Origin of the sequence: Pseudoalteromonas sp. Z1A8 (assembly GCF_011378855.1) — a bacterium.
Classification (GTDB): Bacteria; Pseudomonadota; Gammaproteobacteria; order Enterobacterales; family Alteromonadaceae; genus Pseudoalteromonas.
Genome location: NZ_WTLB01000037.1, coordinates 1 through 42,155 on the forward strand (window position 1 = coordinate 1; position 42,155 = coordinate 42,155).

Here is a 42,155-nt window from a genome sequence, read left to right on the forward strand (position 1 = left end):
TAATTTTTTCTGACTGCTTCTTCTGTATTTTTAAGTTTTTAATGTTTATATTCATATGGTTATCGCTTAATGCAGTGCCATTCAGAACTGACCCGCTTTACTTCAGCTATCCCAATATAATTAACACCACAATAAAACTACATTTTGCAGAAAAAGATTGGGGATTTGATAGCGAAAAAGAAGAAATTGATAACGACTACTTTAATTTAAAAACAACCACTGAATTTAATAATAACGTTTTAACACTGACCTATAACTATTACGCAAAACAAGATCATATAAAAGCCACTCAAATAGATGATTATTTAGTACAGCGTAAAAAGTTAATATCAGCGACGTACTACCCTATTTTAAAATACGCAGAAACAATCGAAACGCCTCAAACAACAGCTGATGTGTTAGATAGCTTTGGTTATAGCTGGCTTAAATATGTGTTGGCAGGCTATATTTTAGTACTCATATTCTTTTTTGCCGATTGGCGATTAGAGTCAGCCAAACGCCCTCACTTTGAAAACAGCCCATTCTACTGTGTATCGGTAAGTAAGTTTGTTATTTATAGTATTTTAAGTTTAGGTCTATTTGTTAATTACTGGAGTTATCGTAACTTTAAAGCAATTAAAGAGCGCGACAACTCAAGCATAATGCCTATTGCCCGAGGTATATTTGCATTTATATGGTACTACCCTTTGTACAAAGCACTAACTCAGCACAGCCAAAAACAATTTAATAAAAATAGAATTATGCCTAGTTGGGTTGCTGTAATACTTTGGTTAATAGTACTTGCCAGCACTTTTGCTTATCGTATGGATGAATACGCAACTATAGTAATTTGTATAATGCCATTTTTATGGCTACCTATGGTCAACTATATTGAGCAAACCGATACCAGTAAAGAAGCCCTACATTACAACTCGTATTGGCGAATTAGACAGTATTTAATATCACTCGCGTTTGCACCTTTATTATTTTTAGGTGTACTTCAAGAAATCAATATTTTACCTAATAGCTCCATTATAAAAGGCGATAGCCTATGGTCTTATCAAATACACTTTTTAAAACGTAATCGTCTAACGCCAGAAAACGAAGACATACTCTATTTTTATAGCGATGCCGTATTTGATTACCGAGAAGATGGTAACGGAATAACCGAGAACTATATTTTTAGTTACTACAAAAACGATGACGATAAGCTTGAATCGGATCTTAGTCACTTTAAAGACATAGAAAAAGTAGAAGCCACATACGGTAAAACCAAGCTTGATAACACAAGTATTAAAGTAATAAAAACTGACGGTAGTGATTTCTTGCTCATTGTAGGGAGCCTAAACAAACAAGATAAAGTACTTGTAAAGCAAATTAATCTAAGAATAATGGCTAATAAAACGCCATAACTTGACTAGGTTTAATTTAATACATAGTCTTAATTTGTTCACAAAACAAACAGCAGTGAATAATATTGGATATAATCATCGAGGGAAATAATATGATCAAATTAATAGCTAAATCTGTATTGCTGAGTACGTTAATATCTGCCCCGTGCCTTGCAGAAAGTAACAATACTACAAGCTCTTTAAACAGTAAAAATCAAGTGACTGCTAACTTTGCAGTTGACTATTCTCAATACAATGCAGTTTTAGAAGCCTCTGTTCTTGAGTTAGCTCGTTCTGATAGATCGTATATTTCCTATGATGAAAATGAGCAAGGTCCTAATCTTGGAAGTAACCGAGCTACTGATGCAGAAGCAAACCGCTTTTATTATGAACAATTTATTGATGATCCAGAATTAACAAAATCAATTGCAGCTATAAAAAGTAACCTTCTTAGTTATTTAGCAAACAATCAACTTAGTAAATTAAGTAATGAAGAACAAACTGCATTTTGGCTGAATTTACATAACGTAACAGTTATAAACGAATTAGCTCATCGCTACCCAAAAGAAACAAATAGTTTATCTTATGATGTGGCTGATAAAAGCAGCTTCTTTTACAAAAAGCAATTCACCTACAACGAGCAAACGCTGAGTCTAGATGACATTGAATACAAAATATTAATGCCATTAAATAAAAATAACCCTCTTGTTATGTACGGTTTGTATAAAGGTTATATCGGTTCACCAAATATTAGAACTCAAGCATATACAGCCAATAACTTAATGCCTTCATTGATTGATAACGCTCAAGAATTTATTAATTCAAATAGAGGTACTAATTACAGCAGTAACCTTCTAAATGTATCAACCATGTACAAAGATAAAAAAGCATACTTTAATGACTTTAATAATGACTTAATTGCTCACCTAAGTTTGTATGCAGATAACGATTTACTCAATAAGTTAAAAAGTAAAAAAACGGCTCTTTTTACTATCGATAATTATGACATTACCGACGTAACAGGCCCTAAACACCGAAACTCTTACGATATTATTACGAGCAATTGGAATAAAGCCTTATTGATCCCTCAGCATAGCTTTCCTCGCTTAAATAATCTTAATATTCCAGCTAAGCGAATCGTTATTCTTAGAGAGTTACAAAGAAAAAATAACTTGTTAAAAACAAACGTAAGTGATGAAAACGCCTACTACGCAAGCAACTAATAGCATAAACTTAATTAAAAAAATGCGCATTTAATGCGCATTTTTTATATTTATCCATCCTTATTTTATCCCACTTACTTCTTACTTGATCAAACAAAGCCAACCTTCTCGATAATTAAGTTAATACCAAATTACGTCAAATAAGTGTTCTATTATAGCGCTAAGAAAATAGCGTAATAACAAGACGAAAATTATCGTTCTTTTTTAGGTTTAACATTAGCTTATAAAACAAACATAGAGATAATAAGAATTATTTGCATTTGAGTGTTGACAGACAGTTAGATCTAACTGATAATCAATATCAACAAGACGGAAGACTTACTGGCTTGTGACGGAATGAATTGATTTATTGTTTCTAACCCTGGAACAACGTGTAGCGCACGTTAACAGCTATGGTTACTTATTATGGACCGCAACGCCCCTTGATGTTGATAATAAGTAACCGCCCTATTTTACTTGCTACATTGCTCATATCGGTGACGGTAGATATGAAACTAAAAAAGCCCTTACGGGCTTTTTTTATGTCTGTAGTTTAGTAAAACTAAATCACTTTAATTAAATAACCTGAACTCTGATTAAATATTAACGACGATTTTTGCGAGCTCGCGCTCGGCGTTGCAGTTTCTCTTCTTCTTTAGCTTGTTTTTTAGCTTCTGCTGCAGCGCGTAAACCAGCAACCATTACTTCTTCTTCCTCACGCATTTGCGGGGTTTCCATAGTAATGCGACCAATAATACCGTCGCGTAATTCGTTAATTAGTATTTCAGACATTTTGTATGTGTCTATTTGGTTACCACCACGAATACAACCACGTTTTTTACCCGCCATTTCAACAAACTCCCAATCACTTTCAGGAAGTTCGGCAATCTTATAACGCGCTTTTAAAAGCTCTGGGTATGCACGTAATAAATATTCAGCGGTATAGCTAGCTACTTCTTCATACTCAAGCGCCGTATCACGAATGGCACCAGTAGCGCCTAAGCGATAACCAGAGTTTTCGTTTTCTACTTTTGGCCATAGCATACCTGGCGTATCGTAAAGCATAATACCGTCTTCAAGCTTAATGCGTTGCTGCGCTTTAGTTACCGCAGGTTCATTACCTGTTTTTGCAACTATACGCCCAGCTAGTACATTAATTAACGTAGATTTACCCACGTTAGGAATACCCATTATCATGGCTTTAATTTGCTTGTCTGCACCCACTTTATGCGGCACTAACTTTTTACAAAGTTCGTTAATACGATGTACTTCAGCCGCTTTATCATGTCCAAAAGAAATAGCTTTAACGCCATTTTCTTGCTCAAAATAATCTTTCCAGATTTGAGTCATTTTAGGATCAGCTAAATCAGCTTTGTTCAAAATTTTGATGACCGGCTTACCTTCACGCAAGGTAGCCACCATCGGATTTTCACTACTATAAGGAATGCGCGCATCAAGCACTTCAATGATCACATCCATTTGTGGCATTATTTCTTTAATTTCATTGCGGGCTTTATTCATATGCCCAGGGAACCACTGGATAGCCATTTTTAACTCCTAACGTATAATTAACCGCTATTTTAACTGGCAATTCATTTAATTGCGCTATACTGACGCAAATTTTTTCAGATTAGTTGTTATGGCTCTTAAATCCACCATTATGAAAGTGCAGTTATCGCTTAGCGATATGGACCGCCACGTTTATCAAGATTTTAGTTTAACCTTGGCTCAACACCCATCAGAAACCGATCAGCGGTTGATGATTCGCTTACTCGCTTTTGCGCTAAATAGCTGTGATGGTTTAGAATTTACCAAAGGGTTAAGTGCGGATGATGAGCCAGAGCTCTGGCATGTAAGCTATAGCGAAGAAATAGAGCTGTGGGTTGAACTGGGTTTACCTGACGAAAAGCGTCTTAAAAAAGCCTGTAATAAATCTAAAAAAGTGGTGCTTTATACTTATGGTGAAAACAATCAAGCAATTTGGTGGCAAAAGCATCAGCCTAAATTGTATGAATTTAAAAATCTAAGTATTTTTAGCCTTGATTACGCAGCTACACAAGCACTTGCTGCTTTGGTCGATCGTGGGATTAAGCTTGCCATTACCATTCAAGATGGTGAAGTATGGGTAAATACCGATACAACAAATATCGAAATAAAACCACAGCAATTAATGTAACTAAGATAGGTATACCAATTGCATTAAATTAGTTATCTATTATAGCGACAAGGAAATAAGTCGATAGCAAGGCGAAAATTATGACATATAGTTGTTCTATATAAATAATTTTTAACGCAGGTAGCGGGTTATTTAATACGCTAGAATGATCATGTTTTTAATAAAATTGGTATTAGGGAGCATATGAAAGTTAAACACGTTATTGTTTTACATGGCTTGTATATGTCTGGCTTTGTTATGCGCCCACTTTGTTCACGACTTGAAGAGTCGGGTATGACAGTATTAAACATTACCTATAATACACTTGACCCTAATCGAGATACTATTTTTGCTCAAATCGATGAGTGTATTTCTAACGAACCTGCCGCATTAGTATGCCACTCTATGGGAGGGCTTATTGCACGTGCTTACCTAGAGGCAAACTCTCCTGCTAGCCAGAATATTACGAAGGTAATTACACTGGGTACTCCACATAAAGGCAGCCATATAGCGCAAAAAATGAAGCAAAAAGGGTTTGAATCATTTTTAAAAAATAGCGTGGAATTTTTATTAACTAAAAATGGTAACTGGCCTTTTAAAGCTAAGCTTTACAGTATTGCGGGCGATTTACCTATTGGGCTTATGCCTTTAATAGTTAAGGGTAGCCAATCAGATGGCACTGTACTACTCGATGAAACCAAACTTAAAGGTATGGCAGAACATAAAGTGTTTCATTTAAGCCATACCAGTATGATTTACTCGCGCCAAGTGCTCGACTACATTTTAAAATGCCTAAGTGAGGGCGATTAGTCCTCTGCATTGGCTGCTATTTTATAGCTAATTAAAAATACTACTCCCAATATAAGCGGAATGGGTGCTGCAATGTAGCCAAAAAAATCCGAATTCGCAAAGCTCGCACCTGCTAAGTGGGCTACTAACCCTAATACAAATGCGATGACTGCAATACCAACCACTATTAACTCTGCTTTATTTTGTTTTGCTGTTTTTGCATGCATGTTATCTCTCCTAATTATTTCGACAACTTTATTATGCGCCGTTAGGATGGATGATTTTTGACCTGCATCAATAAAAAAACAGCTAGATTATCGCCTTGTATAAAGTTTGTTTTAGATCATAATTTATACTTATTTAGGATTTATTTACTTTTAAGGGGTGGTATTTTTATTAATCAGACCCATTTCTATTAATAGTTAAAGGTGTGTATTGGTATCAAAAAAAGTTAATAGGTTAAAACTATTAACTAGATATATTTAAACGATTTCACTAAACAATAAAAATCCGCGATACTTATTACAAGTTCACAAACAAACGGTTATTCAGGAGCAAGTTATGTCACATGTAAACGCAATTGGTCTAAACAGTGCAAAAAGCGAAGACATCATAAAGTCACTCAATACATTATTGAGTAGCTACCAGATTCAATACATGAACGCGCGTGGTTTTCACTGGAACATTAAAGGCCGTAACTTTTTTGAACTACATGTTAAGTTTGAAGAAATTTATAACTTACTACTTCTCAAAGTAGATGAAGTTGCAGAGCGTATTTTAACGTTAGATGGCGCACCACTACATGCATTTTCTGATTACCTTGAAGTAAGTAAAATTAAAGAAGCTAAAGGTATTAGTGATGGTGTTACAGCCGTAGAGAATCTACTTGCTGGTTACAGTATATTAATTGAAATGCAGCGTGAGATATTAAGCCAAGCGGGTGATGCAGACGATGAAGGTACTGCTTCACTAATGAGCGATTACATCTCAGAGCAAGAAAAACTTGTTTGGATGTTAAAAGCTTACTTAGACTAAAATTAAGCAAAAAAAAGCCCTCAATGAAGAGGGCCACAAATAGGGATAAATCGTTAAATAACTTAGCGATTCGGTTACTATATTAGCCTCCTCCCAATACTAAACAACGCCCCTGTTACCAGTGGCGTTGTTTTTGGTTTAAGTGGGTACAATGCTTATATATTGGGATAAACAATGTATAAGTATTACTGCTCTTATTATTTTTCCAATAAAAAAGCCCCAGCGATACTGAGGCTTTGTGAACGTAATTAATTGAGTAAGTAATTAAGTAACGATATTAATATCGCTACTATTGGTTAGAACTTACTTCTAAAACCGATGTAGAATGATTGACCAATTGGGTCGTACGTACCTGCATCTGTTTCAGTACCCGTGCTTGAACCACTTACACCCGATAAAATGCGCGGTGGCTCTTTATCAAATAAGTTACTTGCACCAGCATAAAGCTCTGTTGAATCGCTGATATGGTAACTTGCTTGAACATCATGATATGTCACTGAACCAATCCCTACTCCACCTGGAGCAATACCAAAACCACTTAAGAATTGATCATCAAAGTCTGCAGCGCCAATGTAAGTTAAGCTCCAGTTAAAATCAAAATCGTTAAGTTTATAACCAAAGTTCCAGTTAGCTTTATGCTCTGATGCACCAATTTCTCCAGCAAACTCATCTTTATCAGCGCCTGGAAGTGGAATGCTATAACCATCGATTAGGTAAGTATAAGCAAGGCGTGTTCTAAACGCACCTGGGCCAATGTCTGTAGAGTACGTTAGTGTTAAATCAACACCTTCTGTACCTAAACCACCACTGTTAGATACACCACTGTCGATAAATTCTAGTGAACCAGCACTATTATTACCTGATGGCGCACTACGACGAGTTACAAAGTCACAAAAACTTGTATCGCCGCCGCCATAACATTGATCAAGAATAAACTGACGAGGTGTTGATACGATTGCATCTGTAATTTCGATATCAAAGTAATCAAGCGTAATGTCTAGTCCTGATATTAGGTTTTCTGGTGTAAATACCAAGCCTACTGTTACAGAGTCACCAACCTCTTCTTTTAAGTCTTGGTTACCACGGTTAAAGCCACTAATGCCTTGTAAGTCAGACTGGTTAAGCGTGAACTCACCATTTGAAGCAATATTGGTTGTAACACCACCATCTGTACGACAAGCATCACCAGCAGCACCACCGCCACTATTAGCAACACCTAAACATGGATCGTTTAAACCACTTGGGAAAGTTTGCGAAGGTGGAGAAAACAATTCATCGATATTTGGAGCACGTGTTGAGCGAGCACGAGTGGCACGTAAACGTAAACTGTCCATGATTTCCCAATCGACACCCACATTCCAACTTTCGGTATTACCTACTGTTGAATAATCAGATAAACGAACTGCTGCATTCATTGTTACAGAATCAAGCACTGGAATATTTGCTTCAACATAAAACTCAGTTACATCAAATTCACCTTCAGTCGCTGGGATTGCGTTACCTGCGTTTAAGCCAGCTTGTTGTAAGGCATCAAACTCACTGCGTGAAAACTCTTCGCGGTATTCAAAACCAGCCGCAATACCAACAATACCCGCTGGCAATTCAAATATATCACCTGAAATATTACCACCTACAATTTTTTGCTCAACTGATGTAGCAAGTGAGCTAGGTGCACTTACAAAATCAATAGCGCCTTGTGATAACGAATTAAAACCGTAAATGTCCACTGGCGCACAGTTAAAGCCACGAGCTGTCGCATCTATACAAATAGCTTCATTAGTAATGCCATCGCCATCTAAATCTTGGCTATCAACAACGGCTTCTAAACCTTGGCGGAAACTTTGTACATTAACTAAACCACCTGAAACTTGCTGTTCTTTTGTTTTACCATAAACATAGTAAGTATCGTAAAACCAACCGTCGGCTATTTCACCTTGAAAACCAAGTGCTAAACGGAACGTATCACGCTCTGCACGTGCGCCACGGTTACCTACATCACTTAAACGCTTAGCAAAAAAGATATCTCGTGCGCCATCACCGTCGGTATCAGTTGCTGCGTTATAAATACCGTCAGGAACAAACGCGTTACGTAAGAGCTCACCGTTTACATTAAATTCAATTGGAACACGGCCATTGGCATAAATGTCGTCAGAGGCAAAAGGAAATGGCTCTAATTCAGAAACGGTTGTCGTTGCAGCGTAAGTACCTTCATAAAAAAAGCTGTGCTTATCGCTTAGCTCATAGCTACCGTTTGAGGCAAATAAGTAACGCTCTGTAGGTATCGCGATAGTACGCACACCACTTCGGTTAAAACCATTTGCTGCTACGCCGTCGCCGCCATTAGAACTAAATGAGTTTTGTAGATTGTTTGCATCATTAAACGTAAATGTCTCATCCCCAGCGTTAAAACGACCCTGTGGTGGAAACGAAGATAAAAATGGGCTTACTGCATCAAATACAGAACCTGGATTTGCTACTGGATCATCTTCAAAGAAAATACCTGAAAATTGATCTACTGCCGAGCGGTCACGATCACGTGAGAAAACAGCGCCTTGATCAGAGTAACCAAGGTGAAACATAGCGTGCCCTTTACCATCTGAGCTTGATAAGCCTGAGGTAAAGTTAAATTGGCGTGACTCATCATCGCCTTCACTTGATTCACCATACTGACCTTCAAATTCAACGCCTTCAAAGTCATCTTTTAAAACAAAGTTAACTACACCAGCAACAGCGTCAGAACCATAAACAGATGAAGCACCACCGGTCATAATTTCAACACGTTCGATAAATTGACTCGGAATAGTATTTAAATCGACAGCAGAACTACCAGGTACACCCGATACATAGCGGCGACCATTAACTAAAACCAATGTACGGTTAGAACCTAAATTACGTAAATCAACTGTAGCAACACCCGCACTGGCAGTATTAAAGTTTGAGTTGGTACGGCTAATAGCTGGTGAACCAAATGCTGGATTCTCTAATAATAAGTCTTGGATATTTAATGAACCAGATGCATCAATAGCGGCGCTATCTACAACTTGAATAGGCGCTGATGACATTGCCTCAGCTGAACGAATACGAGAACCCGTAACCTGTACACGTTCTATTTTAGTAATTTCGTCATCTTCTGCAGCCACACCTTGAAATGAAATGCTTGCAAGTATCGCGCTGCTTAGCGCAACTGTTAACGACGACTTTTTAAATAATCGCGCGCTACCTTTGTTAGTTAATGTCATGTAATTCCCCTGAATTGTTATTTTTGTAACTAAATGGTTACTTCGCGGATTACAGTAAGGGGATTTATTTAAACACTCTACGGGCATTATTTATGAGGCGTAGTCTTTGGTACGAATAGCAGGTTTTATGGGATGAATTAGTACGTCACAATTATTTTATAAATATATTGTACTTTCTATAACAGTTTTTCCGCTAAGCACGGTCTTTATTATTATATACAGCAAGAGATATAAAATAATGATCGCTTCTTTTCATGCATTAACTTTTGTTAGCGACACTAAGTTTGCAACATTTTTAACAAAGCGCGTGCAAGATCACCGACACTTTGAATCTCAATCTTTTCTTCAGTCAAACAGATTAGATCAAATAGATACAGATCAATACAACGTACTATTTTATGAACTAACCAACCTAGCTGACCCTATGCAAATAGTGCATTTAACGGAGCTCGCAAAAAAGCTTAAGTTAGTCATTATTGCCCAGTCGGGTCATTTTGCGAGTTTTGCTTTTGAAGTGGGTGCTATTGATTTTTTAATATTGGATTCAACTGCACCACGTGTTAATAAGTGCTTTGATAAACTTATTCATCTTTGCCCAATAGCAAGCGCGGCCGAGCGCCAATATCAACAAAGCACACAAGCTGAAAAACCGTCATCACAAATAATCGTTAAAGATGTAGGTAAGGTAAGGCTAATTGATATAAAAGATATTATTTGGATAAATGGTGCAGGCAATTATGTAGAGCTGCACTTTACTCAAGGTAGTACACCGGTATTACACCGCGAAACCATGAAAAATATTGAACAGCAGCTAGAACCAGAAGGGTTTATTCGTATTCATCGCTCAACGTTGGTAAGAAAACAGGCTATTTGCGAACTGATGCCTACCGACAGTGGCGATTATAAAGTAAGACTAAAAAATGACATGTGTTTAAACCTTTCAAGACGCTATAAAGGGTGTTTAGAGAGTATTATAAGCCCTCTTCAGTAGCGGTTTATAATACTCATATTAATTACCAGTATTGTTTTATATAACTGTCATTTGGATGCACTAATAAATAACTTTCGGCATCTTTATAAAAATTAACTTCGACTTCGCTATTTTTCCATACTTTTTCAAACATGTGTTTAGCTATGATATTAATGTTTATATAGTCAACTCGTTGATAGCCACGTTCTTTTACATCAGAAAAGTAAGCCTCTAAAGAATCAAGGCTATCTAAAGTTAACAGCTCAAATTCCTCTAAATTAACCACCACAAACTTAATGGTATTTTTAGGGTGGCTACCCAGCTCCTGCATAACACCACTCGTTAACAACGCAATACCTTCGTTGTTAAAGCTTCCATTTAGCTTTAAATACATAGTAGGTGGCTGTGAAAAAATTTGAAATTCGCCATGTGCTCCAAACATAAATTACTCTATATATATCAACTTCTATATATAGAGTAATACAATTTTACGATTTTGCAGTTAATTTAACAGTGCAATAAAAAAGGCCATTTCGAGGGCTTTTTCCTCTAAGCTTTTAAAACGACCCGATGCGCCACCATGCCCTGCATCCATATCGGTTTTAAATACTAAAATATTACTGTCTGTTTTAAGTTCACGCATTTTTGCAACCCATTTCATAGGCTCCCAATACTGTACCTGCGAGTCATGAAGACCGGTAGTAACGAGTATGTTCGGGTAGTTTTGTGCGCTAATATTGTCATAAGGCGAGTAAGCTTCTATCACATTATAAAACTGTGGATCATTTGGGTTACCCCATTCATCGTATTCATTTGTTGTAAGCGGAATACTCTCATCTAGCATCGTGGTTAATACGTCTAAAAATGGTACATGACAGCCAACACCGCAATATAACTCTGGTGCCTGGTTTACAACCGCCCCCATTAATAGGCCACCGGCACTGCCGCCTGAGGCAAACACCTTATTGCTATCACAATAACCTTGATCAACAAGCGCTTTTGTCACATCAATAAAGTCACTAAAGCTATTTTGTTTATGCTCTTTTTTACCTTGCTCATACCATTCGCGGCCTAGCATTTCAGAGCCCCGAACATGCGCAATAACATAAACAAAGCCACGATCGAGTAAGCTCAGTGACGAACTAGAAAAGCTAGGATCAATCGTATAACCATAGGCGCCATAGCCGTATTGAAATAACGGATTTGTGCCATCTTTTTTAAAGCTGTCTTTTCGATAAACAACAGATACAGGTACTTTAACTCCGTCGCGAGCAGTTACCATTAATCGCTCTGACTGATAGTCATCGGCATTAAAACTACCGAGTACTTTTTGCTGTTTAAGCAGTGTTTTTTCGCCAGTTGCTAAATCAACATCATATAAAGAGCCTGGTGTTGTTAAACTTGAGTAATAAATACGCGCAGTCCGTGTGTCTGGCTCTGGGTTCATTGCTATTGCAGCATAATAACAAGGATCGGCAAACTCAAGTGCCATACGATTCCCTTGCCTATTAACAACTACGAATCGAGCTTGCCCTTGCTCGCGTTCACTCAATACTAAAAAGTCATTAAATAACTCTACACCTTCAAGCAGTACATTTTCTCTGTGGGCTGTATGCTCAAACCATTGTGTTTTATCAGCAATGGTTTCGCTTGTTGCCGTCATTAGTCTAAAGTTTTTAGCTTGCCAGTTAGTCACAATATAAAAAGTGTCGCCTAGCTTATCTACGTCAAACTCGTGACCATCTTCACGCGGCATTAATGCTTTAAATTCGCCAGTGGGCTTATTAGCATCAAGCACCCATGTGTCGTTGGTCTCTGTCGATGCTAAATCAATAATAATTAAGCTTTCATCGCGGCTTTTACCAAGTCCCATAAAAAAGCTGCTGTCTTGCTCTTCGTAAACCATTACGTCTTGGCTTTGCTCACTGCCAAGCTCATGCCTAAATACTTGGTATCCTAGTAGCGTTTTTAAATCTTTTTTTACATAAAAAACAGTTTTATTGTCGTTAGCCCAAACAACTTGCCCTTCTGTATTTTCAAGTACGTCGGGTAGCATTTCATCTGTCTCTAAGCTTTTAAAGCGAACATTATAAATACGGCGACCTTCAGTATCTTCTGAGTAAGCCATAAGCTGCTCGCATGGGCTTAGAGCAACTTCTCCTAGCTCATAAAACTCAAATCCCTCAGCTAATACATTCACATCGAGTAAAAGCTCTTTATTATCAGCTTGTATGCTCGTGCTTCTATAGTGGCGAGAGTACTCATCATCACCACGAACTTCTGAGTGATACCAGTATTTCCCGTCTTTAACGGGTACCGAGTTATCGTCTTTTACAATGCGTGCTTTTAGCTCTTCAAAAAGTGTATTTTGGAGTGGCTTCATTGCAGCTAACTGTTCATCGCAATATGCATTTTCAGCATGTAAATGTGCAAGTACTTGCTCATCCTGACGATCGTCATCACGCATCCAATAGTAATTATCAGTACGTATTTTATTATGAGTACTTAATGTATGGGCTTGCTGTTTAGCAATCGGGAAATTAGGTAATAAACTTAAAGAATAGTCAGGACGAGACACAACAAAACCAATTAAAAAAATAATGTGATTTGCAGTTTATCATAAAAATAAAAAAGCCCATCCAATAGTTGGATGGGCTAAAACGGTAAACGCTTCATTACTAAAACAGCTATACCTTTGGGAAGATAATTCACTTAAGCCTTATATTTGCTGCCAAGCCATAGCCCAACTTTGTCCAACACCGGGCTCGAACATAAACTTTTTATCGTCACTCGCGCGGCAAAACTCATTAAATGGCCAAGGCTTACATTGATAAACATGCCCTGTTTTTGGCTGCAATACCTTTGTACCCGCATTATAGTTTTCACAATTTTCAGGGTACACGTAATCATAAGTATCAAGGTTATTAACAACACGCTCATCGCATTTTGCAATACAATGAAAATCGACATGCGCTTTACATATACCACTGCTTTGCAAAGCAAAAATTTCATTATTTCGATAGGCTACAATTAAACCTTGTTCGGTCATTTTACCTGCGCTAACAAGAGGTACATGCACATTAATGTGCTCGGCAACTAATCGTGGCCATGCGTGAGGTTCACCTTGTTCAAGCGAGGTGATTTTGTAATCAAATGATAAACTAACTAGCACTCCTTGCATGTCGTAAAAGGTTACACTCACCACATCACCAATAAATAATTGGGTATGATGATTTAAGCAACCTATTGTTGACCACTTTCCACAGGCCAACGACGTATGCATAAACACAGCAACACCTTAAGAGTTACAAAATCTTATCCATATACTATGGATACACAAAAAATACACTGACGGCAAGCGATACATAACTCTTTAGTCTTTATGCAGTTGGTTTGCCAGTAATGTGGCGATTATAATTCGGCCTCGCACAACAATCAAACAAAAGAACGTAACCAAAAATAAAAACCAACCCTTTAAGGTTGGTTTTATGTTTTAACTAAACAAATAAGTTAAAGGCTCTTTCGCCCACGTAAATACCAGCAACACCAGTAAAGATATAAATATTAGCCACGCAGGCCAAGACGCTTTTGTTACTTTAGCCTCAGAGTCATTCCCTTTTAATTCTTTTGAGCCTGTGATCATCGCTTTAACTAGCGGTTTACCTTTTATTCTATAAACAATAATAGCTAATACATGTAAACCAATAGCATAAAGTAAAATGTCAAAATTCAGCTCATGTAACCAGTTTGAAAAATCAATCACATCGCTCGACACATATTGAGTCAGCGGGCCATCAGTTAAAATGCCATCGCTACTCATTAGGCCGCTAACGAGTTGCGTTATAATTAATATAAAAAACACTATCACCATACAACTACCGGGCGCTGAATGGCCTAGCGAGTCGCTTGGTGATTTTAATGCCTTAAAAATAGATTTAGGAGAATGTAGTAACGCACTTAACCTTGCGGTTTTACTACCAATAACGCCCCATATTAAACGTGTTACGATAAGCGCTACAGTAAAAAAGCCAGCAACAAAATGAAGCTCAATCATGCCCTCTTCAATACTAAAATAAAGCACCGCAATACTTACAACCAAAAACCAATGAAAGCATCTAATAAACCCATCCCACACTTTTAACGTCGTCATTGCGCCTATCCTTAAAAAAACAGTATTATCTAATTCGTTAACTACTTTAACATCATAATATTAAGGTATCCTTATGCGCTATTCTACTCACCAACAGAGTAAAAATCATGCAACCAGTTAAAAAAGCTATTTTAAAAGGCTTTTTAGATATGCTACCACTGTGTTTAGCCGTTGTTCCTTGGGGTATTTTATGTGGCTCTTTAGCCATACAAAATGGCTTTAGCGCCTTTGAAACCCAAGCAATGTCGTTATTAGTTTTTGCAGGCTCTGCACAGCTTGTGGCGATTGAACTTATGGCGGGCAACACTCCCTTGCTAACCATTCTATTCACAACATTTATTATTAGCTCTCGGCATTTTTTATACGGATTAGCCGTGCGTCATAAGGTGATTGATCAACCTATGCGTTGGCGCTTACCAGTAAGTTTTGTATTAACCGATGAGCTATTTGCATTTTCTCATCACCGAAAAGCATACAGAACAAAAACACGTTTAATATACGCATTAAGCGCTGGTTTTAGTTTTTATATTGCATGGAATATTTGGACATTAATTGGCATTGTAGCGGGCACAATGCTGCCCGACTTAACTAATTTAGGGCTCGACTTTGCAATTGCTGCGACGTTTATCGCTTTGGTTATTCCGGGGATTAAAAATTTGGCCTCACTTGTTACGGTAATTGTAGCGGGTATTAGCGCAACGCTTTTAAAAAGCACAGGATTTGAGTTATGGCTTGTTTGCTCTGCACTACTGGCAATGAGCGCAGGTTATACTATAGCCAGGCTAACCGCTAAAAAGGAAGTAACGCCATGATGACGACTATTTTACTCATGGCGTGTATTACATTTTTTACACGTTATTTATTTTTGCATCGTGCTTTACCGTTTAAAGTGGGACCTAAAATGCAGCAGTTTTTAAGCTTTAGCGCCCCCGCAGTGCTTACCGCTATTTGGGTGCCTATTGTGTTTTTAAATGAAGATGGCATTAATTTAAACTGGCAAAACCCTTATTTAAGCGCCGCGATAGTTGCTATTATTGTTGCCTACAAAACACATAATATTTATTACACAACGCTTGCCGGCATGGGACTATTTTTAATATTAAATTAGTGCGTTCTTTATACTTTATGAAAGAGTTCACTCAGGTTAAAATGCGGCTAACAACAATAAAAAGACGTCAATATGCACAAATTTCATCAATTAAGCGCAACAAGCTTGCAGGGTCAACCTATCAACTTTAAAGATTTTGAAGGTAGGGTTGTGCTTATTGTTAATACCGCAAGTAAATGTGGATTTACCTACCAGTACGAGTCACTGCAAGCTTTGCACGATAAGTATGCCAGCCAAGGTTTAGTTATTTTGGGATTCCCATGTAACCAATTTGGTCAGCAAGAACCAGGGAGTGCAGAACAAATTAAGCAAGAATGTTTAATTAACTACGGCGTTAGCTTTTTAATGGCAGCCAAAGTAGATGTCAACGGTCAGCATGCACATCCGGTATTTCGTCACTTAAAATCAGCCTTACCTGGTTTTTTAACACGTAAAATAAAATGGAATTTTACTAAATTTTTAATTGCCGCAGATGGTACGCCAATTAAGCGCTATGCACCTTTTACTAAACCCGAAAAGCTAGAGCTTACAATTCAAAAAGCATTAACGCAGGCTAAAAATATGCTTTAAAAAGTAATAAAGAGGCGCAAGGCCTCTTTATTGCCAATACTATTAAAACTAAAACATACGTATAACTGTACATTTAAACTCTCAATATTAATTGGTATCTATTTATACTAGCGAAATTTAATCGGTGTAATCGCTTAAATCGTCTTCGCCTAGATTTTTACGCAAGCGTTTTTGCTCAAGGTAGTCTTCCAACTTCTTCTTAACCTTTTGCTTGTTCTTATCGTGTTGATTACGTCCGAGCATTTCGTACTCGTCTTCAACAAAATCGTCATCTAGCGCATCGTAACTAAATGTCTTACCCACAACCCACTCCATAAAGTGTTTGAGACCAACCAAGGATTTTATTATCGCAATAGTCGGTAAAATTAAAAAATGTTCAACGCTAAAGTGCTCTGCAAATTAACATCAAAATAAAGCCACGTGACTACTGTAAATAGTCTTCATGTCAGTAATGTGAATAAATAGCGCTAAATTTGAATTGAGGAAAGTGAGAGTTTTTTATCGTATCGATAAATAAAATTTATTAATTTTTATTAGTTAGCCAATTTGACTAAAAAATGGTTGTTTATTAATTAATTTCACTTACTAAAAAACAAACAAAAACAGTTAACCATCTGTTTTATATTAAAAAATAAAACTGGCACCAAACTTGTTATTAATTAATCGTCATCAACAAAAAGTAGAGAATAAACATGAAAAAATTACTATTAGTTAGCGCATTAATTTGTACACCTGCTGCAATGGCTCACAACGACAACGATTCTGCAATTTCATTTAGTAATGATGAATGTAACGTCGAATTTAAAAATGACGTACGCATTAAGCCAAACGAATTAGAAATTTTTACCGCTAACAATAAAACCATGCAATTTAATACCCATGGTGACTTAACCGTAGATGGCGAATTTGTAGCGCTGAATAATTCGCAGCGCGAAGCACTGAATAAGTACTCTGATAGTTTACGCACACAATTACCTGAAGTAGCTAATATAGCGCTAGAAGGTGTTAAAATTGCCGGTGTGGCATTAGAAGAAGTAGGCAATGCATTTAATATAGACGGCCTTGATAATATGTCTGAGCTTATGGACGACATTAAAATTGAGGTAGAAAACACATTTTACCAACAAGGTACATTTGTAATGGGTCAACAAAGCTTTAACCAATTTGGTGAAAACTTTGAGCAACAATTTGAAGAGCAAATAGAAACGGCTGTTGAGTCTGCCGTAATGCAATCTATGGGCAGTATTTTAGTGGCTTTAGGCTCTGAATTACTTGGTTCTGGTGGCGATATGGATGCCTTTGAGCAACGCATGGAAAATATGGGCGCTCAAATAGAAGAAAAAGTAGAGCTTCATGCAAGCGCACTTGAAGAACGCGCTAACTCTTTATGTGAAAACTTTGCTGATATTGCAGAACAAGAAGAGCAATTAGTAATGCAAGTGCCAGAACTTAAAGGTTACCAGTTATTTAGCTTTAAACTCAATTAATACAGCAAACGTTATTTAACATCCCTTTGGCAGCACTTAAGTTTACTTAAATGCTGCTTTTTTGTGTTTCACGAACTTACTTTTTAGCTAATAAAGTAAGCTTACCCAGAGTAATAATTGCTTGCTCTATCTGCTCGCTCCACTGCACACCATAACTTAATCTTACACAGCTTTTATATTTATTAGAGGCTGAAAAAATAAGCCCCGGGGTTATGCTAATACCCACTTCAAGCGCAAGTAAAAATAACTTTTGGCTATCGTATTCGCCTCCTAAATCAAGCCACATTACGCAGCCTCCCTTAGGGTCGCTTATACGTGTGTTTTTTGGCATCGCTTGTTGTAAGCACCATCGCATACGCTCTTTGTTATCACGTAGGCGCTGCCTGAGTACTTTTAGGTTTCGATCGTACTCGCCGCTGGCAATAAATTCTGATAACGCCCATTGATTTATTAACGACGCAGAGCAACTTAGTGCTCTTTTATATCGCCTTGCTTGCGTTGCAAATTTACCGGCAACTAACCAACCTACACGATAGCTTGGCGCTGCCGTTTTAGAAAAAGATGAGCAACTGATCACTAATCCTTTTTTAGAATACGCTAAAGCAGGAGTGCCTCGTTTTGCCGTAAAATATAAATCGCCGTATACGTCATCTTCAATAAGCACTACGTCGTGGCTTTCAAGTAGCTCCACCAGCTGCTGTCTGTTTGTATCTGGCATAAAACTGCCCACGGGGTTACTAATAGCAGTTGAGAATAAACAGGCTTTTATATCATGCTCGTTTAAAGCCCGTTCTAAATCGTTTAACCAAATGCCGTTATCTGGACACAGTGGTATTTCGAGCGCTTTGAGGCCTAAGCTCTCTATTAGCTCTATAATACCGTGATAACAGGGCGTTTCTATGGCCACTATATCGCCTGGCTTTGTCACACATTTAAGCGCAATAGCCATGGCTTCCTGTGCACCATTGGTGATCACAAGCTCGTCCATATCAATACCAATGCCAAAATCTAGATAGCGATGCACTAGTTGCTTTTTCAGCGGTACAAATCCATCTGTTGGCCCATAGTTAATGGCTTTACTGCCGGCAATTGTCATTACGCGGCGCATATTTCTGGCAAGTGCTTTATCGGTAGGTGCAGCGGCTATAGGGTTAGCGATACCAAAAGGGACTACGTTAGCTTGATGAATGGCGCTGTATACCTGCTCTATTAAGGCTTGTTTATTTACCACAACAGGCTCTCGACTTAACTTAACTCGCTTAGGTAAGTTATGCGCGGCGTTAACCGCTTTTAAAAAGTAGCCTGACTTTTCGCGTGCCTCTACTAGCCCTTGATCCTCAAGTGCTTGATACGCTTGTTTTACAGTGGGAATACTTATATTTAAGTTATCTGCCATTTTACGCAGTGATGGAAGTTTTTCGCCGGGGAGTAAAACTTGTTGAGCGCTCATATCTCTAATTAACTGAATAACTTGTTGATATAAAAAATCGTGCCCTTGGCTATTTTTTTGTCTTATCATCACACACCAAATCTGTATAGGTTACATTTTTACTTTTCTGTATATGGTAAGTATACAGATAGGTCTTAAAATAGCCATTCAATCGGGCTTTGAGGACTAACCATGAAAAGTGCAGCGTTATACATTACAACCGTTTTAATTTGGGGTTCTACTTGGTTAGCCATAGAATTTCAGTTAGGCGATATTGCAGTCGAGTTATCGTTATTTTATCGCTTTGCTATTGCAGCGCTTTTAATGTGGTTGTATGTAGCGTACAAAAAACCCGACATGCGTTTCTCATTAGTCGATCATGGCTTTTTTGCTTTATTAGCTCTGTTTAACTTTGGTTTAAATTACTTAATGCTTTACTGGGCACAAAATTACCTAACCTCAGCCATGAGCTCTATTGCCTTTTCAATGCTGCTGGTTATGAACATAGTTAACACCCGATTATTTTTTGGTAAGCCAATCTCAAAGCGAATTTATACCGGCGCAGTACTCGCTGTATTAGGTATTACATGCCTATTTTGGCCGCAGTTACAGCAGTTCGACTTAAGTAATGGTGCGTTGGTCGGGTTACTACTTGCCCTTGGTGGCACCTTTGTGGCTTCATTAGGTAATATGGTAAGCGTTCGAAATTCTCGTAAGCAAATTGGTGTATTACAAGGCAATGCATGGGGCATGTTATATAGCGCCGTAGGCTTAGCGCTATACGTATTAATGAATGATGTGCAATTTAGTGTAAACGCACCACCGAGTTACTGGTTGTCATTACTTTACTTATCAATATTTGGCACCGTAATCGCTTTTGGTTGCTACTTTGCACTACTAAAAAATATTGGCCCCGAAAAAGCCAGCTACGTTATTGTTTTATTTCCATTAGTGGCAGTAACGCTAAGTAGCTTTTTTGAAGGGTTTGAATGGCACGCAAATACCTTTGCAGGATTTAGCCTAGTGCTATTAGGTAACGCCATTGTGCTTACCCCAACAAAACGAATTAATGCCTTTTTAGCAAATAGAGCAATAGCTAAAAGTGGCTCCATCCCCAGTTAGACGCGTTATTAACGCAACTAACACAAAGCGCCTACTTTACTGTAGGCGCTTTTTTATTGGCATATGAAATAGTAAAGCGTGTCCATGCACACTAATAACCGCAGGTGTTTTGCCTAACAACTCACCATCTGCTTCAATCAATAACCCTTCAGTATTTATGAAAGCTGTACTTAAACGGCTATAGGTAAGATTTTTTATATGTTGATGGCGCTTAAAAAATAATTTAATAAAACTTATTACATTATAAAAAAGCCCACCCGATCGCATTTGATAACACTCAAGCTTTCCATCTGTTAAATCAGCATTTGGCGCTATTTCTAAACCACCACCAAAAAATTTATGATTAGCAAATACGGTAATTAAATTTTGATACTGCCTAGCATCGTTATTAAACGTGCCGTGTAACTGCTGAGCTTGATAGTAAAATAGCTCTTTTACGCTCATCCAACTGTAATCAAAAGATGAAAAACTAGCTTTAGCCTCAATTGCTTTAACTACATGGGCATCAAACCCTACCCCTGCAATATTAATAAAATAGCGGCTATTAATTTTCCCCACATCAATTGCTGTCGGTGTATTAAATAATGCCTTTCGCCAATCATCTTCTTTGCAGCCAAATCCCCTAGAGAAATCGTTACCTGTGCCGCAGGGCAACAACGCTAGCGAACAATTGCTCCCTATTAATGCATTAACCGCTAAGTTTAATGTGCCGTCTCCACCGAGTACGACTGCTTTGGTAAATTTACCTAGTAATAAGCTTATTTGAGCACAGTCATTCTCAAAGTTTCCTGTTGTAGTAAATATACAATAAGAGAAACTACGTTTTTTACAGGTGTTTTTAAGCCACATTAGTGATTTTTCACTCTGTTTTTTAATACTTGGTTTAATAATTATCAGTAGTGACAAGCTTTTGTATCCATCAATCTGTTTAAGGATAAAATAATAGGCGTTTAATTGAATTTTTTTAATCTGAATAACTAGTCAAAAAAGGCTATGTAAAATGCATATAACTAAATACAAAAAATAAAGAACCCCAGCATTAAAGCAGGAAAAGCCTATTCGCACGTAAATACATATGCAAAAATAATAATACAGCTTACTGAATCGCACGTTAATAAAATCAAATCGGATTAGTTTATCTAATCCCTCGGCTCAATTTTTATCGTTGTATTTTTAATCAAACAACGTGCAAAATGCACGCGATTTCAACATATACAACCCGGAGCAAAATAATGAAACCAATTAACACATTAAATCAAACTGCAGCAGCTCAAGTAGCCGTTAAACCAACTAACCGTAAAGCAAGAATGTTAGCTAAACTTAACACAATTGGTAAAAGACTAGCACTTAGCGGCGCAGCTCAATATAAATAATCACTCAACCATGATTATTTTTGCGGTGCAGCAAACACCTAACCACTAAATGAAGTCACTTATTTAGCTCCCCTTTGTTTGCTGCAACCTATTTATTTTATTAAAAATTGCCTTAATTTCCCCTTATTTACAAAAAAAACCTCATTTACGTACGTTTTTTAGGCAAACAGTCATTTTGCTATTTACACAGCGGTATCACCTAAGTATTATTCTGCGTCACGGAGAGATGGCAGAGTGGTCGAATGCACCGGTCTTGAAAACCGGCATGGGTTTATAGCCCATCTAGGGTTCAAATCCCTATCTCTCCACCATATTTTAATTGGTGGCTTTTTTTACTTCCATCAATACAAACGGTTATGCGTTGGAGAGGTGTCCGAGTGGCCGAAGGAGCTCCCCTGCTAAGGGAGTATAGAGTTTGTAGCTCTATCGAGGGTTCGAATCCCTCCCTCTCCACCATACTTAATTTAAACCACTTAATTGTGGTTTTTTTGTGCCTAAAATTTAACACCAGTACAAAATGGGGAGGGTGAGAACCCTCGACAGGGTTCGACAAAATGTCTGGAACATTTTGGGCCGCTGCGAGCGTCGCGCAGCGATTGATTACATGGATGTAAGCAAGTCTATCCCTCCCTCTCCACCATACTTAATTTAAACCACTTGATTGTGGTTTTTTTGTGCCTAAAATTTATAAAAACTAAACAAATTGTACCTAGTAATAACTTAGGGCATTATTAACACAACTTTAGCCACTTTAGGTTTAGCTATGATCCGGTTCATATTGCTATCAGTTTGCGCGGCAGCACCATTTTTTACCTTGGCACAAAGTACAACAGTGTATAAGTGTGTCATTAAGGGCGTTCCTACCTTTAGCCAAACGCCTTGCGCTAAAGATGCACAAGTTATTACTCTCAAAGATATAAACGTAATTGAAGCGTACAAAAGCTCTACGCCCGGTAAAGGTATTACCGACTCCTCTGTGGATGATTACTTAGAGGTTCAACAAATAGATCGTGAAATAAAACGCCTTGAGCTATCTATTGCACAAAGCCAAAAAGAATACGCGGCTAAAAAACAGCAGATAGATTACATGACTCAAGATAAAGCCAATCGTTTAGGCGCTTCATCTATTGCTGATGCTATCGCAACTAAAACAAATGCGTTAAAACAAACTTACGACGCATCAATCAATCAAACGCAGCAAAAAATAGAGTCATTAAAACAAAGAAAGCAGCAGCTTAGCCAAAATCCTTAAGCGCTTGTTTTACTATCGATATAAACTGCTCAACATCTTCTCGGTTATTATAAATATGTGGCGATACTCGTATTCCAAATTTACGAGCATCTACACTGACTTTCGCTTTATCAAGCTCTGTAAGTACATATTCTTGCTGCCCGGCAAAAAACAAAATAACAGTCCCGCTGCATTTATCACTACTCATAGGTGATACAACATATTCGCTTAGTTGCTCATGAATAAGCGTAAGCATAGCTAAATTATGCTCCCTTACCTTGTGAGCAGTTAGCTCTGCAAAGTAAGCAATGCTATTGGCGGCAATAATATAAGGCGCTACAGAAGGAGTGCCTCCCCAAAATTTGAGCGCACTGGCGTTATATTCAAAGTGGTTAATATCGAACTCAAATGGGTTTTGATGCGAAAACCAACCCACATCTTTAGGTTCACAATATGTTATTTGGTGTTTGTTAACCCACAAGTATGCTGCACCAGGGCCCCCACATAGCCACTTAACGCTCGAGCCAATCATAAAGTCAGCATCGAGTATGCTTAAATCAAGCGGTATAACACCCGCAGACTGAGCAACGTCAACTATTGATAAACTCTTGGTTAATTTACTTATAGCTACAATATCGTATACAGGTGCCTGCACACCTGTATTTGAATATACGTGGCTTATAAAAACTAAATCGATATCGGCGGTTATATAACGCTGCCAAACTCTAATATCACTTAAATCTTCGTGCTCAGGTATAAAAATGATTTGCGCGCACTCTGGTAATGCTTTTTGCATTGCAAAACCCATGCTCGGAAAATCACTTTGCGCCATAAGCACTTTACAATTTTTTTGTTGTAACCGTGGATGCGACATAAGTAACTTTGTTAAGCCACTTGATAAATTAGCTTGAGGACAAAACTGCGAACTAGCCGTATTAAATAACTTACCAAGTGCGGCAGTAAACTGCTCAACTGCCGGTAACCATTGCTGCCAAGGCTCTTTATTTGATCCCTCCCATGGAAGGAAGTAATGCTGGGCTAAATATTGCTGTGTATTTTTAAGAGGACGCCCTACCGAGTGGTTTAATAAATAACAGCCATCAGCCATACAAAAATCATTTTTAAGCATACTATTTAACCCATTTTTTAAGTGTATTTAGATCGTCAAAACGTGTTTTTATATCGTCGCGTTTGGCACTGGCCCGCTTATCTCTTAATTTTTCGAGCGAATCAAGTAACACATGAAGCGGCGGACCACTTGCTGTTACCTTGCTCATATGCTGCTGTTGCATATTTTTTGAGGGCTGAGCAATAAACTTTTCAACCAGTTGATTATGATGACCGACTGCGGTGTCACCATGTAATTTACACACTTGGATAAATAGCTTTGCGTGACTTTTAAACCAATTTGTATTTTTATATTGCTTCGCTTGTAAAAAGTCATCCATAAAGCTTTGCATACGCATGGCTTCTCGTAGTATTTGTTGATCCTCTGGCATCATATATAAAAACTTATCCACCAGCATTTGCGAGTAACTAGGCTCGTTTGCACTACACAGTCCTAACAGCATATCAATCACGTTAATACCTGCAAAGTCACCAGCATTTGCACCTCTGTAAACCTCTTTACCTACACGGTACGGTTTATAATAAGGGCGAACACAGTTAAAAAAGCAATCTGTATCGAGCTCAGAATAAAGTGCATTGTTTGACTCAATTACATCTATAAGTGCCTGTTTAGCTACTTCTAATAACTCACCACATAAAGGATGCGAAATCCCCAGTGGTAATATTTTTAATAATGCATCACTTGCCCGTTTGTAGGCCAAAATGCCTTGAGTGTTATAATCAAGAAACAGCTTTTCATCAGGTAAATTAGTAAATCGTTTATAAATACCGTTAAGTGCTTTGTTATGAGTAGTTAAGTGGGCGGTAGCAAAGCGAGGGGTTACGCCAATCGATGCGCCAATATGCATAGCAAGCGCTGAAGCATCTATTAGTGGGGAGCTGGTTTCTCTGCTTGGTTCGGTAATTTCATGGCGCCTACACGCTGCCATAAATAATCCTACGTTACCGAGTAAGTCAAAAGCGCTATCAAAGCCTTGATCTGTGTTTCCCTCGGCTAATAAATTACTAATTAATACGTTGCCTTCTTTTTCTAATTGTTGCTTTAAGGCCTCGCCTATTCCTTCTACATTTGCTTTATCGGTTTGCTGCCAATAAAGCTGCTCTAATTCACTATTTAAAGTGACAAACTCTGTTCGTATCCAGTGATCGAAAATAGCAGTATGTGTGTTCATTGGTGTGCTCTATTATTTTTATAGTTAAATGCTAACAGAGTTCAATGAGGGTAAAACGTCAAAAAAATTAGTAAAAATTGCAATACTTAGCAATAATCACTACAAATATAAAAATAATTAATAAAAGCCGACAACTATGTTAGATAAAAAAGATCAGCAATTACTCATTGCACTGCAAAGCCAAGCTCGTATGTCGGTTTCAGATTTGGCCAGCAGTATCAACCTATCGGATACACCTTGCCTAAGGCGTATAAAAAAGTTAGAGCAAGAGAATATTATTACCGGCTACCACGCCGCCATAAATCCTAAAGCACTTAACCTTAATGTGTTGGTATATGCATTCGTACGATTAAGCCAAAACTCGGTGAGTGCTGCAGAGCAATTTGAGCAACATGTAGAAAAATTACCACATGTATTAGAGTGTTGTGTAATATCAGGAAGCTATGATTATTTATTAAAAATCATTGCACATGATCTTGAGAGCTACGAAACATTTGTAAAACATCAGCTAGGTAGTTTAAGTTGTATTGCAAATATAGAATCAACAGTCGTGTTAAAGCAGTCATTTAGCAAAAAACAGTTACCATTATAAAAATAACCAAAATAACTTACTGTTAGCTATACTGATATTTCAAAACGATAATAATAATTGCTTGGACCTTATGTGAAAAATTTTAACTCTAAAAATCATTCCATTATTTTTTACATCATGTTTGCTTTAGCATATTTTTTAGTCGGCATAGCACTCACTAAACTTGCTTTTAACTCGCAAATAATTCCAATTTGGTTACCTGCCGGCATAGCTCTAGTCGGTTGTTATATTTGGTGGTGGCGCTTTATCCCGCCTTTATTTGTAGCTGCAATTGCATTTAACCTTAATATTTTTGACAGTTCAGCTCATGAGCTAGTCTTGGTCGGCAACTCATTCAACGAGGCAATGTATATCGCCTTTGGTGTTGTTATACAGGCAATGGTCGGCGCAGCTCTTTTAAAGTATTGGCTTGGTCACCCGCTGCGCTTTAAAAAGCGCAAGAATATAATTTACTTTATTTTAGTCATAGCCATATTGGTCAGCTTAATTTCAGCTAACTTTGGCGTATTCGCACTGAGTCAATTTAACTCGATTTACAGTATTGATAATCATTGGAATAATGTTATTTACTGGTGGCTTGGCGATACATTAGGGGTATTAATTGCAACTCCATTTTTACTTTCTTTATTACCACAAAAGTCTAATCAACATACTATATCGGCATTTCCGACAATTGCAGTATGCTCAGTTTTATTTTTATCAGTCGCGGTAACAACACAATTATACGATCAGGAAAATCGTATAAGCACTATTAAAATTGCCGAACGTGAAGTCCACGTTATAGAAAACAGCCTTTATAGATATACAAATCGCAGTATTATTGCAGTGCAGAGCTTAGCAAGTCAGGTTCAATCATCTCCCATGCTGAGCCAGCAAGATTTTTATTCTTATGCTAGTCAGTTACTAACTCAATACGAGTTTATTAACGCTTTATCGTGGAATGCAAAAATACCTCAAGATCAACGCGAAGTCTTTGCTCAAGAAATATCAAATATTTACCATTTAGATATTGATATAGTTGGCGAACCTCTTGAAATTAACGATCCCCTTGTTATAGTAAAATACATAGCTCCTTTTAATGGTAATCAAAAAGCTATTGGCTTTAATGTATTTTCAAACCCTGATCGAAAAAACTCTCTGCTTAACCCCGCTATAAAGTACATGCCAGTCGGAACTAAAATAATTCAGTTGGTGCAAACCAAACAACCTAAACCAGCCTATTTATTATTTGCCCCTGTGTACTCCCAATATAACGATGAAAAAACAATTAAAGGCTATGCCACTGGTATATTTTTAGTGCGTAGTATTATTGAGCAGGCCATTTCTAAAGAACAGTCTGATATGTTTTCGATTGGTATATACGAAGATACAAACACACCGCCGTTTTATAGTAATTACTCTCAAGATGTTCAGCAAGCCAAAGGCAGCCGCCTAATGTCGTTTGATGTGAGCTTTGCAGGCCAAAAATGGATTGTAAAACTAGCCCTTAAAGAAAGCTTTTTAACACAACATAATAGTCAACTAGCGTTATTATTACTCATACTTCAGGTTGCCGTATGTTCTTTAATTTTAATGGTTTTACTGCTGTTTAATCAGCAACAAATTGCACTTACACGTCAAGTTGCCGAGCGTACACACTCACTCGCACAAGCAAAGCAGCAGTCTGATTTAGCTAATCAGGCTAAAAGCCAATTTTTAGCGAATATGAGCCACGAAATACGTACACCATTAAACGCCGTTATTGGTTTTTCTTCACTTGCTCGAGAAACCGATAGCGCAAGTACACTCATTGGCTATTTAGATAAAATAAACTCATCATCTAAAAGTTTATTAAATTTAATTAATGACATTCTTGATATATCAAAAATAGAATCCCAAAAGTTAGTTATTGAATCTATTGCATTCGACTTAGGTGCTTTAATAACACGAATAGACAATATGTTTGAACAAAGCGCAGTTAACAAAGGTATTAACTGGCAAGTTAACTCAAAACTACCTTTAAATACCTGGTTTATTGGTGATCCTATGCGAATTGAGCAGGTATTACTTAATTTATGTAGTAACGCGATTAAATTTACAAGCCAAGGCAGCGTTACTTTAAACATAGAAACAGAGTTTACTGCCGCCAATAAAGTACAGCTTGTTATAAACGTTAGTGATACCGGAATAGGTATAAAACCAAGCCAGCATAAAAAATTATTTAACGCATTTACCCAAGCTGATAGTTCTACCTCAAGGCAGTTTGGCGGTACAGGACTTGGCTTAACAATAGCAAAAGAGCTAAGCCAATTAATGGGGGGAGAAATAGCCCTTAAAAGTGAAGTAGATAAAGGCTCTACTTTTACATTTTCAATGCGATTAGAAACAACAGAGCCTAAAAAAGAACATGTTATTACATTTGATAATACTAATATTACTTCGCTAGACATTTTGGTCGCAGAGGATAACCCAGTAAATCAAATGGTTATTAAAGCGATGCTTGGCTCGTTAGGGATTGTGCCGTATATAGTAGAAAACGGTGAGTTGGCGGTCGATATAGTGAAAAAACAACATTTTGATTTAGTCCTTATGGATTGCCAAATGCCTATAATGGATGGCTATAGAGCAACGGCCCTGATTCGGCAGTTTAAAACCGAACAAGAACTCCCGATTATTGCTTTAACTGCCGACGTAATGCCAGAGGATAAAGCACATGCACAAGCCGTTGGATTTAATCAACATCTTGCAAAACCGCTTGAACTCATTAAGCTAACCGAGTGTCTTGTCCAATATGCAGAAGTTAATGAACAATAATGGTTTAACTTTAAAAGTAGCTTTAAGAGTATTTTTAAGAGTATTTTTTGGTTTTGTTTTAAGTGTTTTTTCGCATATTGCAGTAGCTCAAAACTGTATATCGCAGGCGAGTGACTTTAAATTTATAATAAAAAGTAAGCAGCAAGGCCTATTACGTTTTGAAAATGAGTACACCCACCAGCGCTTTAATTATCAAGCCCTTTTACCATTTAGCGATTACTTAGATTACGAATATAAACATATAAATAAAGCTAAGCCCCATGCAAACATGCCATGCCCCGTTATTACACAAACGTATCGGCAGTTGGTAACACAGGGTAAGCGAAAACCTGACCCTACTATTGCAGATATTATTGCCCCTTTTGAGCTTACGTACCCAAACAGTAATAAAGTTGCACTACTAATCCACGGGCTAACTGACTCACCCTTTACGTACCACGATTTAGCACAAGTGTATTATCAGCAAGGCTATACCGTGCGTACTATTTTATTACCAGGACATGGAAGCGCTGCAAGTGCTTTACTCAATGTAGAGGTTAGCCAGTGGCAACAGGCAATAAAGTACGGGGTTGAACGCTCGGTGCAAGACTTTGATGAGGTGATACTCGCAGGTTACTCTACCGGTGCAGCGTTACTTATTGATTACGCAACCAAGCAAACTGTCTCACCTAAAATTAAAGCGCTTATGCTTTATTCGCCAGGCTCCGAGCCACATAATAAATACGGCTGGATAGCAAAATGGATTGACGCTATACCGTTTGTTAATTGGATAGATAAAGACGCCGATGTAGACTTTGCTAAGTATGAGTCATTTCCTTTAAATGCAGCTGCGGCCTCATACGATGCAATGTCACTTGCAAGCATAAGTAGCTTAAACAAACGCCCCGCACTTAAATTACCTATTTTTAGCGTACTTAGTGATATTGATACAACAATAGATACGCGTACCACACTAAAATTATTAAGTACATTACACCAAGGTAATTCAGTAAAATATAAGCCGCTCGATACTTTAGTACTTTATGGCAACACTGATATTTTACCGCCAGACTTTACTAGTGACTACATAGTAAGTAACCCGCAATGCACAACACTGCAGTGTAAAAAAATTCACGGTATATCGCATATTGCGGTTGTTAACTCACCGCAAAATCCACATTATGGAATTAATGCAACTTATCGTAATTGTGGCAGCTTTATTAACGACGACTTACTGTACAAAACATGTAAAACAACAAAAAAACCACAACTAGGAGAGCGTACAAGCGCAAACTTAAAAGACTATCCGGCTTTACAGCGCTTAACTTATAATCCTCATTTTGCCGAGCTTAAAATGCAAATTAGTACGTTTATTAAAAACGTAGAACAGCTTAGAACAACTACAAGGTAAGTAGTCATGGGAACGTTTTCGCACCAATGGTTTAGCAGTATTAATGAGATTGATCAGGCGCAGTGGCAACGTTTATTTGGTAATGAACCATTTACTCAACATGCTTTTTTATATGCCCTTGAACAAAGCCAATGCGTAACACAAAAAAGCGGTTGGCAGCCCCATCACCTCGCTATTTTTGAAGGTGATACACTCGTTGCACTTGCACCCGGATATTTAAAAAGTCATTCATACGGCGAGTACGTATTTGACTGGGCATGGGCTGAGGCATACGAAAAACACGGTTTAGCGTATTATCCAAAATGGCTATCTGGCATTCCCTTTAGCCCTATTGAGGGTAAGCGCATTGCTATCGATCACATCAATCCAAATGCGGTGTATCAATACATTACAGAGCAACTGAGCATACACAGTGCTCAGCAAGGTTGGTCGGGATGGCATGTTAATTTTTGCGACCAAGTTCAAGCCACATCATTAACTGAGCAACACGCCATGTTAAGAGTGGGTGTGCAATTTCAGTGGTTTAATAAAGGTTATGAATCCTTTGACGACTTTTTGCAGATGCTTAGCTCACGAAAACGTAAGTCACTTAAAAAAGAGCGAGCTAAAATAGCGCAACAGAACATTGATATTGAATGGCTGCAAGGGGCGCAAATTACGCCCGAGATAATGCAATTGTTTTGTGAGTTTTATCAGCGTACCTATTTAAAGCGCTCTGGTCATTTGGGCTATTTAAATATGGAGTTTTTTACGCTTTTACATGCCTTAATGGCTAATACTCTCGTTATTATGCTGGCCAAAAAAGACGATAACGTGATTGCTGCAACACTTAGTTTAGTAGGTAAAAATACGCTTTATGGGCGCTACTGGGGAGCAAGTGAGGAAGTAGATTCGCTGCACTTTGAATTGTGTTATTACCAAGGTATTGAGTTTGCAATAAAGCATAAACTCAACTGTTTTCATTCGGGTGCACAAGGTGAGCACAAAATAGCACGCGGATTTGAACCAGTACTTACCTACTCTGCTCACCATATTGTTGATGGCGACTTTAGTAATGCAATAAGCGACTACTTAAAGCGTGAACGCGGCCATATTGATATATATAAAGAGCAATGTAGCTCATTACTGCCGTTTAAAAACGAGTAACTGATTATTTGCAGGCATGGCTGTATCGCTAATAAGCGTAAGCCCTGCTTGCTTAGCTAGTTGTTCAACTGCTTCAAAATCTCTTATTCCACTTAACGGATCGCGCTCTGTTAAAAAGGCACTAAAGTCATCATTACTTGGGCTGGTAAATTCACCTTGGTATTTGAATGGCCCATAAATACACAATATACCACCGCTATTTAAGTGGCGTTTAACACCGTCAAAAAAACGTTCAACTAATTGCCAACTAACAATATGAAATATATTTGCCGTATAAATAGCGTCAACCTTATCTACTGGCCACTCATTATTTAAATCAAGCTCAAGCGGCGCGTGTAAATTAGTTAAATCAGCTTCGCGATGCCATAAATTAATCCCTTCGTGGTTTATAGCGCGATCACTTGTATGCCACTGCAAATGAGGCAATTGCTCTGCAAAAAACACACTATGTTGGCCAGTACCTGAGCCAACTTCGAGCACTGTTTTAGTGTTTTTTAATACGGTTTTTAATTGCTTTAAAATAGGAGCTTTATTGTTTTCACACGCTTGTGAAAATGGCTTTGTCATTTCTGTGCACCAAAATTGTCGGTTAATGCACAACAGTAAAGCAAATTTAGCTTATTTTGTCGTGATGAAAAAAAGATAATTTTTAAACACTATAACTATCATATGGTTGAGCTAATTTATTATGATTGGTACGTAATATGCTTTTATATAACTAACCCACTAAAGGGTTTAACTTATATTAAATTTCAAAGGATAAAATTATGCATATACCCCCTTATACCGCTGTAGACGCAGCTATTGCTATAACCGAAAAAACCACCGACGATCATAGTTACGCCGTTGATATGAGAGCTACAGTAATCGATTTACTTTCGCACCCTAAACATAATCAACAGGCGATGACCAAACATGAAACAGATCAGATATTTATTCTTGGCTACAATTAATACTCAAATTAGTATCGCAGATAATTTTTATAATAACTGTTTACACTGAAACCGATTAAATGTAATGATAACTATTATCGTTAACTTAAGTCGGTTTTTTTATGTCTTCAAATTATGCCCAGCATCGTTACCATCAAGAACTCTCTTGCCATTGCTTAAGACCTGGCCTGCATGCACCCATGCTCGTTGCCGATTACATAGAAACCGCCCTTAACGTCGCTAAAAAATTTGAGCAACAACGTAATCCCTTGCTTCAAGAGTTTTATCTTAGACGCACACACCATGAAATTATGAACAAAATGTGCGACCCTCTTATACATAATGCTATTCGTAAACAATGTTTAGAGCAGTTATACAAACCTTTATTAGCACTAAAACGGTTTTATAAAGTGCATAACAATACTGCACAATTTTTAATACTTGAGCGTGAAGCTCGTATTCTTAGTCACGAATTCAACCCTTTTTAAGGAGCACACTTATGAGCAACTTTAGAACAGAATCAGACAGCATGGGCGAACTAAAAGTACCTACTGATGCGCTCTATCAAGCGCAAACACAGCGAGCGGTTAATAATTTTGCCATTAGTGGCTTACCTATGCCAAAGCAATTTATAACTGCACTGGCTTATATAAAACAAGCCGCTGCACAAAGTAACTGTGAGCTAGGCCATTTAAGCAAAGCTAAAGCCGATGCAATTGAGCAAGCTTGTCAAAGTATTATTGATGGTGAACATGTTGAGCATTTTCCCGTTGATATTTTTCAAACAGGTTCTGGCACAAGCTCAAATATGAATGCCAATGAAGTTATTGCAACGCTTGCTAGCCGGATAGGCAATGAAAGCATTCACCCTAATGATGATGTAAACATGGGGCAAAGCTCTAACGATGTAGTCCCTACTGCTATCGCACTCAGTAGCGCAATAAATGTAGTATACGAATTACTTCCTTCGCTTGAAAATTTATCGCAAAGCCTGGAAAAGAAAAAAGCTGAAGTAGGCCATATAGTTAAAACGGGCCGTACGCATTTAATGGATGCAATGCCTGTAACGTTTGATCAAACACTCAGTGCATGGCAGTCACAAGTTAATCATGCCGCAGCAGGAATTAGACATAGCTTAGAGCGTGTATGCGAACTTGCACAAGGCGGTACAGCTGTTGGAACAGGAATAAATGCAGACCCTAAGTTTGCAGCCAAATTTGCAGAAAATCTGAGTGCCAATGTAGGCATTAGATTTACGCCTAGTAGTAACTTTTTTTATAATATAGGTTCACAAGACGCCATCGTCGCGCTTTCGGGGCAATTAAAAGTACTCGCTGTAGCACAAATGAAAATAGCGAATGACCTACGCTGGATGAACTCAGGACCACTTGCAGGTTTAGGTGAAATAGAGCTTGAAGCGCTTCAACCTGGCTCATCTATTATGCCAGGTAAGGTAAACCCAGTAATACCAGAAGCCGCAGCCATGGTAAGCGCACAAGTTATTGGCAACGACGCCACTATTACCGTAGCAGGTCAAGCGGGTAATTTTGAGCTAAACGTTATGCTCCCAGTCATTGCGTATAATATTTTGCAAAGCATAGAATTACTTGCAAATAGCGCACAAGCGCTGGGCGATAAAGCGATTGCCAGTTTTAAGGTGAATCAGCCAAATATAGATAAAGCACTCGCTAAAAATCCAATTTTGGTAACTGCGCTTAATCCGGTGATCGGTTATGAAAAAGCAGCAAAAATAGCAAAGCAGGCTTATAAAGAAGCCCGCCCTATTATTGATGTAGCCGAACAAGAAACCGATTTACCACGCAGTGAACTCGAAAAACTACTTAACCCCACCAAACTAACGCAGGGTGGACTTTAATAAACGATATTTTTCACTGCTTTAATTACTTGATAATATAGTTTTTATTGCCGTAAAAAATGCACCGTGTATGATAGTGATGAATATTTCATCACTATCAAGGTTTGTTATGCGTACCCCATTGTTAGCCATACTTTTACCACTTTGTTTAACTGCATGCTTAGATAAAGCACCCACTGAAACGCAGCAAGTAACAATCACCTCAGAAACTGAAGCACCAAAGCAAGAGCTACAAAAGCTAAAAGAAAATACTCAATTACAAGAAAATACTAAAAAGAACGTAGTTGCTGAAAAAATACCAAAAGCTGATTTAAAAAACGTTTCAATAGACGATATAAAAGCAGCCAAAACCCAATTAAATACACTAATTGCAGATAAACAATGTGATACAAGCACTCAATGTAGAGTAAATGCAGTAGGTAGTCGCGCATGTGGCGGGCCAAGCAGCTTTGTTGTGTACTCAACAAACGCAGCATCTGAGGAACAAGTAGCTACCCTTAGCGACAAAATTACTAAGCTTGAAAGTAGTTATAATTCACAAAAAGGGATGATGAGCATTTGTCAGCATTTAACAACGCCAAGCACGCAGTGTGTTGAAAATAAATGTGTTAAACTTGAAAGCTCAGCGGTAAGTGCATTTTAAGGATAACGTTATGAGTTGTTTACCATCGGCAATTAAACTATCAATTTTAAGCATTGCTAGCAGCATTTTATTACTAAGTGGTTGTGCTAGTACTGTGACGTCAAATGAGCAAAGTAAAAACTTATCTGACTTAAACTATGATCTGAATAACATGGTGAGTAATAACAGCTGCACTGCAAGCTTTCAGTGCAAAGTACTTGAAGTGGGCGCCCGCGCATGCGGCGGACCGAGTAAATATGCTGTTTATTCAACGCTAAACACATCTCAAGAAGAAGCAGAACAGCTTGCTCAACAAATAACAAAACAAGAAAACATACAAAATAAAGCACAAGGCTTAGCTGATTGTTCTCCTGTACTTGAAGTGCAATCGCTGTGTATTAACCACCAATGCCAGTCGTTTGATATAAAATAAAAACGGCCGCGTATAAGCTAATTTCAGCGTTAACTTAAATACGGAATTAACGCTGAAATTACTACCACCAGTACCACGCAAATACCCGCTTTAATAATGTATTTCATGGGCATTGTTTTAAGCACCCAATATGCATAAATAAAACGTACAAAATAACTCGCCGCAGTACCAAACAACGCAAAAATAATTAAGTAAGCAATTAAAACAATATTCATAAAAACCTAATTAAATTATTTCACTTTTTTATTTTTAGTGTGAGCTATTAATAAATCAGCTACTTGTTGCTTTACGGCTCGCTTATCATCGCTTTGTACATCAAAGCGACTGGCTAGTTGCGCTATTTCATCATCATTTAAGTTAAACGATAAACGTTGACGCGTTTTTTTAGACTTTACGTCTAAGCCAAGTATTTTTCGGATCATATCTGACGGCGTTAGCTCTTGATCAATTGCCTGCTTTTTTATCAGCTTTTGAACTTCGCTGCTTAGATCAAATGCCATCTGCGTGGCACGTACAGCTTGTTCCTGACGTAACCACTTGTCTTTAGCATCACTCACTTAGCATCTCCAGGAAACAAGTCTACGATATCTGTCATTGGACGCGTCAGCGTTAGCGATACTTCGGTTTCGCCGCCATCCCAAATTTCGATATTTAAACCAAAGCCTTCATTATCTGACGCTAAGCAAATCATTTCACATGGCTCGCCACCTTCTTGCTCATAACGAGGCAAAGCTTGGTTGCGGTAGTCTTTATTATGGAAATAACACACATAAGGCGACTCGCTTTGTTGATAGCTTTTAGCTAAAAACTGCATAAAGCGCTCTGGTGTATTTTGCACTGTAATGTGGGTTAAGGACTCTTCATCAAAAATACGCGCAAACTCATCAAGGCTAAAAATTTCTTCAACTTCGTTTCGTTGAATTTTAATAGAAAAGTTTGCCCACTCTTCACCGTCATCTTGCTCAATTTGTAAAAATACAACTTGCCCGCTATTTGTCTCAAGTACAAATTCAGTATCACTACTGTGCTGGTATTGGTAAGTTTGAATACCAGTAACGCGTAACGTTTCACCTTTTAACCATGTTGGATAAGCAAATGAGTCTATAACGCTAAACATGTCGCCTACTTTAAGATCGCTTGGATGATTAAGCTGACGCTCTGGCTCTTTTTTAGATTTGAAAAAATTAAACATAGGAAGGTTGCCTTCTAAGCAAAAAAGGCAACTGAGCAAAACTCAGTTACCTTTTTAAAGTATAAACGTAATGGTTAGCTATTTTGCTTCGCTTTAATGCGAGCTAAAATATCAGCACTTTTTGGACTTGTGTCACCAATACCGGCTTCAGCCATTTTAGCTTTTAAGTCATCGCCATTTACGTCTGACTCAAGTTGCTTTGCAGCACCAAGCTGGTCACTACGATCTTGTTGACGCTGTTTAATGCGTTCAAGCGATTGACGAGCCGATGTCATAGACGAGCTATTTGTATTAAGCGTGCTGTTAACAGCCATTGTTGCCTGCTGTACGCTTTCAGTGGTTTTAACCATAGTAAGCTGACGCTGATTCTCTTTAATCGATTTTTCAGCATCTTTAACTTGCTGCTTAAGCGCAACAATGTGATTGCTAAAACCAGATAATACTTGCTCGTTTTCAGCTTTTTCAGCTTCAAAGTCACCAATTTTTTCTGCAATTTCTAATGCTAGCGCTTCGTTACCCTTTTCAAGAGCTTGGCCTGCATACGCTTCGTGTTCAGCGATTGAAGCATCTACTGCGCTAATTTTACGCTTAGTTTGCATTTCTTTAGCCATTACTTCTGTAAGACTTTTTTTAGCGCGGTGAAGTGCATTTTGTGCGTCTGCAATTTCTTGCTCAAAAATACGGATGCCGTTTTTGTCTACAATTGCTTCGCCTGCTTCACGAGCGCCGCCACGTACTGCTGTAAATAATTTTTTTAAAATACTCATAATCTTAACTCCACTAACTAGCTATTAATCGTTTAAATACAAGGTCACGGCTTCTAGTGCGTCTATAGCGTTATCAGCTAATGTCACTAGTTCGTGGGTAACGTCATCTAATGATGAATTTACCGACAGTGCACCAAAAATCGCGTATTTATTATCGATTTTAGCAAATGCACTCAGTGGAATCGGCACGTTTAAACGTAGTAATGTTTCGTTTAACTCGTTGCGTAATTCACTCTTAACTTCATCTTCGTCAAACAAGTAGCTAATACATAACAACTGCTCTTGTGTTTGAGTAACAAAAATTGGAAGTTCATCATTTCCATCAACAATGACTTGTAAAACATCTTGCTCGCCAGGGTTGGCAATCAAGAAAGACTCAAAGTTAGCGCCTTCAGTTTCAAAAGAAGCTAATTTTATTGAAAGTTCATTTAATTCCATGTCTCTGCCTTTTGTCGTTTGACATATTATGTCTGAGTTAAGATTCTCATGGTCGACATATTATGTCAACCATGTTTTATTAGTTTTTATACAATTCGCTTTCTATTTGCCATGCTGTGCGATAGTAATCATACAACTGACCAGAGCCTAACCTATTGACCTCAATACTTTTAACTTTTTCAAAGTAATGATTAGGAAATACAAAACTTGCCAATAAATATTCTTTACTGATCCATCTTGATGGTACTGGCATAGTCGCTATATCGTTAATACGACCACTGGCCGACTGACCCATTTTAGTCGCTATAGTCCAGCCCCACTGTCCAAACGAAGGTATATTTTGCTGATATTGCTCAACATACCCAAACCCTGCAGCTTTAACCGTTTTGCCTATACTCAAAAATGCTTTTTTAGCATGATAAGGAGAGGTCGATTGAACTGCCATTGCGCCATCGGGAGCTAATAACTGGCGTACATGATTATAAAAATAATCACTGTACATTTTATTTAGGTCAGGATGATTAGGATCGGGTAAATCAATTAAAATAGTGTCGAACTGCTTAGATTGATCGAGCAGCTTTTCAACTTCTAAAAATGCATCACCCACAATTATGTTGGCGCGCGAGTCTTGCATCGATTTATTATTTAGCTGCAGCAATCGCTCACTAATATGCTCTGGTGACGTAAAGTCACCGTCTTTATGACCAAATAAATTGAGAAGCTGCGCGTCTAAATCTATAAGCGTTACTTCACTCACTGGCCATTTTAAAACATCTCTAAGTGCAAGCCCGTCACCACCACCAATTATTAATACACGGTCGTGCCTGTTAGAGGCAAGCATTGCAGGATAAACCAGCATTGAATGATATATTTGCTCATCAATACTTGAGAACTGCAAACGCCCATTTAAATATAAATCGGTGATCGGTTGCGGCTGGTTTTTACTTAATCTCTCAGTTAAAACAACGTGCTGATACTTAGTTGCCTGTGAGTAAATCACTTTATCTTTATATAAAACATTGCTTAGATTGTTCATCCAACCACTGCCAAATACCAAAATAAAACCAAATAATGCCAACAATGCTATATGGCAAACTAAAAGCGCCTTAGCAAAGCGTACATATGTGTGGTAACGCCATAAAAACGCGAGCCCTGCAATGATATTAAATAATGCCGTCCACGCGGCAGCCTGCATTATAGGCATTGAGAGCATGATGCTTACCCAAATGGCAGCACCAATACCGGCGCCAATATAATCGGCACCATAAATAGTCCCTGCATTGTTCTCCAAAAATCGGCCATAAACATGTTGGCGAATACGCGCTATAAGCGGTATTTCCATACCAATAAATAAACCCAGTATTAAACCAAAAACATAAGGTAGAAAACGTGACCACTCTTGAAGCTTTTGAAATACGTAACCATTAAGTACAACATCAGGGGGTAAGTTAAAAATACTCGAAAATAAATGAGGAAGAGAATAACTAACTGCTATTACACCCGCTATCGCTAAAATGCAGCCCATGCCAACCAAAGCAATAATGCTTTCTAGCCAGGCAAAAGCGGTAAATGCATCTTTAAACCAACGCGCTAAAAAAGCGCCTAAGCCCATTGCTACAATCATAGTACCGATCATAGCGTAAATAGCGCTCTCTACTGAGCCAAGTACACGGCCCGCATAATGAGACAGTAAGTATTCATAAATAAGGCCGCACCCAGCAAGCACGGCCATAACAGTAATAAGTAGTATATCGTGCCCAAGTAAGCGAGACTTACTTGGGGGAGTGTTGGTTGATGACACTGATTATGCGCCTAGTAATGTTGCCATAGTGATACCTACCGCAAATGATACTGCTGCAGAAATAGTTGCTACACCTACATTTTTTTGACGATTAACTTCATCTGAAATATCGCAACCAGATAAAATTATTTTAATTGTCACTAAGTGTAAAATAATAAATGCGACAAGGCTCACTACTGCGCTAATAGCCCAGTATAGTAAACTCGCATTAATGTTATCCGCAGCGTAAGGTGCAACACCAGTTGCTGCCGTGATAGCTAATGCACTACCTACTAAAAATCCAGCGTAACGAATACCCACAGCTAAGTTACCATCAACAATTGCTTGTTGTAGGCAGTCGCCATTTTTATTTGTACGCTTAAATAACTGCACTCGGTACTGGCTAACAAGTAGTAATACAATGCTACCTATAATAAAGGCGGCAATTACAATTGGAAGACCATGCCAGCCATCAGTAGCCACCCATAAAAGAGCTGAGCGAATAACAATAGCGACACTAACAACATGACCAAAATCAATTATTGAAGCTGTAACGTTACCTTTAACGATTTCATCGTGCAGACTTACTTTACGAAGTGCTACTTTATCTTGAAAGAAGTGACCCAATTTAATAAGTACAATAGCTAATGCGCCGTAAGCTAACATTTGCAGCGCTTCTTGTTGCAGTGTTGCAGCAAAAGCTCCGCTACTTACACCCGTTAATACAATCGCCAGTGCCACTAAGCCAGCGGCAAAGCTAATACCAAAAGCAAAGTTATCACGCTCTGTTATTTCATCATTTGCGTGTAAGTTTGAAACCCAGCCTTTTATATATTTAAGGCTTACAAATAATAAAACAATAATTGCAAAATCGATCGCCAGCGCTTGTAGCGACCACATAGTTATTCCATTAAATTCATACATATTATTCTAACTCCAACTTTATTCTTTTACTTACCACGGCTCACGCCACGAGAGGTTCTGCTACCGCTATCACGCACCGATCCAGAGCTATTGCTATAACTGCTCGAACGAGAATAACTACTGCGGCTTTTTGGTGGCGTATAACTGCTACGGCTTAAACCTGATGCACCTGTTTTTTTACTCGCATAAGGGCTTGTAAACTGCTTACCTTGGCGTTGGTATGTTTGGCGCGTGCGTGTTTCTAGCGCGCTTTGAGTTTTAATTTGTTTAGGGCTTGAATAACGCGTACGGCCATAGTCATTGTAATAACTATACTTTCGGCGTTTGCTCCAGCTTCCGTATTCAACACGGTCAAATACATCACCTAAAATACGGTACATTCCGTACCATTGCCAAAAGCTAATACCGTTACTATTCGATTGCCAGTTACCATAGTTAGGATTACCTACCATTTGGTTACCAACACCCTCACCTTCAGCTTGCTTACTAATTGCGCCTACACGTGCTAAAGCACCTTTCGACATATCAGCTAGCATATTAATAGGATCGGTTAACGCATCAGAAAATAACGTAGGTTTTGCCGCTTCACGCAACAAATCAATGCTATGTAACGTATCTTCGTAAGGAGGAATTAAGTAAGTTCCTTTAATATCTTTAAGTCGCTGTGTTAAGCCACTATAAAGTGCGCCTTGGCGCGTTGCATCAAGGGTAATTACATCAACAACCTTTGTAAGTTCTGGTTGTTGTTTTTTAAGAAGCTCACCATACTCTTTAAGTAATAAAGCATTGCGTACACTTCCATTATCGAGTGCAGTACCAAGCTGAGACAGCTCCGTATCTACCTTTTTAATAGACTCTTGAATTGTTTGTTGCAGCTGCTCTTCTTTAGATTGACAACCCATAAGCACTGCGAACAAACAAAACAGGCTCATAAGTTTCCAAGCTTTAATATTCGACATTCATGTCACCTGATTTACTAAATTAACGCAGGTAGTTTTACACAGGTCACTTATTAAACCAAGAATGAAATTGCAACAAAGTGAGAAGAAATGAGGGACTCTGTAATTAGGGTCTGATTTATTGAAAATATGAAGCTATACAGTGAGGTTCGAATTAAAGTTAAAGTTTTATAAGAGGGTACTTGCGGTGATTTTAACGTCGGGAGTCGCTACGCTCGCCCGACCTACGTGATAGGTGTTGGATGGATGTGCATTAATTACGCGCATTTCACTTTCTGCAGACGTAAAAAAACCCGAATCGTTAGATTCGGGCTCTCTACAATTTGAAGCCTGGTAATGTCGTGGTGCCCACAGCGGTGGAGAGTCATAGTGAAAATGCTGCGCACTCATTGCTGAGCGGAGATTTTTCATGATTTTAACGTCGGGAGTCGCTTCGCTCGCCCGACCTACATGATGGGTGTTGCTGTGAGTGGATGTTAATTACGCACATTTCACTTTTCTGCAGACGTAAAAAAGCCCGAATCGTTAGATTCGGGCTCTCTACAATTTGAAGCCTGGTAATGTCCTACTTTCACATAGCAAATGCTACACTATCATCGGCGCTGTTTCGTTTCACTACTGAGTTCGACATGGGATCAGGTGGGTCCAAAACGCTATTGTCACCAAGCAAATTTGGGCGTTAGTTCGTATTTCTACGCACTAACTGAATTTGGAAAATATCTGATAATATTTTTTAAGTCTTTCTAAGTAATATCTACTTTAGTCATATTAACTTCTGTCT

Annotated in this window: 42 protein-coding genes, 2 tRNA genes, 1 rRNA gene and 1 pseudogene; 24 read left to right on the plus strand and 22 right to left on the minus strand. The window is 38.2% G+C overall.

The window, feature by feature from the left end; all coding sequences use genetic code 11:
- A pseudogene (locus GQR55_RS14175) lies at window positions 1-1,391 on the plus strand (transglutaminase); the annotation flags it as partial.
- 92 nt (window positions 1,392-1,483) lie between these two features.
- Complete coding sequence (locus GQR55_RS14180; RefSeq protein ID WP_166421112.1) at window positions 1,484-2,593, plus strand: DUF547 domain-containing protein; 1,110 nt, start codon at window positions 1,484-1,486, stop codon at window positions 2,591-2,593.
- Window positions 2,594-3,175: 582 nt separating this feature from the next.
- Here GQR55_RS14180 and ylqF read toward each other — a convergent pair.
- Window positions 3,176-4,120 (minus strand): ribosome biogenesis GTPase YlqF, encoded by a 945-nt coding sequence (gene ylqF, locus GQR55_RS14185; RefSeq protein WP_096792205.1) that lies wholly within the window; start codon window positions 4,118-4,120, stop codon window positions 3,176-3,178.
- 91 nt (window positions 4,121-4,211) lie between these two features.
- Here ylqF and GQR55_RS14190 point away from each other — a divergent pair, with 91 nt between their 5' ends.
- Window positions 4,212-4,748, plus strand: coding sequence for a YaeQ family protein (locus GQR55_RS14190; protein WP_166421113.1), 537 nt, complete (start codon window positions 4,212-4,214; stop codon window positions 4,746-4,748).
- Window positions 4,749-4,931: 183 nt separating this feature from the next.
- The gene (locus tag GQR55_RS14195; protein ID WP_166421114.1) at window positions 4,932-5,537 is read left to right on the plus strand and encodes an alpha/beta fold hydrolase; all 606 of its coding nucleotides are present in this window, start codon (window positions 4,932-4,934) and stop codon (window positions 5,535-5,537) included.
- Here the strand turns inward: GQR55_RS14195 and GQR55_RS14200 are convergent.
- Window positions 5,534-5,743: a hypothetical protein gene (locus tag GQR55_RS14200; RefSeq protein ID WP_166421115.1), complete on the minus strand. Its 210-nt coding sequence runs from the start codon at window positions 5,741-5,743 to the stop codon at window positions 5,534-5,536. The genes GQR55_RS14195 and GQR55_RS14200 overlap by 4 nt on opposite strands.
- A gap of 334 nt (window positions 5,744-6,077) precedes the next feature.
- On the opposite strand from GQR55_RS14200, the gene GQR55_RS14205 reads away from it, so the two are divergent.
- Window positions 6,078-6,551, plus strand: coding sequence for a Dps family protein (locus GQR55_RS14205; protein WP_166421116.1), 474 nt, complete (start codon window positions 6,078-6,080; stop codon window positions 6,549-6,551).
- A gap of 296 nt (window positions 6,552-6,847) precedes the next feature.
- Here the strand turns inward: GQR55_RS14205 and GQR55_RS14210 are convergent, their stop codons facing one another.
- The gene (locus GQR55_RS14210) at window positions 6,848-9,790 is read right to left on the minus strand and encodes a TonB-dependent receptor (RefSeq protein ID WP_166421117.1); all 2,943 of its coding nucleotides are present in this window, start codon (window positions 9,788-9,790) and stop codon (window positions 6,848-6,850) included.
- A 238-nt stretch (window positions 9,791-10,028) separates the two neighbouring features.
- Between GQR55_RS14210 and GQR55_RS14215 the strand changes: the two genes are divergently transcribed.
- The gene (locus tag GQR55_RS14215; RefSeq protein WP_166421118.1) at window positions 10,029-10,781 is read left to right on the plus strand and encodes a response regulator transcription factor; all 753 of its coding nucleotides are present in this window, start codon (window positions 10,029-10,031) and stop codon (window positions 10,779-10,781) included.
- Between the two features lie 22 nt (window positions 10,782-10,803).
- Here the strand turns inward: GQR55_RS14215 and GQR55_RS14220 are convergent, their stop codons facing one another.
- The 4 genes from GQR55_RS14220 to GQR55_RS14235 all read right to left on the minus strand — a co-directional run bounded on the left by GQR55_RS14220 (window position 10,804) and on the right by GQR55_RS14235 (window position 14,910).
- The gene (locus GQR55_RS14220) at window positions 10,804-11,202 is read right to left on the minus strand and encodes a hypothetical protein (protein WP_166421119.1); all 399 of its coding nucleotides are present in this window, start codon (window positions 11,200-11,202) and stop codon (window positions 10,804-10,806) included.
- Window positions 11,203-11,262: 60 nt separating this feature from the next.
- The gene (locus GQR55_RS14225) at window positions 11,263-13,338 is read right to left on the minus strand and encodes a S9 family peptidase (protein ID WP_166421120.1); all 2,076 of its coding nucleotides are present in this window, start codon (window positions 13,336-13,338) and stop codon (window positions 11,263-11,265) included.
- Window positions 13,339-13,479: 141 nt separating this feature from the next.
- A complete protein-coding gene (locus GQR55_RS14230) occupies window positions 13,480-14,043 on the minus strand; it encodes a chitin-binding protein (RefSeq protein ID WP_166421121.1) in 564 nt (187 codons plus the stop codon).
- 210 nt (window positions 14,044-14,253) lie between these two features.
- Window positions 14,254-14,910 (minus strand): cytochrome b/b6 domain-containing protein, encoded by a 657-nt coding sequence (locus GQR55_RS14235; RefSeq protein WP_166421122.1) that lies wholly within the window; start codon window positions 14,908-14,910, stop codon window positions 14,254-14,256.
- 107 nt (window positions 14,911-15,017) lie between these two features.
- On the opposite strand from GQR55_RS14235, the gene GQR55_RS14240 reads away from it, so the two are divergent.
- From GQR55_RS14240 to GQR55_RS14250, 3 genes are all read left to right on the plus strand, one after another.
- A complete protein-coding gene (locus tag GQR55_RS14240; RefSeq protein WP_166421123.1) occupies window positions 15,018-15,722 on the plus strand; it encodes an AzlC family ABC transporter permease in 705 nt (234 codons plus the stop codon).
- Entirely contained in the window at window positions 15,719-16,018 is a 300-nt protein-coding gene (locus GQR55_RS14245) for an AzlD domain-containing protein (RefSeq protein ID WP_004335020.1), read from the plus strand. The genes GQR55_RS14240 and GQR55_RS14245 overlap by 4 nt, the downstream gene beginning before the upstream one ends.
- A 72-nt stretch (window positions 16,019-16,090) precedes the next feature.
- Window positions 16,091-16,588, plus strand: coding sequence for a glutathione peroxidase (locus GQR55_RS14250; protein ID WP_166421124.1), 498 nt, complete (start codon window positions 16,091-16,093; stop codon window positions 16,586-16,588).
- 117 nt (window positions 16,589-16,705) lie between these two features.
- On the opposite strand, the gene GQR55_RS14255 is transcribed toward GQR55_RS14250, so the two are convergent.
- Entirely contained in the window at window positions 16,706-16,891 is a 186-nt protein-coding gene (locus GQR55_RS14255; RefSeq protein WP_007579801.1) for a hypothetical protein, read from the minus strand.
- A 389-nt stretch (window positions 16,892-17,280) separates the two neighbouring features.
- Here GQR55_RS14255 and GQR55_RS14260 point away from each other — a divergent pair, with 389 nt between their 5' ends.
- Window positions 17,281-18,075 (plus strand): YggN family protein, encoded by a 795-nt coding sequence (locus tag GQR55_RS14260; protein ID WP_166421125.1) that lies wholly within the window; start codon window positions 17,281-17,283, stop codon window positions 18,073-18,075.
- Window positions 18,076-18,151: 76 nt separating this feature from the next.
- Here GQR55_RS14260 and GQR55_RS14265 read toward each other — a convergent pair whose 3' ends face one another.
- A complete protein-coding gene (locus tag GQR55_RS14265) occupies window positions 18,152-19,594 on the minus strand; it encodes a PLP-dependent aminotransferase family protein (protein ID WP_166421126.1) in 1,443 nt (480 codons plus the stop codon).
- Window positions 19,595-19,696: 102 nt separating this feature from the next.
- Here GQR55_RS14265 and GQR55_RS14270 point away from each other — a divergent pair, with 102 nt between their 5' ends.
- On the plus strand, window positions 19,697-20,626 hold the full coding sequence (locus tag GQR55_RS14270; protein WP_166421127.1) for an EamA family transporter: 930 nt from the start codon (window positions 19,697-19,699) through the stop codon (window positions 20,624-20,626).
- A 36-nt stretch (window positions 20,627-20,662) separates the two neighbouring features.
- On the opposite strand, the gene GQR55_RS14275 is transcribed toward GQR55_RS14270, so the two are convergent.
- Window positions 20,663-21,532 (minus strand): YegS/Rv2252/BmrU family lipid kinase, encoded by an 870-nt coding sequence (locus GQR55_RS14275; protein WP_166421128.1) that lies wholly within the window; start codon window positions 21,530-21,532, stop codon window positions 20,663-20,665.
- A 326-nt stretch (window positions 21,533-21,858) separates the two neighbouring features.
- Between GQR55_RS14275 and GQR55_RS14280 the strand changes: the two genes are divergently transcribed.
- The 4 genes from GQR55_RS14280 (at window position 21,859) to GQR55_RS14295 (ending at window position 23,251) form a co-directional block, all read left to right on the plus strand.
- Entirely contained in the window at window positions 21,859-21,999 is a 141-nt protein-coding gene (locus GQR55_RS14280) for a hypothetical protein (RefSeq protein ID WP_004335040.1), read from the plus strand.
- Between the two features lie 220 nt (window positions 22,000-22,219).
- Window positions 22,220-22,310, plus strand: a tRNA-Ser gene (locus GQR55_RS14285).
- A 52-nt stretch (window positions 22,311-22,362) separates the two neighbouring features.
- Window positions 22,363-22,455: transfer RNA gene (locus GQR55_RS14290), tRNA-Ser, on the plus strand.
- A 307-nt stretch (window positions 22,456-22,762) separates the two neighbouring features.
- Window positions 22,763-23,251, plus strand: a complete 489-nt coding sequence (locus GQR55_RS14295) for a DUF4124 domain-containing protein (RefSeq protein ID WP_165739696.1) — start codon at window positions 22,763-22,765, stop codon at window positions 23,249-23,251.
- On the opposite strand, the gene GQR55_RS14300 is transcribed toward GQR55_RS14295, so the two are convergent.
- Window positions 23,235-24,359 (minus strand): aminotransferase class V-fold PLP-dependent enzyme, encoded by a 1,125-nt coding sequence (locus GQR55_RS14300; protein WP_166421129.1) that lies wholly within the window; start codon window positions 24,357-24,359, stop codon window positions 23,235-23,237. The genes GQR55_RS14295 and GQR55_RS14300 overlap by 17 nt on opposite strands.
- A 1-nt stretch (window position 24,360) precedes the next feature.
- A complete protein-coding gene (locus tag GQR55_RS14305; protein WP_166421130.1) occupies window positions 24,361-25,530 on the minus strand; it encodes a monodechloroaminopyrrolnitrin synthase PrnB family protein in 1,170 nt (389 codons plus the stop codon).
- A gap of 136 nt (window positions 25,531-25,666) precedes the next feature.
- On the opposite strand from GQR55_RS14305, the gene GQR55_RS14310 reads away from it, so the two are divergent.
- From GQR55_RS14310 to GQR55_RS14325, 4 genes are all read left to right on the plus strand, one after another.
- Window positions 25,667-26,122: an Lrp/AsnC family transcriptional regulator gene (locus tag GQR55_RS14310; protein ID WP_007579788.1), complete on the plus strand. Its 456-nt coding sequence runs from the start codon at window positions 25,667-25,669 to the stop codon at window positions 26,120-26,122.
- A gap of 72 nt (window positions 26,123-26,194) precedes the next feature.
- On the plus strand, window positions 26,195-28,915 hold the full coding sequence (locus tag GQR55_RS14315) for an ATP-binding protein (protein ID WP_166421131.1): 2,721 nt from the start codon (window positions 26,195-26,197) through the stop codon (window positions 28,913-28,915).
- Window positions 28,905-30,305, plus strand: coding sequence for an alpha/beta fold hydrolase (locus GQR55_RS14320; RefSeq protein ID WP_166421132.1), 1,401 nt, complete (start codon window positions 28,905-28,907; stop codon window positions 30,303-30,305). The genes GQR55_RS14315 and GQR55_RS14320 overlap by 11 nt, the downstream gene beginning before the upstream one ends.
- A 6-nt stretch (window positions 30,306-30,311) precedes the next feature.
- A complete protein-coding gene (locus GQR55_RS14325; RefSeq protein ID WP_166421133.1) occupies window positions 30,312-31,451 on the plus strand; it encodes a GNAT family N-acetyltransferase in 1,140 nt (379 codons plus the stop codon).
- On the opposite strand, the gene GQR55_RS14330 is transcribed toward GQR55_RS14325, so the two are convergent.
- Window positions 31,428-32,018 carry a DUF938 domain-containing protein gene (locus tag GQR55_RS14330; protein WP_166421134.1) on the minus strand — a complete coding sequence of 197 codons (591 nt, stop codon included), beginning with the start codon at window positions 32,016-32,018 and terminating at the stop codon, window positions 31,428-31,430. The genes GQR55_RS14325 and GQR55_RS14330 overlap by 24 nt on opposite strands.
- A 200-nt stretch (window positions 32,019-32,218) precedes the next feature.
- On the opposite strand from GQR55_RS14330, the gene GQR55_RS14335 reads away from it, so the two are divergent.
- From GQR55_RS14335 to GQR55_RS14355, 5 genes are all read left to right on the plus strand, one after another.
- Entirely contained in the window at window positions 32,219-32,404 is a 186-nt protein-coding gene (locus GQR55_RS14335) for a hypothetical protein (protein WP_010554833.1), read from the plus strand.
- A 101-nt stretch (window positions 32,405-32,505) separates the two neighbouring features.
- Entirely contained in the window at window positions 32,506-32,871 is a 366-nt protein-coding gene (locus GQR55_RS14340) for a hypothetical protein (RefSeq protein WP_231609258.1), read from the plus strand.
- Between the two features lie 11 nt (window positions 32,872-32,882).
- Complete coding sequence (locus GQR55_RS14345; RefSeq protein WP_010554832.1) at window positions 32,883-34,259, plus strand: class II fumarate hydratase; 1,377 nt, start codon at window positions 32,883-32,885, stop codon at window positions 34,257-34,259.
- 109 nt (window positions 34,260-34,368) lie between these two features.
- Entirely contained in the window at window positions 34,369-34,902 is a 534-nt protein-coding gene (locus GQR55_RS14350) for a hypothetical protein (protein WP_166421135.1), read from the plus strand.
- 10 nt (window positions 34,903-34,912) lie between these two features.
- Window positions 34,913-35,314, plus strand: coding sequence for a hypothetical protein (locus GQR55_RS14355; RefSeq protein ID WP_166421136.1), 402 nt, complete (start codon window positions 34,913-34,915; stop codon window positions 35,312-35,314).
- Between the two features lie 29 nt (window positions 35,315-35,343).
- On the opposite strand, the gene GQR55_RS14360 is transcribed toward GQR55_RS14355, so the two are convergent.
- The 9 genes from GQR55_RS14360 to rrf all read right to left on the minus strand — a co-directional run bounded on the left by GQR55_RS14360 (window position 35,344) and on the right by rrf (window position 42,041).
- On the minus strand, window positions 35,344-35,529 hold the full coding sequence (locus tag GQR55_RS14360; RefSeq protein WP_024592231.1) for a hypothetical protein: 186 nt from the start codon (window positions 35,527-35,529) through the stop codon (window positions 35,344-35,346).
- Window positions 35,530-35,544: 15 nt separating this feature from the next.
- Complete coding sequence (locus GQR55_RS14365) at window positions 35,545-35,871, minus strand: hypothetical protein (protein ID WP_010554828.1); 327 nt, start codon at window positions 35,869-35,871, stop codon at window positions 35,545-35,547.
- The gene (locus GQR55_RS14370; protein WP_165739670.1) at window positions 35,868-36,506 is read right to left on the minus strand and encodes a DUF4178 domain-containing protein; all 639 of its coding nucleotides are present in this window, start codon (window positions 36,504-36,506) and stop codon (window positions 35,868-35,870) included. Before GQR55_RS14370 ends, GQR55_RS14365 begins: the two co-directional genes overlap by 4 nt.
- A gap of 74 nt (window positions 36,507-36,580) precedes the next feature.
- On the minus strand, window positions 36,581-37,273 hold the full coding sequence (locus GQR55_RS14375) for a PspA/IM30 family protein (protein ID WP_004335088.1): 693 nt from the start codon (window positions 37,271-37,273) through the stop codon (window positions 36,581-36,583).
- Window positions 37,274-37,297: 24 nt separating this feature from the next.
- On the minus strand, window positions 37,298-37,711 hold the full coding sequence (locus GQR55_RS14380) for a DUF2170 family protein (protein ID WP_004335098.1): 414 nt from the start codon (window positions 37,709-37,711) through the stop codon (window positions 37,298-37,300).
- Window positions 37,712-37,790: 79 nt separating this feature from the next.
- Window positions 37,791-39,512: a polyamine aminopropyltransferase gene (locus tag GQR55_RS14385; RefSeq protein ID WP_166421137.1), complete on the minus strand. Its 1,722-nt coding sequence runs from the start codon at window positions 39,510-39,512 to the stop codon at window positions 37,791-37,793.
- 3 nt (window positions 39,513-39,515) lie between these two features.
- Window positions 39,516-40,415, minus strand: a complete 900-nt coding sequence (locus tag GQR55_RS14390; RefSeq protein ID WP_166421138.1) for a DUF350 domain-containing protein — start codon at window positions 40,413-40,415, stop codon at window positions 39,516-39,518.
- A gap of 26 nt (window positions 40,416-40,441) precedes the next feature.
- Window positions 40,442-41,374, minus strand: a complete 933-nt coding sequence (locus GQR55_RS14395) for a CHAD domain-containing protein (RefSeq protein ID WP_166421139.1) — start codon at window positions 41,372-41,374, stop codon at window positions 40,442-40,444.
- Between the two features lie 552 nt (window positions 41,375-41,926).
- A 5S ribosomal RNA gene (rrf, locus tag GQR55_RS14400) occupies window positions 41,927-42,041 on the minus strand.
- Between the last annotated feature and the right edge of the window lie 114 nt (window positions 42,042-42,155).

Coding starts and splice junctions, on each gene's coding strand:
- GQR55_RS14335 (WP_010554833.1), top strand. CDS start 32,219: ATGCATATACCCCCTTATACCGCTGTAGACGCAGCTATTGCTATAACC.
- GQR55_RS14375 (WP_004335088.1), bottom strand. CDS start 37,273: ATGAGTATTTTAAAAAAATTATTTACAGCAGTACGTGGCGGCGCTCGT.
- GQR55_RS14215 (WP_166421118.1), top strand. CDS start 10,029: ATGATCGCTTCTTTTCATGCATTAACTTTTGTTAGCGACACTAAGTTT.
- GQR55_RS14325 (WP_166421133.1), top strand. CDS start 30,312: ATGGGAACGTTTTCGCACCAATGGTTTAGCAGTATTAATGAGATTGAT.
- GQR55_RS14330 (WP_166421134.1), bottom strand. CDS start 32,018: ATGACAAAGCCATTTTCACAAGCGTGTGAAAACAATAAAGCTCCTATT.
- GQR55_RS14310 (WP_007579788.1), top strand. CDS start 25,667: ATGTTAGATAAAAAAGATCAGCAATTACTCATTGCACTGCAAAGCCAA.
- GQR55_RS14200 (WP_166421115.1), bottom strand. CDS start 5,743: ATGCATGCAAAAACAGCAAAACAAAATAAAGCAGAGTTAATAGTGGTT.
- GQR55_RS14260 (WP_166421125.1), top strand. CDS start 17,281: ATGAAAAAATTACTATTAGTTAGCGCATTAATTTGTACACCTGCTGCA.
- ylqF (WP_096792205.1), bottom strand. CDS start 4,120: ATGGCTATCCAGTGGTTCCCTGGGCATATGAATAAAGCCCGCAATGAA.
- GQR55_RS14280 (WP_004335040.1), top strand. CDS start 21,859: ATGAAACCAATTAACACATTAAATCAAACTGCAGCAGCTCAAGTAGCC.
- GQR55_RS14250 (WP_166421124.1), top strand. CDS start 16,091: ATGCACAAATTTCATCAATTAAGCGCAACAAGCTTGCAGGGTCAACCT.
- GQR55_RS14205 (WP_166421116.1), top strand. CDS start 6,078: ATGTCACATGTAAACGCAATTGGTCTAAACAGTGCAAAAAGCGAAGAC.
- GQR55_RS14195 (WP_166421114.1), top strand. CDS start 4,932: ATGAAAGTTAAACACGTTATTGTTTTACATGGCTTGTATATGTCTGGC.
- GQR55_RS14395 (WP_166421139.1), bottom strand. CDS start 41,374: ATGTCGAATATTAAAGCTTGGAAACTTATGAGCCTGTTTTGTTTGTTC.
- GQR55_RS14350 (WP_166421135.1), top strand. CDS start 34,369: ATGCGTACCCCATTGTTAGCCATACTTTTACCACTTTGTTTAACTGCA.
- GQR55_RS14300 (WP_166421129.1), bottom strand. CDS start 24,359: ATGCTTAAAAATGATTTTTGTATGGCTGATGGCTGTTATTTATTAAAC.
- GQR55_RS14220 (WP_166421119.1), bottom strand. CDS start 11,202: ATGTTTGGAGCACATGGCGAATTTCAAATTTTTTCACAGCCACCTACT.
- GQR55_RS14230 (WP_166421121.1), bottom strand. CDS start 14,043: ATGCATACGTCGTTGGCCTGTGGAAAGTGGTCAACAATAGGTTGCTTA.
- GQR55_RS14245 (WP_004335020.1), top strand. CDS start 15,719: ATGATGACGACTATTTTACTCATGGCGTGTATTACATTTTTTACACGT.
- GQR55_RS14240 (WP_166421123.1), top strand. CDS start 15,018: ATGCAACCAGTTAAAAAAGCTATTTTAAAAGGCTTTTTAGATATGCTA.
- GQR55_RS14340 (WP_231609258.1), top strand. CDS start 32,506: ATGTCTTCAAATTATGCCCAGCATCGTTACCATCAAGAACTCTCTTGC.
- GQR55_RS14295 (WP_165739696.1), top strand. CDS start 22,763: ATGATCCGGTTCATATTGCTATCAGTTTGCGCGGCAGCACCATTTTTT.
- GQR55_RS14265 (WP_166421126.1), bottom strand. CDS start 19,594: ATGATAAGACAAAAAAATAGCCAAGGGCACGATTTTTTATATCAACAA.
- GQR55_RS14355 (WP_166421136.1), top strand. CDS start 34,913: ATGAGTTGTTTACCATCGGCAATTAAACTATCAATTTTAAGCATTGCT.
- GQR55_RS14360 (WP_024592231.1), bottom strand. CDS start 35,529: ATGAATATTGTTTTAATTGCTTACTTAATTATTTTTGCGTTGTTTGGT.
- GQR55_RS14390 (WP_166421138.1), bottom strand. CDS start 40,415: ATGTATGAATTTAATGGAATAACTATGTGGTCGCTACAAGCGCTGGCG.
- GQR55_RS14370 (WP_165739670.1), bottom strand. CDS start 36,506: ATGTTTAATTTTTTCAAATCTAAAAAAGAGCCAGAGCGTCAGCTTAAT.
- GQR55_RS14345 (WP_010554832.1), top strand. CDS start 32,883: ATGAGCAACTTTAGAACAGAATCAGACAGCATGGGCGAACTAAAAGTA.
- GQR55_RS14380 (WP_004335098.1), bottom strand. CDS start 37,711: ATGGAATTAAATGAACTTTCAATAAAATTAGCTTCTTTTGAAACTGAA.
- GQR55_RS14235 (WP_166421122.1), bottom strand. CDS start 14,910: ATGACGACGTTAAAAGTGTGGGATGGGTTTATTAGATGCTTTCATTGG.
- GQR55_RS14190 (WP_166421113.1), top strand. CDS start 4,212: ATGGCTCTTAAATCCACCATTATGAAAGTGCAGTTATCGCTTAGCGAT.
- GQR55_RS14305 (WP_166421130.1), bottom strand. CDS start 25,530: ATGAACACACATACTGCTATTTTCGATCACTGGATACGAACAGAGTTT.
- GQR55_RS14320 (WP_166421132.1), top strand. CDS start 28,905: ATGAACAATAATGGTTTAACTTTAAAAGTAGCTTTAAGAGTATTTTTA.
- GQR55_RS14210 (WP_166421117.1), bottom strand. CDS start 9,790: ATGACATTAACTAACAAAGGTAGCGCGCGATTATTTAAAAAGTCGTCG.
- GQR55_RS14270 (WP_166421127.1), top strand. CDS start 19,697: ATGAAAAGTGCAGCGTTATACATTACAACCGTTTTAATTTGGGGTTCT.
- GQR55_RS14180 (WP_166421112.1), top strand. CDS start 1,484: ATGATCAAATTAATAGCTAAATCTGTATTGCTGAGTACGTTAATATCT.